The organism is Coralloluteibacterium stylophorae (assembly GCF_018122625.2).
GTDB lineage: Bacteria > Pseudomonadota > Gammaproteobacteria > Xanthomonadales > Xanthomonadaceae > Coralloluteibacterium > Coralloluteibacterium stylophorae.
Map to the genome: position 1 here is coordinate 452,743 of NZ_JAGQFT020000002.1, position 55,065 is coordinate 507,807.

Here is a 55,065-nt window from a genome sequence, read left to right on the forward strand (position 1 = left end):
TTGTACTTGTCCTGCATGTCGCGCCCGGTGTCGCGCATGGTCCTGATGACCTTGTCGAGCGACACCTTGTGCTTGCCGTCGCCGCGCATGGCCATGCGGCTGGCGTTGATGGCCTTGACCGCGCCCATGGCGTTGCGCTCGATGCAGGGGATCTGCACCAGGCCGCCGATAGGGTCGCAGGTCAGGCCGAGGTTGTGCTCCATGCCGATCTCGGCGGCGTTCTCGATCTGGTTGGGCGTGCCGCCGAGCGCGGCGGTGAGGCCGGCGGCGGCCATCGAGCAGGCGACGCCGACCTCGCCCTGGCAGCCGACCTCGGCGCCGGAGATCGAGGCGTTCTCCTTGTACAGGATGCCGATCGCGCCCGCGGTCAGCAGGAAGTCCATGACCCCGGCCTCGTCGGACTTCGGGCAGAAGCGGTCGTAGTAGTGCAGCACCGCGGGGATGATCCCGGCCGCGCCGTTGGTGGGCGCGGTCACCACGCGCCCGCCGGCGGCGTTCTCCTCGTTGACCGCGAGCGCGTAGAGGTTGACCCAGTCGAGGATGGTCAGCGGGTCGCGCATGCCCGCCTCGGGGCGCTCGGACAGCTCGCGGTGCAGCACCGGCGCGCGGCGGCCGACGTTGAGGCCGCCGGGCAGGGTGCCGGACTGGCGCAGGCCGCGCGCCACGCAGTCCTGCATCGCCTGCCACAGCGCGAGCAGGCCGCCGCGGATCTCCTCCTCGCTGCGCCAGGAGCGCTCGTTGGCCAGCATCATCCGGGCGATGCTCAGGCCGGTCTCGTTGGCGCGGCCGATCAGCTCGTCGCCGCTGGAGAACGGGTAGGGCACCGGGGTGTCGTCGGCGACGATGCGGTCCTCGGCCGCCTCGTCGTTGTTGACCACGAAGCCGCCGCCGACCGAATAGTAGTCGCGCGTCGCCAGCACCTGGTCGGCGTCGTCGTAGGCGGTGAAGCGCATGCCGTTGGTATGGAAGGGCAGCTTCTGGCGCTTGTTGAAGACCAGGTCGCGCTTCTCGTCGAAGCGGATCCCGTGGCTGCCGCCCAGGTTCAGCCGCTTCTGGTCGCGGATGCGCTCGAGGATGCCGGGAATGGCATCGGGGTCGACCCGGTCGGGCCAGTGCCCCTCCAGCCCCAGCAGCACCGCCTTGTCGGTGCCGTGGCCGCGGCCGGTGAGCGCGAGCGAGCCGTAGAGTTCGCCGCGGATCCGCGCGCAGCGCGCGAGCTGGCCGGCCTCGGCCAGCCAGCGCTCGACGAAGCGTGCGCCCGCGCGCATCGGCCCCACGGTGTGCGAGGACGACGGCCCGATGCCGATCTTGAAGAGGTCGAAGATGCTGACTGCCATGGCGGAAGCGGCTGCGTGCGGCGGCGCCCGCGGCTGCGGGCGAGCCGGCTATTCTAGGCGGCTGCGCGTCCCATTCCGACCTTGCACCGCGACATGGCCCTGATCCTCTACCAGCGCGACGACTGCCCCCTGTGCGACCGCGCGCTGGACGTCCTCGCCGCCGCGCGCGCGCCAGAGTTCGAGACGGTGTGGATCGATGGCGAGGCGGAGCTCGAGGCGCGCTACGGCGCACGCGTGCCGGTGCTCCACGACGATGCGCGCGACCACGACCTCGGCTGGCCCTTCGACGCCGACGCCGTGCGCCGCTACCTCGCCGGCTGAGGCGCCAGCGCGACGGTTTGATGTGCGGCAGATGACACGGTGTCGCGTGCGGGTCATCCGGCTGTCATCCAGCCGTCAGACGCGATGCCTAGCGTGCGCGGCTTCGTCTCAGGTCCGAAGGATCCGCACGTGCATTCCAAGCGTCGTCTCTGCATGGCCGTCTCCATCGCGCTCGCCGCCGTCGGCAGCGGCGCGCTCCCGCTGCCATGGTCCGGCAACACCGGCGTCGCATTCGCGCAGGAAGCCGGCGCCGTCGCCGGTCGCGTCACCGACGGCGCAGGCCGCGGCGTCGGAGGCGTGCGGGTGGAGGTGCTCGGCGGACGCGCCAGCGCGCTGACCGGCGCCGACGGCGGCTATCGCCTGGACGGCGTCGGCCAGGACGCGCAGGTGCTGAGCTTCCAGGGGGCGGGCCAGGTGCCGGCAACGCGGCGGCTCGAGCCCGGCAGCGGGCTGCGCCGGCTCGACGTGGTGCTCGCCGTCGACGGCGAGGCGCAGCGCCTCGACCAGATCGTGGTGCGCGGCCAGTACGAATCGCGCCGCCGCGCGGTCAACGACAAGCGCGCCGCCGACGCGATCGCGGACGTGGTCTCGGCCGACTCGATGGGCCGCTACCCGGACCAGAACGTGGCCGAGTCGCTGCAGCGCGTGCCCGGCGTCAGCATCACCCGCGACCAGGGTGAGGGCCGCTTCGTCACCATCCGCGGCCTGGATTCGGCGCTCAACAGCGTCACCGTCAACGGCCAGGCCATCGGCACGCCCGAGGACGCGGTGCGCTCGGCGACGCTCGACGTGATCCCCTCGGACTCGACCGAGCGCATCACCGTGGTCAAGGCGCCGACGCCGGACATGCCCGGCGACTCGATCGGCGGCAGCATCAACATCGAGTCGGCGTCCGGCTTCGACCGCGAGGGCCGCAGCCTCCGTGGCCGCGTCGAGGCCGGCTACAACGAGCTCAGCGGCAACACCAATCCCAAGGCCTCGTTCAACTACTCCGACCAGTTCGACGGCACCCTCGGCATCGCCTTCGGCGCCTCGTTCCAGGACCGCGAGTACGAGAGCGACAACGTCGAGGCCGAGTACGACTACCCCTTCGGCGACGCCGACGAGGGCGGCCCTCTGATCGCGCAGCAGATCCAGCAGCGCAAGTACATGGTCGACCGCGAGCGCTTCGGCACCAACCTCAACATCGACCTGCGCCCGGACGCCGACAACGCCTACTACGTGCGCATGCTCTACAGCGACTTCACCGACGCCGAGACCCGGCAGAGCAGCGTCTACAACTTCGACGGCGGCGAGCTCCTCGGCAGCGACGGCGAGCGCTACACCATCGGCGGGATCGATGCCGACGAGTTCGGTCGCCGCATCCGCTGGCGGACCAAGGAGCAGGACACCTTCGCCGTCACCACCGGCGGCGAGAACCGCTTCGACGCCTCGGCCATCGACTACCGCATCGGCTACACGCAGACCCACGAGCGGGTGCTCGACGAGATCGAGGCCCGCTTCGAGTACGACGCCGATCCGCTGGCCGTGGAGCTCGACCAGAGCGCGGGCATCCCCACCTTCGAGCTGATCGACCCGGCCGGCGCGGACTACCTCGACAACGACGCCTACGTGCTCGACCGCTTCATTCCGAGCCCGACCGTGGTCGACGACCGCGAGCTCAGCGCCGCCTTCAACGTCGACTTCGACGCCGCCGGCATCACCTGGAAGACCGGCCTGCTCGGCCGCTGGCGCGACCGCAAGGCCGATTCCAGCGAGATGGAGCTGCGCGACGTGCCCGACCTCAGCCTCGGCGAATGGACGACCGGCGCCCGCGACTACCGCTTCGGCGACCTCGGCGACGGCATCGATTCGGCCGCCATGCTGGCCTGGCTGCGCGCCAACCGCGGCGAGGTGGGCGAGCGCGAGCAGGACGCGGTCGAGAACCTCCTGCTCTCGCGCGGCGAGGACTACACCGCCAGCGAGGACATCGCCGCCGGCTACTTCATGGGCACCTTCGAGTTCGACGCCCTGCGCGTGATCGCCGGCGTGCGCGCCGAGCGCACCGATTTCGACACCACCGGCGTGGCGATCGAGACCGAGGAGGTCGACGGCGATCCGGCGCTGGTGTCGATCGGCGCGCGCAGCGCCTCCAACAGCTACACCTCGGTCCTGCCCGGCCTGCACCTGCGCTACGACGGGGCCAACGACTGGGTGCTGCGCGGCGCCTACACCGAGACGATCTCGCGGCCCGGCTTCGGCGACGCCTCGCCGCGGCTGGCGGTGAACCGCGAGGACGAGGAGGTCGAGGCCGGCAATCCCGACCTCGATCCCTACGAGTCGCAGAACCTCGACGTCTCGGTCGAGCGCTACATCGGCAACTCCGGCATCGTCTCGCTGGGCCTGTTCCACAAGTCGATCGACGGCTACATCGTCGAGACCACGACCCGCGACGACCCGCAGTTCCCCGGCTTCGACGTGACCCGGGCGGTGAACGGGCGCGAGGCCACGGTCAAGGGCCTGGAGTTCAACGCGCAGCAGCAGCTCGACGTGCTGCCGGGCGCCTGGGCCGGCCTGCTCTACGGCGTCAGTGCGACCTTCCTGGACGCGACCTTCGACGCCGGCATCAACGGCCGCGACGAGGACTTCGACCTGCCGCGCGCCTCCGACCGCGTCTACAGCGCCTACCTCGGCTACGAGAACTTCGGCCTGAGCGCGCGCCTGGCCGCGCAGTACCGCAGCGAGTACCTGGAGGAGGTGGGCGACGCGCCGATCTTCGACGTCTACGTCGCGCCGCACACCCAGCTCGATTTCACCCTCAACTACGCGGTGGACCGGAACTGGGAGCTGTACTTCGAGGCCTCGAACCTGCTCGACGAGCCGCTGGAGCTCTACCAGGGCGAGCGCGCCAACACCCTGCAGTACGAAGTCTACGAGCGCACCTATACCGCCGGCGTGCGGATCAACCTGTGACCGGACGAGGAGACACCATGAAGGCCATCCCGCATCTCACCGCCGCCATCCTGCTGGCGCTGTCGCTCGGCGCCTGCACCGGCCCCGATCCCGCCGCCACGGCCGGAGCCGAGGCGCCTGCGGAGACCGCCGCGGCGGCGACGCCCACCGACGAGGCCGATGCCGACGAGGGCCGCGGCGGCGATGCGCCGGCCGCGCCGGACCAGCGCGACCTGCCGGTCGTGCAGGAAGCCTGGGTGAGCGCGTTGGATCCCGCCGACAACATCGATTCGCCTGCCAGCTGGACCGCGCCCGACGGCAGCGGCTGGGTGATCGCCACGGCCAAGGCCACCGACCGCCTGGTGATCTACGACGCCGCGACCGGCGCGACCCTGCGCACCGTCGGCAGCCACGGCACCGGCGAGGTCCAGTTCGACCGCCCCAACGGCGTGGCCGTGGTCGACGACCTGCTGTTCGTGGTCGAGCGCGACAACCACCGCGTGCAGGTGCTGAGGCTGCCCGACTTCGGCCACGTCGCGAGCTTCGGCGCCGACGACCTGCTCAAGCCCTACGGCCTGTGGGTGCGTCCGACCGACGCCGGCTACACGCTCTACGTCACCGACGCCTACATGGCCGGCGAGGACGCCGAGGGCGAGGACATCCTGCCGCCGCTGGGCGAACTCGACCGCCGCATCAAGCGCTACGAACTCGTGCGCCAGGGCGAGGGCCTCGAGGCGCGCCTGGCCGGCGCCTTCGGCGACACCGGCGAGGCGGGCGCGCTGCGCATCGTCGAGTCGATCTGGGGCGATGCGGCCAACGACCGCCTGCTCATCGCCGAGGAGGACGAGAGCTACGCCAACGAGATCAAGATCTACACGCTCGACGGCACGTTCTCCGGGCGCACCTTCGGCGGCGACATGATCGCGGCGCAGGCCGAGGGCATCGCGCTCAAGGCCTGCGCAGGCGATGGCGGCTGGTGGGTCACCACCGAGCAGGGCAAGGAGCGCACCGTGTTCCACCTGTTCGCGCGGGACAGCCTGGAGCACGTCGGCGCGGTCGCCGGCGCCCGGGTCGCGAACACCGACGGCATCTGGCTCGGCGGCTCATCCGAGCGGTTCCCGCAGGGTGCGCTGTTCGCCGTGCACGACGACCAGGGCGTCGTCGCGCTGGACTGGCGCGACATCGCCGGCACGCTGTCGCTGCCGTCCTGCACCACGGAGTGACCGCGATGCTCAAGCCGAACATCGGGCCCGGCGGGCGCGTGCTGGTGATGACGGTGCTGGCGCTGGCCGCGGCCTCCTGGGCCGTGGCCGAGGCGCGGGCGGAGCCGCAGGGCGTACCGGCGGCGGTCGCGACGGTCGCCGAAAGCGCGGCGGCGCGCTGAACCCGCTTCACCAGGGAGCCGGTACCGCCTGGCGGGTGAGGCTGTCGGCCAGCACCATGCCGATCAGCAGCGCGACCAGCACGCCGGCTGCCGCGACCAGGTAGCGCAGCAGCGGCCGGCTGCTGCGCAGGTGCATGGCGACCGCCATCACCAGTCCGGCCTGGGTGGCGGCGATCGCGAGGTTCACCGCCAGCCGCCAGCGCCCGAGCGGCAGCCAGGCGGACGCCACGTTCAGCCCCAGCAGGACGAGCAGGGCCGCGGTCAGCAGGTACTCGGTGCGCAGCGAGTTCGGCCGCGTGCGGTCCCCGTCCCGGTTCGGATGGTCGGGGTTCACGTGCTGCGGTCCACGAGGTAGAACAGCGGGAACAGGAACATCCACACCACGTCGACGAACTGCCAGTACAGGCAGACCATCTCGATCTGCGGATGGTGGCCGGCGTCGAAGTGCCCGCGTCGCGTGCGCAGCGCAAGCCAGCCCAGCAGCACCACGCCGACGGCGACGTGCAGCGCGTGGAACAGCGTCATCGCGTAGTAGAGGAAGAAGAACAGCTGCGCCTGCGCGTCGTGCACGCCGTCCCAGCGGAAGTGCAGGCCCGGGACCAGCCCCTCGTGGAACTCGGTCAGGTACTCCTTGCCGTGCAGGGCGAGGAACAGCAGGCCCAGCGCGGCGCCGCAGGCGAGCAGGCGCCAGGCCCCGCGCGGGCGGTCGAGGCGGATCGCGCGCAGGGCGAGGGCGACCAGCAGGCCGGAGACGATCAGCACCACGCTCTCGATCCCGGCCAGGACCACGTCGAGCCTGCGGCTGGCGAGCGTGAAGGCCTCCGGCGCGCCGTAGCGTCCCCAGGCGTAGGCGCAGAAGAAGCCGCCGAAGAACAGGATCTCGTTGAGCAGGAACAGCCACATGCCCAGCCGCGCGCTGGCGTGCTGCTGCGGCAGGTCGTCGAACTGCTCGGCCGGCAGGACCTCGCGCCGGAGCGTGTTCACCGGGTCGACTCCTGTTCGTAGTCGTAGGCCTCGAAGTCCACCACCGGCGTGCGCCGGAAATTGTGCTTGGGCGGCGGCGAGGTGGTGATCCATTCCAGGCCCGAGGCCTGCCACGGATTCGGCGGCGCACGGCGGCCGTTGAACACCGACCAGGTCAGGTAGCACAGCGGCAGCAGGTAGGCCACGGCCAGGATCGAGGCGCCGGCCGAGGACAGCACGTTGAGCAGCAGGTACTGCTCGGGGTAGTCGTGGTAGCGCCGCGGCATGCCGCCGATGCCGAGCAGGTACTGCGGGAAGAAGGTCAGGTTGAAGCCGAAGAACATCAGGATCGCGGCGAAGCGCGCCCAGGCCTCCGGGTACAGCCGCCCGGTGATCTTGGGCCACCAGAAGTGGATGCCGCCGAGGAAGGCCATCACCGAGCCGCCGACCATGATGTAGTGGAAGTGGGCGATGACGAAGTAGGTGTCGGTCAGGTGCACGTCCAGCGCGGTCGCCGCCAGGAACAGCCCGGTCAGCCCGCCCAGCATGAACAGCCCGACGAAGCCGATCGCGTAGAGCATCGGCGCCTCGAAGGAGATGTGGCCGTTGTGCAGGGTCGCGGTCCAGTTGAACACCTTGATCGCCGACGGCACCGCGACGAAGTAGGACAGGATCGAGAACACCATGCTGGCGTACATCGACTGCCCCGACACGAACATGTGGTGGCCCCAGACCAGGAAGCCGAGCCCGGCGATGCCCATGATCGACCAGGCCATGAAGCGATAGCCGAAGATGCGCTTGCGCGCGAAGCAGGTGATGAGCTCGCTGGTCACGCCCATCGCCGGCAGCACCATGATGTAGACCGCCGGGTGCGAGTAGAACCAGAACAGGTGCTGGAACAGCAGCGGATCGCCGCCGAGGGCGGGATCGAAGATGCCCACGCCGAACAGGCGCTCCAGCCCGATCAGTGCGAGCGTCGCGGTGAGCACCGGCGTGGCCAGCACCATCACCAGGCTGGTCGCGTACATCGCCCACACGAACAGCGGCATCCGGAACCAGTGCATGCCCGGCGCGCGCATGGTGTGCACGGTGACGATGAAGTTGATCGCGGTGAAGATCGACGAGAAGCCGACCACGAACACGCCCACCACCGCCAGCACCACGTGGGTGTTGGAGAAGATCGACGACAGCGGCGTGTAGAAGGTCCAGCCGGTGTCGACGCCGCCGGCCAGCAGCATCGCCACGGTGAACACGCCGCCGACGATGTAGACGTACCAGCTCCACAGGTTGAGCCGCGGGAAGGCGAGGTCGCGCGCGCCGATCATCAGCGGCAGCAGGAAGTTGCCGAGCGTGTTCGGGATCGAGGGGATCAGGAAGAACCAGACCATCACGATGCCGTGCAGCGAGAAGGTCTTGTTGTAGGCCTCGGCGCTGAGCACGTCGCCCTCGGGCGTGGCCAGCTCCGCGCGCATCAGCGCCGCGGCGATGCCGCCGACCAGGAAGAAGCCGGTGATCGCGATCGCGTAGAGGATCGCGATGCGCTTGTGGTCGCGGGTGGTGAACCAGGACCACAGGCCGGGTTCCGCGGTCAGGTAGCTGGGTTCTTCGCGGTGCAGGGTGGCGGTCAAGGCGGCATCTCCGCGGCGCCCGGACGCCGCTCGAGCGAGTTCAGGTAGGCGATCAGCGCCAGCAGGTCCTCCTCGTCGAGCTGGCCGGCGAACGAGGGCATGATCGGTTCGTAGCCGGCGACGACCTGCCGCGTCGGCAGCAGGATCGAATCGCGCAGGTAGGCGTCGTCGGCGACGGTGCGGCTGCCGTCGGCCAGCTGCACCGGGCGACCCGGCAGGCCGGCCAGGTCGGGCGCATGCACGCGGCTTTCCGGTGCGTGGCAGCCGCTGCAGCCGTGGCGCCGGAACAGCGCCGCGCCGCGCGTCGCCAGGTCGGCGACGTCGCCGCCGCCGGCCAGCCAGCGCGCGAAGGCTTCCGGTTGCAGGGCGACGACGGTGCCGCGCATGCCGGAGTGCTCGGTCCCGCAGTACTCGGCGCACAGCAGGTCGTACTCGCCCGGCTCCTCGACCTCGAACCACAGCTGCGTGTAGCGGCCCGGCAGCACGTCCTGCTTCACCCGGAACGCCGGCACGAAGAAGCTGTGGATCACGTCCTCGGAGATCATGTTGAGCTGCACCGGCCGGCCGACCGGCACGTGCAGGACGTTGATCTCGCGGCGGCCGCCGGCGTGCTGCGCCTTCCACATCCACTGCTTGGCGACGATGTAGACCGGCATCGCGCCGTCCGGAACGGTCTCGATGCGCGCGTACAGGCGGATGCTCCAGATGAACACGCCCAGGAACAGCAGCAGCGGGATGATCGTCCAGGTCAGCTCGACCGGCAGGTCGCCGCGCCTGGGTAGCGTGCGCGTGGTCTCGTGGCCGCGGCGGTAGCGGATGCAGAAGTACCAGATCGCCGCGAACACGCCGATGGCGACGATGCCCGAGAGCAGGGTCATGAACCCGAACAGCAGGTCGAGGTCGCCGGCGATGCTGGAGGCGCCGAACAGCCAGCGGTTCATGCGCGCCTCCCGTGGCGGCGCTGCATGCGCCACACCAGCGCCAGCAGGCCGAGCGCCGTGGCCACGCCCAGCACCTGCAGCGCGCGCACGATCCGCAGCGAGTAACGGCCGGTGGTCGGGTCGTAGTGGAAGCACAGCAGCAACAGCTGCTGCACCGGCGCGGCGACCTCCTCGCGCGCCGCGCCCTCGACCGCGGCGGCGAGCTCGTCGGGGTCGAAGCGCACGCCCAGCAGCACGCTGGAGACCATCCGGTCGGGCGAGACGACGTAGAGCCCGGCGGCGTGCGCGTACTGGTCGATCTCCCGGTCGTAGAGGTAGCGGAAGCCGGCGCGGCGGGCCAGCGCCCGCACCGCGTCCTCCTCGCCGGTGAGGAAATGCCAGCGCGCCACGTCGGCCTCGGGGAACGCCGCGGCGTACTCCCGCTGCACGGCGGCGGCGGTGTCGGGACCCTCGCGCGGGTCGATGCCGACGAAGGCGATCTCCACGTCCTCGCCGGGCTCGAGCCCGCTCTCCTGCACCGCGCGCGCGAGCCCGTCGAGGTCGGTGCGGCAGAGGTTGGGGCAGAGGTAGTAGCCGAACATCAGCAGCACCGGGCGTGCGCCGAACAGGGCGTCCAGGCGCAGGCGCGTCGCGTCGGACTCGCGCAGTTCCAGCGCCGCCGGCAGCCGCGTGCCGAGGTTCTGGTCGATGCCGACCTCGCGCGCGAGCACGGCCGCGTCCGGCGCCGCGCGCGCGCCCGCGGCGAGAACCAGCAGGGCCACGAGCAGGCAGGCCCTCATTCGGCCTCTCCCGCATCCCGCAGGCGCTGCTCCAGCGCACGTTCGACCGGCACCCGTGCGATGCCGCGTTCGCGGTCGACCCAGCCCCAGGCCTTGAGCCGCGCCCGGTCCTGGCCCCTCTCGGCGCGGTACTGCGCGGCCGGATCCGGCTGCAGGCGCGGCGGTGGCGGGACCGGCTGCTCCTGGGTCGCGCCATGGCGGTGGCCGGGGAACAGGAAGCGCCAGCCCACGAAGGTGCTGCCGGCCACCGTCAGCAGGATCACGATCATCAGCGCGCCGAGCCGGCGCAGCGTCCTGGCCGCGATGGCGTCGGGCTCGTGGTGGCGCGGGTCGCTCATCGCTTCGCCTCCCGCTCCGGGACGCGTTCGCCGGGTCGCGGCGCCGCCGCGGCCAGCGCCGCGGCGGCGGCCAGCAGCGCCGGCAGCGCCCAGGCCAGTGCCTCGGCGGCCGGCGCCGCCACCACCGGCAGGACCTGCCACACGGCGAACACGAGCAGTCCGGCGAGGATGCAGCCGGCGACGGCGCGCAGGCCGGCACCGTCGCGGACGCGCGCGGACAGCAGGGCGAGGAAGGGCAGCCCGGCGATGGCGACCACGGCGAGGAGGCCGACGCTGCCCCAGCCGCCGCGCTGGCGCGGGAGCAGCCAGGCGATCTCCGGCGGCAGGTCGGCGGCGTAGATGGTCACGTAGCCCATCATCGCGAGATAGGCCCAGGCCAGCACCAGCATCAGCAGGAGCTTGGCGGCGCTGCGGCGGACGCGTTCCAGCGGATGCGCCGGGGCCAGCAGCAGCGCCAGCGCGCAGGCGCCGAGCGCCTGCGTCGCCAGCGCGCGCAGGCCGAAGCTGGTGGAACGGAACTCCGGCACCAGCGACATGATCCAGTCGATCGACCACGCCGTCACCGCCAGCAGATGCAGGAGCGCGAAGGCGACCGCGGCACCGGTGCGCAGCGGCCTGGCGCGCGCGATGCGCAGCGCCATCCACGTCCACAGCGCCGCCGCCACCAGGTAGCGCAGGGCCAGCGGCCCCGGCGCCAGGTACCAGTCCTGCGCGGCGAGCGTGGCATCCACGGCGAGCGCCTCGCTGCGCGCCCACGGATAGAGCCGGCCGAGCCCGGCCAGCAGCGGGAGCCCGGCCAGTACGAGCGCGGGCAGCACCGAGGCGATCCACACGAGCGGTGGGCCGAGCTGCTCGCGCCAGGCGCCGCCGGCGAGGCGTCCGACCAGGACCAGCGTCAGCGCGCCGAGTCCCAGCTGCAGGCAGAACGCCCACGCCAGCAGCCAGCCGGCGAAGGCGGCCTGCGGCCGCAGCAGGAGCCCGGCGCCGGCCAGCAGCAGGAGCACGATCGCGCAGGCGATCCAGGTCCGCCGGCTCACGGCGACGCCTCGTCGAGCCGGTGGCGTTCGCCGGGAGCCAGCGCCGCGGCGGGGAAGTGCTGGCTGAGCTGCAGGGTGCGGATCCACTGCACGATCGCGGTGCGGTCCGCCGGCACCACGCGGTCGCCGTAGGGATACATGACTCCGTAGCCGTGGGTGATCACCGCGTACAGGTGCGCGTCGGGCGCCGCGCGCAGGCGTGCCTCGTGGAAGCTCGGTGGCGGCGGAAAGCCGCGCCGCGGCAGGGTGCCGTCGCCGTCGCCGAGCGCACCGTGGCAGGGCTCGCAGTTGATGCGGTAGCGGTCGCGGCCGCGTTCGAGGACGGCGCGGGTGAGAGGCAGGCCGGGCATCGCCGGCAGCGGCTGCTCCGGTTCGCCATGCCCCCACGGCGGCGCGCGTCCGGAGCGGCCTGGCGGACCGGCGTCGGCACCGGCGTCGGCGACACCGAGGCGGCCGCCGGAGCTGTCCGCGCGCACGCCGGCGGCCCGCGCCACCGCGCCCGGCGGCGGCGCCTGCAGCACCCGGCCGTCGGGGAACAGGGTGGTCGCCTCGCCCTCCTCGAGATGCGGCTGGTCGTACATGTCCTGCATGGCGTTCTCGCAGCCGGCGAGGACGAGGAGGCATGCGAGCAGCGGCAGCGCGTCCCGGCGCATCAGGACTCGACCCGGACGACGGCGGTGGCGCCGGCGGCGCGCAGGATCTCCGCGACCGCATGCAGGTCCTCGTCGCGGTCGTCGGGCCCGCGATGCACCAGCAGCAGGAAGCGGTCGTGACTGGCTTCGGCGAAGCCCGGGAGGTCGAAGGCGCGCTCGTTCAGGCGCGGCAGCCGCGCCGACAGCAGGAAGGCGAGCAGGCCGGCCAGGGCCGCGCCGAGGAAGGTCATCTCCAGCGCGCCGGGCAGGAACAGCGGCCAGGCGATCGGCGGCCGCCCGCCGATGTCCAGCGGATACAGCACCCCAGCGCTCAGCGCCTGCAGCAGGAGGGTGCCGCCGCCGCCGAGCACGCCGCCGGCGAGCACCGCCGGGCCGATGGCGTCGCGCGGGCGCCCGAGCACCGCGTCGAGCCCGTCGATGGCGACCGGCGACCATGCGTCCATCCGCGCCCCGCCGCGCCCGGCGATCACCGCGGCCGCGGCACGCAGCTCCGCGCCGGAGGCGAACCGCGCCAGGGTCCCGGCGATCGCCTCGGTCATCGCGATGCCCCCGTGCGCGCATCCGGCCGCCGCGCGACCAGGCCGCGCAGCTCGCTCACCGACAGCACCGGCAGCCAGCGCACGAACAGCAGGAACATGACCCCGAACACGCCGACGCTGCCGGCGAACAGCGCCCAGTCCCAGAAGCTCGGCAGGTAGTGGCCCCAGCTCGAGGGCAGGTAGTCCTCGGACAGGCTGGTCACCACCAGCATGTAGCGCTCCAGCCACATGCCCGTCACCACCGCCAGACCAATGCCGAACAGGACCTTCGGCTGCGTGCGCAGGCGCGCCGACCACAGCAGCTGGACGGGCAGCAGGTTGAGCGCGAGCATCGACCAGTACACCGGCGCGTAGGGGCCGCCCATCCGCGTCAGCACGGTGTGGATCTCGTACTCGTCCCGGGAATAGAAGGGCACGAAGATCTCCATCAGGTAGGCGTAGTTCACGAACAGGCCCACCGCGAGCAGGATCCTCGCCAGCCGGTCCAGGTGCAGCGGCGTGATGAAGTCGCCGAGCGCCAGCTGCGCGCGCAGCGGGATGCCCAGCACCAGGGCCATGGCGAAGCCCGAATACAGCGCGCCGGCGACGAAGAACGGCGGGAAGATCGCCGAGTGCCAGCCCGGCAGCGTGGCCTGCGAGAAGTCCAGCGCCACCATCGAGTGCACCGAGAACACCAGCGGCACCGCCAGTGCGGCGAGCAGGCCGCTGAAGCGCGCGTGCGCCGTCCACTGCCGGCGGCTGCCCTGCCAGCCCAGCGCGAGCAGCCCGTAGAAGCGGCGCGCGCCTTGCGTCGGTGCGCGGTCGCGCAGCACCGCGACATCCGGCACCAGGCTCACGTACCAGTAGATGATCGAGACGATCAGGTAGGCCAGGATCGCGAGGAAGTCCCAGACCAGCGCGCTCTTCCACTGCGGCCACACGCCCAGCGAGTCGGGGTAGGGGAACAGCCAGTAGAAGAACCACGGCCGGCCGAGGTGCAGGATCGGGAAGAAGCCCGACACCGCGACCGCGAACACCGTCATCGACTCCGCGTAGCGGGCGAGCGCCGCGCGCCAGGGCTGGTCGGTCAGGTGCAGGGCCGCGGAGATGAAGGTGCCGGCCATGCCGATGCCGATCCACCACACGTAGTTGGAGATCGCCAGGCCCCAGGCGACCGGCACGCCCAGTCCCCACACGCCCGGCCCGCTCCACAGCAGGCGCCCGACCGCCACCGCGAACAGCAGCGCGAGCGCGCTGGCGATCCCGAACAGCAGCCACCAGCCGCGGCCGCGCTGCGCGAAGGTGCGCAGGGCGACGGCGTCGCCGATGCTCGCCAGGCCATGGCCGGGCGCGATCGCCGGCATCTCCGGCGGCCCGCTCATGCGCCGTCCTCCGCGTCGCCGCGCTCCAGCCGCGGATTGGGATTGCGCAGCCGTCCGAGGTAGCCGGTGCGCGGCCGCGTGTTGAGCTCGGCCAGCAGGTCGTAATGGCGCGGGTCGCGCTTGCTGCGCGCGACCTCGCTGTCGGCGTCGGCGAGGTTGCCGAACACGATCGCCCGCGTCGGGCACACCGCCTCGCAGGCGGTGCGCACCTCGCCGTCGGCGATCGCGCGGCCGGCGTTGTGGGCGTCGATCTCGGCCACGCGGATGCGCTGGATGCAGAAGGTGCACTTCTCCATGACCCCGCGCCCGCGCACCGTCACCGACGGGTTGCGCTGCCCGGCCAGGCTCTCGGCGTCGTCGGTGTACTGCAGGAAATTGAAGCGCCGCACCTTGTAGGGACAGTTGTTGGAGCAGAACCGGGTGCCGACGCAGCGGTTGTAGACCTGCACGTTGAGCCCGTCGGCGTCGTGCATGGCCGCGCCGACCGGGCACACCAGCTCGCAGGGCGCGTGCTCGCAGTGCATGCACGGCACCGGCTGGTGCAGCGCCGCGGCGCCGTCGAGGGCGGCGGCGTGGTGGGCCTCCGGCAGGTAGCGGTCGACCCGGATCCAGTGCATCTCGCGCCCCTTGCGCACCTCGTCGGCGCCGACCACCGGGATGTTGTTCTCGGCCTGGCAGGCGAGGGTGCAGGCGCCGCAGCCGATGCAGGCATTGAGGTCGATGCTCATGCCCCAGGCGATCCCGCCGCGCGGACGTTGCGGATACAGGCTCGGAAACGGCCCGTCGCGATGGCGGCCGCGGTCGAAGGCCTTCGCGTCCGCCACCAGCGCCGCCAGCGTCTCGGTCCGCACCGGCTCGCGGCCGTGCATGTCCTGCTCGAGCTGCGTCGGCGCCAGGGCTCGGTGCCGGCCGGTCGGCCGCAGCCGCGCGCCGCGGGCGACGAAGGCGCCGGCGCGCGTCCGGATCGCATAGGCGTCGGTGCCGACGCCGTCGCCGATCCGCCCGGCATGGCGGCGCCCGCCGCCGAGGAAGGCGGTGACGGTGGCCGGCGCCTGTCCCGGCACGATCCACGCCGCGCCGAGCGCGGTGCGGCCGTCGACCTCGATCGCGACCTCGTCGCCGTTGCGCAGGCCGTGGACGGCCGCGAGCTCCGGCGGCAGCCAGAACGCGTTCTCCCAGGTCAGGGTGGTCTGCGGCCGCGGCAGCTCCTGCAGCCAGCCGTTGTTGGCGTGGCGGCCGTCCCAGAGCGTGGGATCGGGACGGAACACGAGGTCGACGCCGTCCCTGCCGGCGGCGGGCGAGGGCGTCGGGTTCCGCGTCGCCGTCGCGCGCCAGGCCGATTCGTCCAGCGCCGGCGGCGGCAGCGGTGCCGGCGCGGCACGCACCACCCCGCGCTGCAGCGCGGCGTGCCAGGCGGCATCGTCGAGCGGCCAGCGCGCACGCACGCGGGCGTGATCGGCGGCGTCGGGCTCGCCCTGCAGCGCAGCCAGCAGCGCGGCGGCGGTGCGGCCGTCGTAGAGCGGTGCCATCAGCGGCTGCACGATGCTGGCGGTGCCGTCGGCGGCGAGCGCGTCGCCCCAGCTCTCCAGCGCATGCGCCTGCGGCACGTGCCAGCGCGCGAGGCGTGCGGTCTCGTCGACGTGCAGGCCGAGGTGCAGGCTGAAGGCAACGCTGGCGAACAGGCGCGCGAAGTCGCCATCGGCGGGCGCGTCGTAGACGGGGTTGGCGCCGAGCACGAGCAGGCCGTCGACCTCGTTGCCGGCCATCGCCGCCAGCAGCGCATCCAGGGAGTCGGCGGCCGGCTCGCCGCCGCGCACCGGTTCGATCCAGTCCAGGGTGCGGCCGAAGGCCTGCAGGCGTTCGTTGACGAGTGCCGCGAGCGCATGCACCCACGGCGGCTGCGTCTCGCCGACCAGGACCAGCGCCTCGCCCGGCGCGGCGGCGAGATCCTCGGCCGCCGCGCCGGCCCAGGCGTCCCGCGCTGGCTCGGGCGCGCTGCCGCCGGCATCGATGCCCAGCCGCGCCGCGACCGCGCGCAGCAGCGGACCGATCGCGTCGTGGGCGAGCGCGAGGCGGTGGTCGGCGTTGGCGCCGGTGAGGCTGGGAGTCGGTTCGGCGACGTAGAGGCGGCTCATCCGTGGCGCCTCCGAGTCCACGCGGCGGCCGTCGGCGAAGCCGCGCGCCAGCCGCACGTGGCCGGGCGCGCGCGCGAGCGGATCGGCGTCCAGCGCCAGGACCACGCGCGCGCGCTCGAGATGCGGGCGCGCCTCGAGCGGCCGGCCGAAGGCGAGGGCGGCGCCGGCCAGCGCCTGGTCGCGGTGCCACGGCTCCCACGCGTGGTGCCGCGCCTGCGGCCAGCGCGTGCGCAGGCGCTCGAGCTCGGCGGCGAGCGTGGGCGAGCCCACCGGTGGGGTCAGCACGTGCAGGCCGCGGCCGCCGACGCGGTCCCACCCGGCCGCGCGCTGCGCGAACTCGGCCAGCAGCACGTTCCAGTCGGCGACATTGCCGTCCCTGAGCAGGGCGCGCGAGCGGTCCGGATCCCAGACCTCGAGCACGGCGGCCTGGGCGAAGGTGTCGGTCGCGCCCAGGCTGGCGGGATGGTCGGGGTTGCCCTCGACCTTGGTCGGACGGCCCTGGTGGGATTCCACCAGCACGCCGAGCGCATCGCCCTCCATGCCCAGCGCGGTGGCGTAGAAGCGCGGGTCGTCGTCGCGCCGCGCCTCGGGCGCGCGCTGCCAGGGCACGATCTCCTCCGCCGGCGGGCCGCCGCAGCCGGCGACGCCGGCCAGCGCCAGCGAGGCGCCGGCCAGGCGCAGGAAGTCGCGGCGGTGCAGCGCCGCGGCCGCGGCCAGGCGCGGATGTTCGCGCCGCAGCCAGTCCTCGAAGCCGGGCGCGGCCACGAGCTGGTCCAGCGCCGCCCAGCGTTCGGCGCCGCGGGTGCCGGCGAGCGCCGCGCGCAGGCGCTCGAAGCGCGCGTCGGGGAGGCTGGCGTCGGCGGGCTTCAGCGGTGGCATGTCGAGCACTCGATGAGGCGGTCGCGGTCGATGCGGTAGTGCGCGGCGAGCTCGCGGCCGCGCCGGAGCTGGTCGGGCGGCGGCGTCCAGGCCATGTCGAAGACCGCGTCGGCCGGGCGCAGGTGGCGCTCGGGCCGGCGATGGCAGTCCAGGCACCACTCCATGGTCAGCGGCGCCGCGCGCCAGGTCAGCGGCATGCGGTCGACGCGGCCGTGGCAGCTCGAGCAGCCGACGCCGTGGGTGACGTGCGCGCTGTGGTCGAAGTACACGAAGTCCGGCAGGTCGTGCACCCGGCGCCAGGGCAGGGGCGTGTCCTCGGTCCAGGCCGCGATCAGCGGGGCCAGCACGGGCTCGTCGGTATAGAGCTGGGAATGGCAGGTCATGCAGGTCGACAGCGGCGGCATGCCGGCGAAGGCGTCGGTCTCGACGCCGGTATGGCAGTAGCGGCAGTCGATGCCGTCGTCGGCGACGTGGTGCTTGTGCGAGAACGGCACCGGCTGCACCACCGGTTCGCCCTGCGCGTACGGTCGCGCGGTCGTCGCCTTCCACGCCAGCGCGGCGACGACCACGCCGCCCACGCCGCCCAGCAGCACGAGCTTGATGAACAACTGGGCCTGGCGCGAGAACGTCTGGGTCATTCCAGCGGGATCCGTCGCGACCGTGGCCGCCTCGGCGTGGCCATGGGGCGCCGGGCTGCCGTCGTCACGGCCGCCAGGCGGCGCCTGCGGGTGCGCGGCATGTCCCCTGATGGTTCGCCGTGGCGGCGGCGGAGCGGCATCGGCTGGCGGCGCATCTGCCGCAGGCTGCATGAACGGTCGTCAACAGCGGGTGCAGCATCCATCCGCCGGACCGGGGGGCAGGCTCCGGCCCGCCTCTGGCGCCGCGCCGCCGTGGTGCCGCTAGCGCCTGCGCCCGCCGTCCGCGTCCCGTCCGCGCAGGCGGCCGAGGATCTCGGCACGGGCCTCGCGCAGGATCGAGTCGCGGTCGAGCGACTCCACGATCTCGCGCACGACCTGCTTCGGCCCCTGCGGCCCCCAGCTGCGGCCCTGCGCGTACCAGCGCTCGGCGACGCGGCCGACGACGTAGGTCGCGTACCAGGCCAGCGCCCCCTGCGCGCCGGCGGTGGCGACGGTCGACAGGCCGCCGGTACCGAGCTTGAGCGCGGAGGCGACCAGGTGCACGCCCCACACCGCGCCCATCAGCGCCGCGAGCTGGCCGAGGATCACCGCGAGCAGGCGGCCGGCCTCGGCGCGGGAGGGCGGCATCCCGTAGACCCGGCCGAGGTGGGCGACCAGGGCCACGTCCAGCGCTGCGGCGGCGAGCAGGTCGGCCACCGGCACCGGGTTCAGCGCCACCGCCACGCCCTTGGCCAGGCAGTAGGCGTGCACGATGCGGTCGGCGGCGGCGCGGCGCAGCGCGATCAGGCGGGCGCCGACCGCATCGCTCAGGCGTCCCGCCGCCAGCGCCGCGTTGAGCGCGGCGAAGCTGCGGCCCTCGCGCTCCATCAGCGTCAGGATCGCGCGGCGCAGCGCTTCGACGTCGGCGCCGCGCTCGCGCTCGACCACCTGCTCGCCCTGCGGGGTCTCGCGCAGCACGCGTTCGGGCGCGGGCGCGGCCATCGCCGGGACGATGTGCTCGCGGCGCACGCGCCCGGCCGCATGCTCGCCGAGCCGGGCGAGCAGCGCGGCGCGCTCGGCGTCGGTGTAGCGGTCGGCCTTGTTGAGGACCAGCAGCAGTGGCCGGCCGCCGACCGCCACCTCGCCGAGCGCGCGGTGCTCGACCGCGGTCATGTCGGCATCGACCACGAACAGCACCAGGTCGGCGCGTTCGGCGATCTCGTGCGCGAGCGCCTCGCGCTGCTCGCCGTCGAGCTCGTCGATCCCCGGCGTGTCGATCAGCACCAGGGCGCCGAGCTGGGGCGCGTCGGCCGCGGCGCTGTCCCAGTGCACGCGCTGCTGGCGCACGGTTGTGCCGTGGAGCACGCCGGAGGCGAAGGCATCGCGGCCGGCCAGTGCGTTGAGCAGGGCAGACTTGCCGACGCTGACCCGGCCGAACACGGCCACGTGCAGCTGGTCCTGCTCGAGCTTGTCGAGCAGGGCCTGGATCTCGGCGTAGTCGTCGGCCAGCGCCTCGCGCACCGACTTCGGGATGGAGCGGTCCTCGATCAGCGCGCGCAGGCTGTCGGCGGCGCGGTCCAGGTGCGTCTCGCCGCCGCGGCGTGGCGCGGCGCCCGCCCCGGCGGCGCCCGGGCCGAACCAGCCGCGCATGCGCGACAGCCAGTTCAAGGTGCGCGCTCCGGCGCAGCGCGCGTCTCGCCGAGCGCCTCGCGCGCCAGCGCGACGATCCCGGCCAGGCGCTCGCGGCTGGGCCGCTCGAGCTCCTCGGCGAAGGCGCGCAGGGTCGCCTCGCGGTCCAGCGCGGCAGTGTTGGCGAGCGTGCGCGCGACGGCACGGCCGAGGCTGTCGAAGATCAGCCCGTAGGCCACCGCATGCACCAGGCCGCCGCCGAGCGTGCCGAGGCCGGGAAAGGCCTTGAGCGCATTGCCGGCGATCGCCAGCGTCACCGAGGTGGTGGTGCGGACCATGCCGCTGGCCTCGCCGATCAGCGCGTCGAGGTCGAGGTCGCGCACGCGCAGCCCGTGCAGTTCCGCCAGCGCGCGCAGCATGGCGGTGGCGAGCGCGCCCTGGATCAGGAGATCGGTGCCGGGGGCGATCGCGGCGAGCGCGCCGATCACCGCGCGGCGGGTGTAGCCGCGCACGATCTCCAGCGCCCGCGTCGCCCGCAGTTCGTCCTCCAGCTCGCCGAGACGGCTGTCGACCGAGGCCAGCACCGCGGTCTCGCGCGCGGCCTCCAGCCCCTCCGGCCCGCGCCGCGCGATCGCGCGCAGGGTGCGCAGCAGCGGCTCGATCCGCGGCGCGCGCGGGCGCTCGACGACGCCACCGTCGGACTCGCGGCGCAGGCGGTCGACGCCGCCGGCCTGCACCGCGACCACCGCCCCGATCTCGTCGCGGTAGCGCCGCTGCAGCGCCTCGGCCAGCGCCTCGATCTCGCTGTCGCGGTAGCGGTCGGACTTGTTCAGCGCCAGCACCACCGGCTTGCCGAAGGCGCCGATGCGGCGCAGGTCGGCGGCCTGGCTGCGGGTGAGGTCGCCGTCGGCGACATAGACCAGCGCGTGCGCGCGTGCGGCCTCGACGTGGGCCAGGCGCGCCCAGGCGTCGCCGTCGACCTCGTTGCTGCCCGGTACGTCGGCCAGCGCCAGCGCGAGCCCGTCGGCGAGCACCACCTCGACCTCGTGCACCGCATGGGTGGTGCCGCCGACCACGTCGACCGGCTGCGCCGCACCGGGTGCCAGCGCCGAGACCAGGGCGCTCTTGCCGGTGCTGATGTCGCCGAACACCGCCACGTGCAGGCGGCCGCCGGCGCGGCGGGCGTCGCTGGCGGCGAGCTCGCGGGCGAGCTCGGCGGTGTGGTCGCCGGGCAGGGCGTCGAGTCGGCGCTCGACCCTGTCGCGATCGATCGGAGCCGCCTTCGGCGCGCGCGGCGCGCCCGGGTGCAGCACGCGCCAGATGGCGACGCCGGCACCGAGGCCGAAGACGCCCAGGGCCGCGAGGAAGGCCATCCTGGTCCAGCCGGGCAGGGTGTCGAGCCGGCCCCACACTGCGAGCGCCGACTCGGTCGCCGCGATCAGCAGCCAGGCCAGCGCGGCGGCGACCAGCGCGATCAGCGCGGCGATCAGCCAGCGCAGCGGTTGGGAGGGACGTCGGTGCACGCCGGGATTCTAGGACAGCCCGGCGCGCCGGCCGGATGAAGGGCCAGCGCCGCCTGCGCCGCCCGCGTCATTGCACCGGCTGCAGCACCAGGTGCGTGCGCACCGCGACCTCGTCCGGGATCAGCCCGGTATCGGCCCAGTCGCCGCCGCCGACGTCGAAGGCCAGGCGCGGCACGCTGGCGGTGCCGTCGAGTTCGGGCCGGGCGCCCGGCGTCCATGCGAATTCGAGCGTCACCGGGCGGCTGGTGCCGCGCAGCGTCAGGGTGCCGTCGGTGGCGAAGCGCCCGCCGCCGAGAACGCGCGCGCCGGACGACACGAACGTGGCCGTCGGGTTGCTGTCGCTGGCGAAGAAGTCCGCGCCGACCAGGGTCTCGTCGCGCTCGGCCACGCCGGTGTCGGCCTTGCCGACGGGGATGGCGACGTCGAAGCGGGCCGCGGCGGGCGCGGCCGGATCGAACGCGATCTCGGCGCTGAAGCCGGGAAAGCGGCCCTCGAAGGCCTCGCCCTCGTAGCTGGAGGCGAAGCCGAGGGTCGAGCGGTCGGCGACCGCGGTGTAGTCCGCGGCGGCGGCGGTGCCGCTGGCGAACAGGGTGGCGACGAGGAGCGGACGCAGGATCATCGATGGCTGTCCTTCGGGGTGGGGGGATCGAGCAGCACGCGCGGCACCATGCGCGAGAGGGTGACGTCGCGCTGGACGAAGTGGTGCCACAGCGCCGCGCCGGCGTGCACGACGACGAGCACCGCAAGGACCCAGAAGCCGTACTCGTGCACCGCCAGGCTGGCTGCCTTGAGCGTGGGATCGGGCGCCGCGAGCTTGGGCACCTCGGCGAGGCCGAACCAGCGCAGCGGGCGCAGTCCGCTGGCCGAGTCGTAGAGCCAGCCCGACAGCGGCATCGCGAAGGCGAGGATGTAGAGCAGCCAGTGCGACAGGCCGGCGACGCGGTGCTGCCAGGTCGGCATCGGCACGTCGGGCGGCGCGCCCGCGTACAGCCGCCAGCCCAGGCGTACCGCCATCAGCGCCAGCACGGTGAGGCCGAGCGACTTGTGCAGGTCGTAGACCCAGAAGTAGCGCGGCGTGCGCGGCAGCTCGCCCATGACCAGCCCGACCACGGCCAGGACCAGGATGGCGAGGGCGACGAACCAGTGCAGCGCCTGGCTGACGCCGCCCCAGCGGGTGCGGTTGATCCTGCTCACGGAGCCTCCTGCGTGGATGGCGGGGAGGAAGCCGGCGCCCGTGCCCGGCGCGTGGCCTCCAGTTCGATGATCACCTCGACCTCGTGGCCCACGCTGCGCGGGAAGGCATCGATGCCGAACTCGCGGCGGTCGATCATGGTGCGTGCGGAGACGCCGAGCGTGCGCCGGAACGGCGGCAGCGGATGCCGGCGCAGCGCGTTGATGGTGGCGTCGAGCACCGCCGGGGCCTACGCGCCGGCGATGGTGAGCGTGCCATGCACGCGCAGGTGCGTGGCGTCGACCAGCTCGACGCGCGTGGAGGCGAACCGCGCCTGGGCCGTGGCGTCCACGTCGAGCACATCGCTGAGCACCACCTCGTTCCAGGCCGGGTCGCCGAAATCGAGCCGCGCGAGCGGCAGCGCCACCTGCACCGATGCCGAGGCGGGATCGTCCTCGTCGAACAGCACCTCGCCCTGCGCGCCGGAGACGGTGCCGACCGCGCGCGAGAACTGCGCGTGGCGGACGAACACGACCACCCGCGTGTGCACAGGGTCGATCACGAAGCGCGCGGGCTCCGCCTGCGCCGCGGCGGTCGCGATTACCGCGAGCAGCGTCGCGAGGCAGCGCAGTCGCAGGGATGCGGTGCGGGGCGGCGGCAGGAGACGGGCGTGGGCGGTGTGCATCGCGGCCGGATTCTAGGCGCCGTGGCGCCGCCGGCGCGCGCTTGCGGCCGGGACGCGCCGTTGCGACGATGCCCGGCGGCGCGGCATGGGGATGCCCGCCTTCGACTCGCAGGGAGGGGAGCCGTGCCGATCCGCATCGTCGCCGCCGTGCTGGCGCTGGCCGCCGCGCGCGCGGTCTGCGCCGTCGACCTCCCGCCCACGCCGCAGCCGCGCCTGTTCGGGATCGAGCAGGGTCTTCCCTCCGAATCCGCGACCGTGCTCGCGCAGGATCGGGACGGCTACATCTGGATCGGCACCAGCGACGGCCTCGCGCGCTACGACGGCAGTGCCTTCCGGGTCTGGCGCCACGTCCCCGACGATCCGGGCTCGCTGCCGGCCAATACGGTGCAGGCGCTGCACGTGGATGCGGCGAATCGGCTCTGGATCGGCATCGAGGGCGGCGGCCTGCAGCGGCTCGATCCCGCCCGCACGCGGTTCGCCGCGATCGGCGCAGGCGACGAAGGGGCCGCGTCGGCATCGGCGCTCGGCGGCGACGTCTTCGACATCACCTCCGGCGCCGACGGCGCAGTCTGGGTCGCGCTGTTCGGCGGCGGCCTGCTGCGCATCGACGGCGCCGACCGCATCCGCCGCTTCGGCACCGCCGAGGGTCTTCCGGACGCGCGCGTGCTGGCGGTGGAGGTGGATGCGGAGGGAACCCTCTGGGCGGGCACCATGAGCGGCCTGGCGCGCTTCGCGGGCGGGCGCTTCGCCGCGGTGGAGGACGTGGACGGGGTGGTGCTGAACCTCGATGCCCAGGCGGACGGCACCCTGTGGATCACCGGCACCGACACGGTCCGCTGGTCCGCCGCGGACGGGTTCGAGCCGCGGCGCTTCGTGCGGGGCGGCCGCGCCATCCGGGCTGCGGCAGTGCGCCATCACGGCGACGGCGCATGGGTCGCGACCAGCGCCGGGCTCCTGCACTACGCCGGCGCCGACGCCACCGAGCAGCCCGACGCCGTCCTGCTGGACGCGAACGGCGTGCAGGCGATCCTGCAGGACCACGAAGGCGGATGGTGGTTCGGCACCAGCAACCACGGCGTCGCCTACCTCGGACCGGAATGGCGACGCTTCGCAGCGCTGTCGTTCGGCGATGGCGGACTCCGCCCGGCCACCGCGGGCTCCCGCTCGGACCTGCGGACCTTCGCTCTGGATGCGGCACGCGCGGGTCTGGTGCTCGCGTCCGGCAGCGGCCCGGTGGCCGACCGGCTGCATCGCTTCGATGCGCGCGACGGACGCCTGGAGGCATGGCCGGTACCTCCGCTCGACAGCGTCGGAGGCGGCTTCCAGCGCGTGCGCGTGGATTCCGGGGCAGGACGCTGGTTCTTCGGCAGCCGCCTGGTCCTGCAGCGGGACGACGGCACGCGGCGCCGCGTGGACGAGGTGCGTCCGGAGACCGCCATGCATGCCGAAGCGGTGGGCGGGCTGTTCTGGGTGCACGATGCGCGGAGCGGCCTCGCCGCATTCGACGCGCAGGGCGAGGAGGTGATCCGCGCGCCGGGCCTCGCCGAGCTCGACGTGCAGCAGCTCGGCGCGGGGCCGGACGGGACGCTCTGGGTCGCGCACGCCGGCGGCCTGCTGCGCTGGGATGCGGCCGGGCACGACTTGGTCGGCGTCCCCGGTGCCCCGCGCGGGCCGGTGTACGCCTTCCAGTCTCTGCCGGACCGCAGCCTCTGGCTGCACGCGCGCAGCGGCCTGCAGCGCCTGCGCTGGGACGGGGCAGGGCTCGTCCGCATCGACGCGGTGACGGTCGCGCAGGGCCTCCCCGCGGTCGAGGCCAGCGGCCTCGTCGCCACCGTCGACAACGTCTGGCTGATGACGCCGCGCGGCCTGCTGCGCTGGCACGTGCCCGCACGTTCCCTGCAGCACTACACCCGCAACGACGGCATCCCCGGCTACGGCTCCGGTCCCGAGCGGCGGATGCTGCTCACCGCCGACGGCATCGGCGCGGCGCTGACCGCGCGCGACCATCTGCTCCTGTTCGATGCCGACGCGCCGCCGACCGCGGCGGCCCCGCCGCGCCTGGCGCTGGAGCCGCCCAGCCTGCAGCGCGACGGCCGCTCCGTGCTGCTGGATGCCGGTGGCGACTTCGAGCTGGGCCCCGAGGACCGGGAGCTGCGCATCGCCGCGCACCTGCTGTCGTTCCGCGATTCCGCCGTGATCGAATACCGCTCGCGCCTGGTCGGCTACGACGCCGACTGGATGCGCTCGGCGTCCGGCGCACGCGTGTTCTCGCGCCTGGAGCCGGGCGGGTACCGTTTCGTCGTGCAGGGCCGCGACGGCCGCATGCAGTGGTCGGAGCCGCGCGAGCTGCGCTTCGTGGTGGCGGCGCCGTGGTGGCGCACACCGTGGGCGTTCGCGGCCGCGCTGGCGCTCATGCTGCTGGGCTTCGTGCTGGTCTTCGCGGGCTACCGGCGGCGCCTGGAGCGCCGCCAGGCCTATGCGCTGCAGCGCCAGGAGCACCGCCTGGCGTTGGCGGCCTCCGCCGCCAAGAGCCGCTTCCTGGCGACGATGGGCCACGAGATCCGCACGCCGCTGACCGGCGTGCTGGGCATGGCCGAACTGCTGCTCGGCACCCGCCTGGGCGCCGAGCAGCGCAGCTACGCCGAGGCGCTCCGCGGCGCCGGCGAACATCTCCTGCACCTGGTCAACGACGCGCTCGACCTCGAACGCATCGAGGCCGGGCGCCTGCCGCTCGCCGACGAGGCGTTCGACCTGCGTGCGGTGATCGAGGACGTCTGCCGGCTGCTGGCGACGCAGGCGCGCGCGAAGGGCATCGCCTTCGCCTGCGACGTCGTCGCGTCCTCGCTGGCGCCGGGCTACCGCGGCGACCCGCACCGGCTGCGCCAGGTCCTGCTCAACCTCGCCCACAACGCGGTCAAGTTCACCGAGGCCGGTCGGGTGGACATCGAGGCCGCGCAGGAGGGCGAGGTCGTGCTGTTCACCGTGTCCGACACCGGGCCGGGGCTCGACGAGGGGCAGCGCGCGCGGCTGTTCCAGCGCTTCGTGCAGGCGGAGGACGCGCGCACCGCCGCCCGCTACGGCGGCAGCGGGCTGGGCCTCTCGATCGCCAACGAGCTGGTCACGCTCATGGGCGGCCGCATCGAGATCGACAGCACGCCCGGCGTGGGCACCCGGTTCCAGGTACGGCTGCCGCTGGTGCCGTGCGCGCTGCCCGCCGCGGCGGAGCCGGTGCGGCGCAGCGCCGCCGATGCGGGCGCCTGCCGGATCCTGCTGGTGGAGGACGATGCCACGGTGGCGCGGGTGGTGAGCGGGCTGCTGCGCTCTGCGGGGCACGAGGTGGTGCATGCGGTGCACGCGATGGCGGCCCTGGCCGAGACCGGCGGCGAGCCTTTCGACCTCGCCTTCCTCGACCTCGACCTGCCCGGCCTCGACGGCCTCGAGCTCGCGCGGCTGCTGCGGGCGCAGTGCCCCGGCATGCCGCTGGTGGCGCTGACCGCCCGCGCCGACGCGGCCGCCGAGAGCGAGGCGCTGGAGGCCGGCATGCTGCGCTTCCTGCGCAAGCCGGTGACCCTCGCGGCGCTGGCCGCGGCCATCGCCGCGGTGCGGTCGGCCGGTCCGGTCGATCCGGCCTGAGCGCCGGGCCGGCGCGGGCGCGCGGACTCAGCCGGCGCGGCCGCGTCCGAACTCGTGCACGGCGTCGACCAGCACGGCGACGTGCTCGGGGTTCATGTCCGGCGCCATGCCGTGGCCGAGGTTGAACACGTGCCCGGGACCGTCACCGTAGGCGTCGATCGCGCGCCGCACCTCGCTCCGGATCACCTCCGGCGTGGCGTACAGCGTGGCCGGGTCGAGGTTGCCCTGCAGGGCAACGCGGCCTGCGGTGCGGCGCCGCGCCTCGTCGAGCGAGACCAGCCAGTCCACGCCGACGCCCTCGGCGCCGCTCGCCGCCAGGTTCTCGAGATACGGTGCGTTGCCCTTGCCGAACAGGATCAGCGGCGCGCGGTCGGCGCCGTCGCCGCGCGGCAGCTCGCGCGCGATGCGCTCGAGGTAGCGCAGCGAGAATTCGCGGTAGACGTGGGGCGCGAGCACGCCGCCCCAGGTGTCGAACACCTGCAGCGCCTGCGCACCCGCCTGGCGCTGCGCGTCGAGATACGCGATGACCGCGTCGGTCACCACCTCCAGCAGCCGGTGCAGGAGAGCGGGCTGGTCGTAGGCCAGCGCCTTGATCCGGGCGAAGTCCTTGCTGCCGCCGCCCTCGACCATGTAGCAGGCCAGCGTCCACGGGCTGCCGGAGAAACCGATCAGCGGCACGCGGCCGTCGAGTTCGCGGCGGATCAGGGACACCGCATCGGTGACGTAGCCGAGCGTGGCGCCGATGTCGGGCACGGCGAGCTTCGCGATGTCGGCTTCGCTGCGCACCGGGCGCTCGAACTTGGGGCCCTCGCCCTCGGCGAAATAGAGGCCCAGGCCCATCGCGTCGGGCACGGTGAGGATGTCGGAGAACAGGATGGCCGCGTCGAGGTCGAAGCGGTCCAGCGGCTGCAGGGTGACCTCGCAGGCCGCCTCCGGATTCTTGGCCAGGCCGAGGAAGCTGCCGGCGCGGGCGCGGGTCGCGCGGTACTCGGGCAGGTAGCGTCCGGCCTGGCGCATCAGCCACACCGGCGTGGTGTCGACGGGTTCGCGACGCAGCGCGCGCAGGAAACGGTCGTTCTTGAGAGGAGCGGGCACGGTGGTCCTTCCGGAGCGGGCCGTCGGCGACGGCCGGGTGGGGCGGCGTCAGTCGCCGGCGGCGGCCACAAAGCCGCGCTTGAGCTGCTGGTCGCGAAGCCGGGCGAAGGCCGCATCGGCCTCCGCGCGGTCGAGGAACTGGTCGCGCCTGAGCGTGCTGCGCCCGCCGAGCTGGCCGCTCTCGCGGGTCAGGGTCCAGCCGCCGAGCAGGTCCTGGTCGAGGCTGAGCCGCACGAAGCGCACGGGCTCGTCGGCGACGGGAGGATGCTGGAGCAGAAGACGCATCCGCCGGATTGTAGCGGCCGCCCGGGTGCGCGACGAGGCCGTCGCGGGCCTGCGGCTCAGCCCTCGGCCAGCAGTGCGCGCACCGCGGCCTCGTCCACCCCGTCGACGAGGTCGGCGCGGCCCAGCGCGCGCCACAGCACGAGCCGCAGCCGGCCGGAGAGGTTCTTCTTGTCCAGGCGCATGCGCGCCAGCAGCGCATCGGGATCGAGGCCCGGCGGGATCCGCGTCGGCAGGCCGAAGGCCTCGACCAGCTCCGCCAGGCGCTGCGCATCGTCCGCGGATGCGCGGCCGAGCCGGTGCGACAGGTCCGCGGCCAGGCGCATGCCCACCGCCACCGCCTCGCCGTGCAGCAGGCCGCCGTAGCCCTGCACGGTCTCGATGGCGTGGCCGAAGGTGTGCCCGAAGTTGAGCAGGGCGCGTTCGCCGCGCTCGGTCTCGTCGCGCGCGACGACGTCGGCCTTGTGCGCGCAGCTGCGCGCGATCGCCTCGCCCAGTACCGCCGGATCGCGCGCCAGCAGCGCCGGGGCCTGCGTCTCCAGCCAGGCGAAGAACGCGGGATCGCCGATCGCGCCGTACTTCAGCACCTCGGCCAGGCCCGCCCGCAGCTCGCGGTCGGGCAGGGTGGCGAGGACGTCGGTGTCGGCCACCACCGCCGCCGGCTGGTGGAAGGCGCCGACCAGGTTCTTGCCCTCCGGAAGGTCGACCGCGGTCTTGCCGCCGACGGAGGAGTCGACCATGGCCAGCAGCGTGGTCGGCAGCTGCACGAAACGGACGCCGCGCATCCAGCACGCGGCGGCGAAGCCGGCGAGGTCGCCGACCACGCCGCCGCCGAGCGCGACGACGGTGGCGTCGCGGCTGGCGCCGAGGCGGGCCAGGGCCGCCATCAGGTCGCCGAAGCGGGCGAGGGTCTTTTCCTGCTCGCCGGGCGGCAGCACCACGAGCTCCACGGCATGCCCGGCGAACGCCGCCCGCACCGGCGCGAGGTGGTGGGTGGCGACGTTGGCGTCGGTGACCAGCAGCACGTGCCGGCCGGGCGCGCAGGCGCGCAGGCCCTCGGCGTCGCGGAGCAGAGCGGAGCCGATGCGGATGGAATAGCTGCGATCGCCCAGGGCGACGTCGAGGATGCGTGGGTTCATCGTGGCTCGTGTTCGGCCGACCGCAGCCGGAAGGCATCGGGGAGGATGGCGACGAGGCGCGCGCAGGCCTGCTCGACTCCGCAGTCGCCGACCTCGAAGCGCTGGTGCGCGGCCTCCGCGTACCACGGCGCGCGTTCGGCGGCGAGCCGTTCCAGCACGGCGCGGCGGTCGGGCCGGTGCAGCAGCGGCCGGCTGCGGTCGCGGGCCAGGCGCTCGAGCTGGCGCTCGACGTCGATGTGCAGATGGACCACGTGGCCGGCCGCGCGCATGCGGACACGGCTGCCGGGGTCGATCACCGCACCGCCGCCGGTGGCGACGACCTGGCCCGCGCGCGCGCAGATCTCGTCGATCAGCGCGGACTCGCGGCGCCGGAAGCCGGCCTCGCCCTCGTGCTCGAAGATGGTGGCGATGGACACGCCGGTGCGGGCCTCGACGAGCTGGTCGGCGTCGACGAAGTCGAGGTCGAGGCGCGTGGCGAGCGCGCGCCCGAGCGCGGTCTTGCCCGCCCCCATGGGGCCCACCAAGATGAGGTTCGGCGCGCGCTGCATCCGCGCAATGCTAACCCGCGGGCGCGCTCAGGCCGGGCGCCTGCACGCGTCCAGCCGCAGCGTGCGCTCGGCGATGCCGGGCAGGGTGCGCAGCGCCTGCCGGCTGACCCGCTCGTAGTGCTGCACGAAGCGCAGGATCTGCGCTTGGTCCATGCCGGCGCGCCCGGGTTGCGCCGCCTGCAGTGCGCGTTCCTGCTCCAGCCGCCAGCGCGGCACGTGCTCGAAGCCGGGCGCGGCCAGGAACAGGAGCCGGTCGATGCCGCGCCACAACGGTGCGTAGCCGGCGAGGCGCGCGTTGCACCAGCCACGCCAGCTGCCGTCGGGATCCTCGTCGCGTTCAAGCGCATTCACCGGTGCGGCCAGCGCCCGTGGCGACTCCGGCGGAGTCTTCAGGAACCAGCCCTCGAAGACCACGAGGTCCGGCCGTTCGCGGATCTCGGGCCACTCCGCCAGCGGACGACGGCGGTCGCCGAGCTTGTCGAAGCTCGGCAGGCGCACGCTCCGGCCCGGGCTCCACTCCCGCAGCCGCGCCAGCGTCTCCAGGGCCAGTTCCAGGTCGTGGGTGCCGGGCGGGCCGCGCGTGGCGAGCAGGGGGTGGACCGTGCGCGCCAGCGCCAGGCGCCGGGGCCGGTCGAGGTAGACGTCGTCGATCGAGAACGTCGCCACCCGCAGTCCGCGCGCCTGCGCGAGCGCCACGAGCTGGCGCGCGAGCGTGGTCTTGCCGCTGCCCTGCAGGCCGGTGATGCCGAACACCGGCGTCGTGGCCGGCACCGCCAGCGCCTCGTCGAGCACGCCGGCGACGAGGTCGGCGGGCCATCCTGCGGACGGGGGCGACGGCGAGGGGCGCATGCGTCGACAATACGCGCCGAACCGCCTGCGAGTCCGCCATGTCCACCGTGCCGCGCGATGTCCTCGACACCTTCGAAGCCCTCCTCGAATCCGCCCGCGGCGGCGGGGAACCGGAGCCCACCGCGATGACCGTGGCGACCTCCACGCCCGAGGGGCGGCCCTCCGCGCGGACGGTGCTGCTCAAGGCGTGGGACGAGCGCGGCTTCGTGTTCTACACCCATCTCGACAGCCACAAGGGCAGCGAACTGCAGGCCAATGCGCAGGCGGCGCTGCTGTTCCTGTGGAAGTCGCTGCCGCAGCAGATCCAGGTGCGGATCGAGGGGGACGTGGAGGTCGTGGACGACGCCGAGGCCGACGCCTACTTCGCCTCGCGGCCGCGCGGCAGCCAGATCGGCGCCTGGGCCTCGCGGCAGTCGCGGACGCTGCCCGACCGCGGGACCTTCGAACGCGCGCTCGCCGAGAGCGAGGCGCGCTTCGCCGACGCCGAGGTGCCGCGCCCGCCGCGCTGGAGCGGCTTCCGCGTGGTGCCGCGGCGGATCGAGTTCTGGTACGGGATGGAGTTCCGCCTGCACGAGCGCCACGTGCACGAGCGCGACGCCGAGGGGCACTGGTCGCAGCGGATGCTCTATCCCTGAGCCGCGATCCGCGTCAGCGGAAGAACGCCTGCCTGTAGGTCGCGCGCAGCGGCGCCGGCGGCTGGCCGGCGTCGGGGTCGCCGTCGCGCGGGCGCGCCTGGATGCCGAAGGTGAGGGTTTCGCCATCGCCGTCGCCGATGCGCGCCTGGCCGAGGTAGGACACGTCGTTGCCGGCGACGACCTCGCGCATCCGCAGCGGCTGCGTCCGCCCCTGGGCATCGGTGGCGGTCACCTCCACGTCCGCGGCGACCGGCTGCGGCGCGCCCGGCTGGCCGCGCTTCTGCACCGACACCGTGAGCACCACGGTCTGCGGCGAACGGATGAGCCCGTAGCGCTGCGCGATCTCCTCGGGCAGCTGGCTGCTCGGCAGCGCGTTGTAGTGCAGCAGATAGTCGCCGGTGGCCGTCATCTGCTGCGCCGTCGCGGCGACGGGCAGGAGCAGGCCCAGGGCGAGGAGGAGGGCGGTGGTGCGCATGCGGGCTCCGCAGGTTGGCGTCCGGCGCCTAGTGTGCACCCGCGTCCGCGTGCCGGTGCGCGTCCTGCGGCGGGCGCAGCCGGCGCGCGGCATCGACCAGGCCGTGCGCCTCCAGCCAGGCGAAGGCCTCGTCGGCGTCGCGCTCGAAATAGGCCCGCGCGGAGCCGAGGCGGAAGCTGTAGCCCCAGGCGTCGAGGTCGGCGAAGGCGCGCTCGCGGCCCACGCCGAGCGCGTCGGCGACCAGCACCTGGAGCACGCACACCGCATCCTCCTCGGCGATCGAATCGGTGGCGTCGGTGTGCACCGCGGCGCGCCGCTCCGGCGGCAGCACGATCAGGTGGCAGGCCTCGTGCAGCAGCGAATGCACCGGCGTGTCGGCGCGCGCGTAGACGCGGTCGCCGATGATGCCGGCCTCCGGCTCGCCCCAGTAGCTGCCGGGGATGGCGGCGCCGTCGGCCACGCGTTCCAGCGCCAGCCCGTAGCCCGCGAGCAGGCGCGCGGGGCCGTCGAAGCCGAGGTCGGCCACGGTCATGACGCCGCCGGCGCCCGCCGGCAGGGGCTGGTCCGCGCCGCGCGGCGCGTGCTGGGGAGCGCTCATGGCCTGCACTGCCGACGCACCGGCCGGCTTCCAGCGTCAGCGCGCGCCGGAGGCCGCGGTCGCCGGGCCGTCGTTGCGGTCGGGCAGGGACACCGAGATGTCGAGCACGTCGTGGTCGCCTTCCTTGGCCAGGTCCACCTTGACCGCGTCGACGTCCACCGAGACGTACTTCTGGATCACCTCGAGCAGCTCGCGGCGCAGCAGCGGGAGATAGTCCGGGCCGCCGCGCGAGGAGCGCTCCTGCGCCACGATGATGCGCAGGCGCTCCTTGGCGACATTGGCGGTGTTCTTCGGGCGCGCCTTCAGGAAGTCGAACAATGCCATGCGTCAGCTCCCGAACAGCTTCGAGAAGAAGCCCTTCTTGTCGGCGTGGGTGTAGCGCATCGGGCGGTCCTCGCCCATCAGCCGCGCGACCGCGTCGTCGTAGGCCTGCCCGGCGCGGGTGTCCTCGGCCAGGATCACCGGCACGCCGGAATTGGATGCGGTCAGCACGTCGTTGGATTCGGGGATCACGCCGATCGCCTTCAGTCCCAGCACCTCCTCGACGTCGGCGATGCTCATCATCTCGCCGGTCTCGACCCGGGCCGGGTTGTAGCGGGTCAGCAGCAGGTGCTCGCTGACGCGGCCGCCGGACTCGGCCTTCTTCGTCTTCGACGACAGCAGGCCGAGGATGCGGTCGGAGTCGCGCACCGACGACACCTCCGGATTGACCACGACCACCGCGCGGTCGGCGAAGTACATCGCCAGGAACGCGCCCTTCTCGATGCCCGCCGGCGAGTCGCAGAGGATGTAGTCGAAACCGTCGGCCTTGAGGTCGTTGAGCACCTTCTCCACGCCCTCCAGGGTCAGCGCGTCCTTGTCGCGCGTCTGCGAGGCGGCGAGCACGTACAGGTTCTCGAAGCGCTTGTCCTTGATCAGCGCCTGGCGCAGCGTCGCCTCGCCCTGGATCACGTTGACGAAGTCGTACACGACGCGGCGCTCGCAGCCCATGATCAGGTCGAGGTTGCGCAGGCCGACGTCGAAGTCGATGACCACGACCTTCTTGCCGCGGCGGGCCAGGCCGTTGGCGATGCTGGCGCTCGAGGTGGTCTTGCCCACGCCGCCCTTGCCGGACGTCACCACGATGATTTCTGTCACTGATCAGCTCTCCAGATGCGTGTCTTGCCGGCGCCAGGGGGAGGGCCGGAGGGTCAGGTCAATTCTTCGATACGCAGGGTGTCGTTTTCCAGCCAGACCTGCACGGCCTTGCCGTGCAGGGCGGCGGGAATCTCCTCGAGCACCCTGTAGTGGCCGGCGACGGCGACGAGTTCGGCGTGGAACTCGCGGCAGAAGATGCGTGCGCGCGGGTCGTTGGACGCGCCGGCCAGCGCGCGCCCGCGCAGCGCGCCGTAGACGTGCACCGAGCCGTCGGCGATGACCTCGGCGCCGGCGCCGACCGTGGCGCAGACGGTGAGGTCGCCGCCGCGCGCGTAGATCTGCTGTCCGGAGCGGATCGGCGCGCTGAGCAGCATCGGCGCGCCGGCCGGTTCGGCCGCCGGTGCCGGCGCGGGGGGCGGCGGAGGCGGCGCGGGTTCGGGCGCGACCGGCGCCGCGCTCTCGTACTGGGCGCGGAACTTGGCCAGCACCGGCAGGCCCAGGGCCTCGGCCAGGGCCTCGCTCTCGCTGCTGCCGTAGGCCAGGGCGACGGGCAGCACCCCGGCCTCGCCGAGGCCGTCGATCAGCGCCCGCGCCTCGGCCACGCCGGGCAGCGTCGGCAGGCCGCCGAAGTCGACGATCACCGCCGCCCGCGCGAACAGCTTGGGCGCGCGCTGCACGCGCTCGCGCATCTCGCGGGTCAGGCGCGGCACGTCGAGGGTGCGCACGCGCAGGTTGGCGATGCCAACCTGGCCGATCTTGAGTTCGCCGGCCTGTTCGTAGTCGGGGATCGCAGCTGCCATCGGTCTCGTCAGGCTTCCAGGGTCTGCAGGGGGCGGCGGTGAGCCGCGGAGGGCGCCAGCCAGGGCACGTCGGGCAGGGTCTCGCCGTAGGTCTCGCGCACCCATTCGTAGCTGCACAGCGGCTTGGCCAGCAGGCTCACGCGGCGGCCGGGGCCCTCCATCACCTGCTGGCCGACCTCGCCGTAGCCGAAGGTGCCGTGGAACAGCATCGCGCCGCCGCTGGTCTCCTCGAGGAACACCTCGGAAGTCAGCATCGGCACGCGCACCTCCGCGAAGCTCTGCACGTCGGCGTAGAACACCCGGCCGACGCCGGCGCCGCGACGGGTCGTGGCGACCACGATGCGGTCGACGTAGAGGAAGGCGGGGTAGTGTTCGCGGAACCAGCGGAAGTTGGGGCTGGTGTAGTCGGAGGTGTGCAGCATCGCGACGAGGAAGCCGGCGATGCGGCCCTCCACCTCGGCGACGCGGAAGTAGTCGGCCTGCTCCCACAGCCGGCGGAGGCCGGCCTGGTCCAGCGCGAGGATCGACGGCCCGGCGGAGTTGTTCAGCGCGAGGACGGTGTCCAGTTCGTCGGCGTGAACGTCGCGCACGGTGATCGTCATCGGGGGCTCCAGGTACGGCTGCGGGCGGGCGTCGCCTCCGGCGGGCGCCGCGCGGCCGGCAGTATCGCACGCCCGCGCCGGCGCTTGGGCGCAGGGGCATGACTTGCGTCCGATGTCCGCGGGCCCGTCCGGCCCCGTAGGATCTGGCGGATGCACCTGCGCCTGACCATCCCCCTGCTGCGCTACGTCGGGTTCCTGACCTGGGCGATCGTCGGCATGCCGCTGCTCTACAGCTGGTACTACCCGGAGCTGTCCGGGCTGGCCGGCTCCGCGATGCGGGTGGGCTGGTGGCTGACCGCCTACCTCGCGTTCGGCGCGATCTACTGGTTCGTGACCCGATCCCTGGGCGTGCGCCGCACCGGCTGGGTCGACATCCTGATGCTGCTGGCGCTCACCGTGGCGGCGATCGCGGTGAGCTTCTTCAACGCCTCGGGCCTGGGCAGCATCCTGCTGATGGTGGTGGCCGGCGTGCTGCCGTGGTTCCTGCCGCTGCCCCTGGGCGCGAGCTGGCTGCTGGTCGCCAATCTCGCGGTGATCCCGGTGTTCCACTTCGGGCTCGGCTTCTCGCCGTTCGAGGCGGTGATGCAGGCGCTGCTCTACGCGCTGTTCTGCGCGTTCGTGTTCGCGACCGGCAACGTCGCCATGCAGCAGGCCGAGGACCGCGAGGAACAGCGCCGCCTCAACGCCGAACTGCACGCCACGCGGACCCTGCTGGCGGAGAGCGCCCGGCTCAACGAGCGCACCCGCATCTCGCGCGAGCTGCACGACCTGCTCGGCCACCACCTCACCGCGCTGAGCCTCAACCTGGAGGTGGCGGGCCACCTGTCCACCGGCAAGGCGCAGGAGCACGTGCGCCAGGCGCACACCCTGGCCAAGCTGCTGCTGACCGACGTGCGCGAGGCGGTCAGCCAGATCCGCGACAGCGGCGCCATCGAGATCTCCGCCGCGCTGCGCGCACTCGCCGAGGGCGTGCCGCGGCTCGACGTGCGCCTGCAGCTTCCGGAGCATTTCGCCCTCGACGATCCCGAGCGCGCGCATGCCCTGCTGCGCTGCACGCAGGAGATCATCACCAACGCCGTCCGTCACGCCGACGCCCGCACCCTGTGGCTGACCTTCGAACGCCACGACGACGCGCTGCACGTGCACGCGCGCGACGACGGCCGCGGCGCGCCGGGCTTCGTCGCCGGCAACGGCCTGCGCGGCATGCGCGAGCGGCTGCGCGCCCACGGCGGCAGCGTCGAGATCCGGACCGTGCCCGGCCAGGGCTTCGCCCTCGAGATCCGCATGCCGCTGGCGGGATTCGACGCGGTGGCGCAGCATGCCGCCGCCGAGACGGACGCCGCCGGCGACTCCTTCACTTCCCAAACGAGGTCCGCATGATCCGCGTGTGTCTGGTCGACGATCAGACCCTGGTGCGCCAGGGCATCCGTTCGCTGCTCGAGCTGGCCGAGGACATCGAGGTGGTCGCCGAGGCCGGGGACGGGCGCCAGGCGGTGGAGCTGGTCCCGACGGTGAAGCCGGACGTGGTGCTGATGGACATGCGCATGCCGGTGATGTCCGGGCTCGAGGCGCTGCAGGCGCTGAGCGCGGCCGCCGCGTTGCCGCCGACCATCATCCTCACCACCTTCGACGACGACCAGCTCGTGCTCGCCGGGATCAAGGCCGGCGCCAAGGGCTACCTGCTCAAGGATGTCTCGCTCGAGCAGCTGGTCGACGCCATCCAGACCGTGGCCGGCGGCGGTTCGCTGGTGCAGCCGGCGGTGACCCAGCGCCTGCTGTCCGGGCTCGAACACATGCAGAACGAGTTCGTGAGCCTGGAGCGCCCGGATCCGCTGACCGACCGCGAGACCGAGATCCTGCGCCTGATGGCGGGCGGCTTCAGCAACAAGGAGATCGCCAACTCGCTCGGGGTGGCCGAGGGCACGGTGAAGAACCACGTCTCCAACATCCTCTCCAAGCTCGGCGTGCGCGACCGCACCCGGGCGGTGCTCAAGGCCTTCGAGCTCAAGCTGGTCTGAGCGGAGGATGCCCGGCCCGTCGCAGCGCTCCGGGCGTTCGCCGGCGCGCGAGGCGGTGCCTCGCAGGCGGCGCCGGCTTACCCTCTCCAAGCTCGGCGTGCGCGATCGCACCCGGGCGGTGCTCAAGGCCTTCGAGCTCAAGCTGGTCTGAGGGGAGGATGCCCGGCCCGTCGCAGCGCTCCGGGCGTTCGCCGGCGCGCGAGGCGGTGCCTCGCAGGCGGCGCCGGCTCACCCTCTCCAGGCTCGGCGTGCGCGACCGCACCCGGGCCGTGCCCAAGGCCTGCGAGCTCGGGCCGGTCCGCGGGGAGGGGCTTCCGGGGCCCGGCCTCGGCGGGCTGGAGCGCGCCCGCATCGGGCCCTTCTCGGGGTCGGGCGCGCGAGTCGGCCCGGGCCGGATTCCAGGGCCGTCGCGGGCCGGCCGGCCGCCGCGCAAATCTTCCGTACGCGCATGCGGCAGTCGCTTCTTCCCTGCTAGCATAGCGGTTCCTGCCCGTTCCCTTCGGCCGTTCCGGCGCGGCAGGCCGTCTTTGGAGACCGCGAATGACCCGTGTCCTTGAGTTCATCGTTGCAGCCGTCCTGGTTGCAGTGCTGTTTGTGATCGTCGGCCTGGTGCTGCCCTCCGAGCGCACCGTGAGCCACACCGTCGAGACCAACCGTCCGATCACGGTCGTCTACGACGTGGTCAACAGTTTCAAGCGCTTCAAGGACTGGAGTCCGCTGACCCAGAAGGATCCGCGGATCACGTACACGGCCTCCGGCGCCGAGGTCGGCGAGGGCGCGTCGCTTGCCTACAACTCGCGCAACCGCGACGTCAACCAGGGCTCCTGGAAGATCGTCTCGTCGACGCCGCAGGAGCAGGTCGTGTACGACGTCGAGAACGACGCCCGCGGCCAGGACAAGACGATGACCTTCGACCTGCGCAAGACCGGTCGCAATGGCCGCAACGTCGAGATCAAGCAGACCTACCACGTCGACTACGGCTTCGACCTGTTCGGCCGCTACGCCGGCATGTACGTCGACCGCACCGTCGGCGGCGACCTCAAGCGCGGTCTCGAGAACCTGAGCACCATGCTCACCACCATCCCGCGCTTCGACTACAGCGTGCTGCCGCGCCCGGTGCAGGTCGTCGACGTGGCGCAGCGCAACGCGCTGGTCGTGCCGACCAACGCGCCGCGCAACAACGACGGCATGATCCTCGCGGTCGAGAACAACCTCGGCTGGATCGAGCGGGTCATGGAGAGCAACGACCTGGTCGCCGACGGTCCGCTGCGCCTGGTCACCACCGAGTACGGCGCCGAGAACTACGCGTTCGACCTGGTCCAGCCGGTCCGCCGTCTCGCCGACGGCGAGGAGGCGCCGGAGCAGGCGACCGCCTCGCGCGACGAGGACGAGGGCGAGGACGGCGAGGAGAACGGCGACGGGCAGGCCACGGCCATGACCGGCGACGAGGAGCAGCCGCTGGTGACCCTGCCGGCGAACTACGCCGCCGCCGAGCGCCGCGAACCGCTGCCCGAGCTGGAGAGCCTGGACATCGAACTCGCCGGTCCGGTGCTGCTGCGCCGCACCTACGAGGGCCGCGCCGCGATGACGGTGTACGTCGGCCATCCCGCCGGCCTGCCGGCGATCCGCGACCAGATCCGTGCCTGGCTGCTGGTGCACGGCGAGGAGACCCAGGGCCGTCCGTTCGACGAGTACCTGCTCGGCGCCGCCAAGAGCTTCGCTCCGGATTCCGAGTTCGCCGTGTACTGGCCGATCAAGACGCCGGGCCAGCCGGACTGGGTCGAGCCGGAGCCGATCGGTGGCGAGCAGGCCGCCGACGCGGACGGCGAGGACGCCGAAGAGGAGTGAGGGATCGCGCCGCCCAGCGGCGCTCCCGCCATCCAGCAGCCAGCAAGGGCCTCCGCGTGCGGAGGCCCTTTTCGTTCCGGCCCTCATCGCCGCTCGCCCCGGAGTCGCCCCATGCACGACGCGCCGTCCGCGCACGATCCCGTGTCCCTGCCGATGCGCCTGGCCGCCGCTGCCGGCGCCCTGCTGTGCGGCCTCGCCGTCGCGCTCGGCGCCTATGCCTCGCACGGCGCGGAGGGCGCCGCCGCGGTGCGGCTGGGGCTGGCCGCGCTGTTCGCCTTCGGCCACGGACTGGCGCTGGTGCTGCTCGCGCCGCGTGTGCGCGGCTGGGGCGCGCTGGTGCCCCTGGTCCTGCTGGCCGGCGTCCTGCTGTTCTCCGGAAGCCTGGTCGCCGCGGTGCTGACCGGCGCCTCGACGCGGCTCGCGCCGGCCGGCGGCGGCCTGCTCATGCTGGGCTGGCTGGTGCAGGCGGTGGCGTCGCTGCGGCGACGCTGAAGGCTCGGCGCGGCGCCGCGGTGTCGCGATGCCGCCAGTGCCAGGGCTCGTAGACGATGCCGTGCGGGTTGTCGCGCGGGTAGCTCATCGTGAAGCCGAACTCGCCCGCCCGCCGCGCCAGCCAGGCGAAGGCCGCCGTGCGTTCGAAGCTCTCCTCGGCCGGCGGCTCGCCGCGGGTGCCGATGTCGAGCGCGTCGCCGCCGTGGTGCTCGCTGTAGCCGGGCGCGGCGTTGACGGCGAGGATCTCGGCCACGGTCTGCCCGCGCGCCAGCTTCCGGCGGAAGATCCCGAGCTGGTAGGCGTGGCTGCGGTAGCCGGAGATCGCGTCCAGGTGCACGCCGTCGGCCCGCGCCGCGGCCTGCAGTCGGCGCCAGCCGCGGGCGGCGCCGGGCGTCAGCCACAGTGGTCGACGGTAGCGGTCGACGCCGGCGAAGGCGAGCCCCCGCGGCTCGGCGACGAGGGCGAGGCCACGTTGCGTCCCGTAGTCGGGCGGCACCGCAAGTTCGGCGAGCGCAGCGTGCATCGACACCAGCGGGAGCGTATCCGCAGGCCTGCGGCCGCGCAGCGCCGGCAGCAGCTGTCGCAGCGTGCGCAGGAGACGGCGCCCGGCCGGATCGAGCGGAACCAGCGCCCGCGCGGGTCCGACGGCGGCGAGGAAGCGGCCATCCGACTTGCGTCGCAGCAGCCATTCCGAGCGCGCGAGGATGCGTGCCGTGGCGCTGCCGCGCGGTCGCGCGAGCGCCGCCGGAATGGCCTCGAACCGCTCGAAGTTGATCAGCTGCCAGGCGTCGCGCCGCATCGCGCAAGTGTAGTCGCCCGCCGGGCATGGCCGACAGCGGAAGCGGCCGGCGGTGCAGTGCGGCCGCGGTCGTTCCGCGTGGGGCGCCAGCATGCTCGCGCTGCGGCCGTGGCGGTGCGGGCTCGCATACACTGCGCGTTTCCACCCGCACTGGATGCATCGTGAGCTCGAGCCCCGCCGCCGTTCCCTCCGTCACCCTCGGTACCCCGCTCACGCCGGACGCGACGCGCGTGCTGCTGCTGGGCGCGGGCGAGCTGGGCAAGGAAGTGGCGATCGAGCTGCAGCGCTTCGGCGTCGAGGTGATCGCGGCCGATCGCTACGCCGATGCGCCGGCGATGCAGGTCGCGCACCGCAGCCATGTGCTGGACATGCTCGATCCCGAGGCGCTGCGCGCGCTCGTCGCCGAGGAGATGCCCGACCTCGTCGTGCCCGAGATCGAGGCGCTGCACACCCAGACCCTGGTCGAGCTGGAGCGCGACGAGGGCCTGCGCGTGATCCCCACCGCGCGCGCGGCGCGCCTGACCATGGACCGCGAAGGCATCCGCCGCCTCGCCGCCGAGACGCTCGGCCTGCCGACCTCGCCCTACCGCTTCGTCGATACCCCCGACGACTTCCGCGCCGCCGTCGCCGCGGTCGGCCTGCCGTGCGTGGTCAAGCCGGTGATGAGTTCCTCGGGCAAGGGCCAGAGCGTGGTCCGCGGCGAGGGCGACATCGAAGGCGCCTGGGACTACGCGCAGACCGGCGGCCGCGCCGGGAAGGGGCGGGTGATCGTCGAGGGCTTCGTCGACTTCGACTACGAGATCACCCTGCTGACGGTGCGTCATCGCGACGGCACCGCGTTCTGCGCGCCGATCGGCCACACCCAGGTCGATGGCGACTACCGCGAGAGCTGGCAGCCGCAGCCGATGTCCGATCTCGCGCTGGAACGCGCGCAGGCGATCGCCGCGGCGGTGACCGCCGAGCTCGGCGGCTTCGGCCTGTTCGGCGTGGAGCTGTTCGTGAAGGGCGACCAGGTGTGGTTCTCCGAGGTGTCGCCGCGGCCGCACGACACCGGCCTGGTGACCCTGGTCTCGCAGGACCTGTCGGAGTTCGCGCTGCACGCGCGCGCCATCCTTGGGCTGCCGGTCCCCGCGATCCGCCAGCTCGGCGCCTCCGCGTCCTGCGCGCTGCTGGCCGAGGGGAACGGCGTGCCGGTGTTCCGCGGCCTGGAGCAGGCGCTCGCCGCCCCCGACACCGCGCTGCGCCTGTTCGGCAAGCCGCGGGTCGAGGGCCGGCGCCGCGTCGGCGTGACCCTGGCCCGCGGCGCCGACCTCGAATCCGCACGCGCCGCCGCGCGCGATGCCGCCGCGGCGATCGCGATCGACTGGAACTGAGCGCGAGCCACCGCCTCAGCCGCCCATCCGCCGCCAGTGCCCGCCCTCGAGCATCTCCAGGGGGCGGTAGCGGGTCTTGTAGTCCATCTTCGGGTGCGCGCGGATCCAGAAGCCGAGATAGACGAAGGTGCGGCCGGTGGCGCGGGCGTGCTCGACCTGGCGCAGGATCGCCAGCGTGCCGAGGCTGCGCGCGGCGAGGTCGGGATCGAAGAAGGTGTAGACCGCCGACAGCGCGTCCGGGGTGGCGTCGGTGACGGCCACCGCGACCAGCCGCCCGGCCTCGCGCAGTTCCAGGAAGCGCGTGGTCTGCCAGCCGCTGGCGAGGAAGGCGTCGAAGTCGCCGGGCGCGGGATCGTCCATGCCGCCGCCGGCGTGGCGCGCGGCGAGGTACCGGGTGTAGAGCGCGAAGCGTTCGGCGGTATGGCCCGGCGCGGTCTCGACCAGGGTCACGTCCGCATTGCGCGCCAGGCAGCGGCGCTGGTTGCGGTTGGGGACGAAGTCGGCGACCCGGATGCGCACCGGCACGCAGGCGCTGCAGCCGGCGCAGTGCGGGCGGTAGACGTGCCCGCCGGAGCGGCGGAAGCCCTGCGCCAGCGCCGACGGGTAGGCCAGCGGCAGGCGCGGGTCGTGCGGATCGAGCACCAGGTCGCGCGCCTGGCGGTCGTCGTAGTAGCCGCAGGCGTGGGCGTGGGTCAGGTACAGCCGCAGCGGTTCGGAACGGGACATGGCGGAAGCGTGGCGCCGCGTCGCGGGCGGTGTCAGCCGCCGAAGATCTGGTACAGGGCCGCGACCACCACCGCGGCGACGATCGCCAGCATCAGGATCCGCACCCGCATCACGACGGCCTTGCGGCGCGACTGCGGCGAGCCGGCGGCGGCGCGCGGCGCGCCGCCCGGCAGGTAGCTGTCGAAGCCGGTGTCGCCGCGGGTACTGTCGATCAGGCCGGCGCCGCGCAGCAGCTCGCGGGCGCGGACCTGGTCGCGCGTGTGCACGATCCACAGCGCCGGCTGCGGCTGCGATCCGGGGATGTCGCGATAGCTGAACTGGCGCCGCCGCGCGCCACCGTAGGAGCGGCCGTTGGTGATGTGGGTGGCGATGCCCTCGTCGTTGAGCATCTGCGCGACGCGCTCGACGTTCTCCAGGCGTGGCGAGGTGAAGACCTGGCGCATGGCGTCAGGCCTTGCCGCCGTTGCGGTCGACCACGCGGATCAGGCCTTCCTGCGCGGTCGATGCGATCAGGCGACCGTCGCGGCTGAAGATCTGCCCCCGCGCCAGCCCGCGGCCGCCCGACGCGCTCGGGCTCTCGCAGGCGTAGAGCAGCCATTCGTCCGCGCGGAACGGGCGGTGGAACCACAGCGCGTGGTCGAGCGAGGCCATCTGCACGCCCGGCTGGTAGTAGCTGATCCGGTGCGGGAAGGTCGCAGTGCCGAGCAGGTGGAAGTCGGACGAGTACGCCAGCAGCGCCTGGTGCAGGTGGATGTCGTCGCCGACCGGCCCGATCAGGCGGAACCACACGTACTGCAGCGGCGGCATCGTCGCCGGGTCGAGTTCGTTGCGCGGGTCGACGTGGCGGAACTCGAACGGCCCCTCGCGCGTGACCCAGCGCTGGATCTTGGGCGGCAGCTTCGCGATCACCTCCGGCGGGATGTTGGTGCCCGGGCGCAGGGTTTCCGGTGCCGGCACCTCGGGCATCGCGGCCTGGTGCTCGGCGCCGGACTCGCGGTGCTGGAACGAGCAGGTCGCCACGAAGATCGGCTGGCCGTGCTGGATGGCGGTGATGCGACGGGTCGAGAAGCTGCCGCCGTCGCGGGTGCGCTCGACGGTGTAGACGATGGGGTGCTCGATGTCGCCGGCGCGCAGGAAGTAGGCATGCAGCGAGTGCACGTCGCGCGCGGGGTCGGTCATCGTGCGCTGCGCCGCCGACAGCGCCTGGCCCAGCACCTGGCCGCCGAACACGTACTTGGTGCCGATGTCGCGGCTCTGCCCGCGGAACAGGTTGTCCTCGAGGCGTTCGAGGGCGAGCAGATCGGTGAGTTCGGCGACGACGGAATCGGACATGTCGGCAACGGGCACGGACGGGGCGGCAGTATAGCGGGCGCCCCGCGCGGCCTCAGGGCTCGGCGCGGATGCGCTCCAGGCCGCTGCCGGCCAGCACCTCCGGCCAGGGGAACAGCGGCCCCGGATCGCGCTTGCGGAACACGCGCCGCGCCGGGTCGTCGCTGGCCGGCTCGGTGGCGGTGTCGAGATCCTCGTGGCCGGCGATGTAGACGAGGTTCGGCAGCGCCTCGCGCAGGCTGGCGAGCAGGGCCTTCAGCGTCTGGATCTGCGCCGGCGTGTAGGGCTCGTCCATCGCCTGGTGGCGCGAGTCCAGCCAGTGCGGGTAGCGCCCGGTGTTGACCAGCTCGATGCCGACCGCGCGCTCGTTGTAGCCGCGGGTGTGGTGGGCGACGCGCTCGGGCGCGACGTAGACGTGCAGGCTGCCGTCGCGGTCGATGTAGTAGTGGCCGCTGTTGCCGGTGCCGCTGCCGTAGAGCACACGCTCGCCGAAGCGCCGCGCGCTGGCGAGGTCGGGGGTCTCGGTGCAGTGGATCACGACCAGGTCGATCGCCGTGCGCGGGCGCTCGGGGAGACGGATCTCGTAGGGCAGGGGAGCGTGGTGGCCCGTGGCGAGGACGTCGGCGGGCGGCAGGTCGGCGGGCATGCGCGGATGCTAGCAGGCGCGTGCGCGTCGCCTGCCGCGCGGGCTGCCTCTATCATCGCGCCCCCATGCGCCCGACCCGCCGTCCTCCCGCCGACTCGCCGCTCGGCCGCCTGCTCGCGACCCTGCCGCGGCCGGGGCGGATCGAGTGGATCGGGCTGCGTCCCGCGCGCGACGTGCCGATGCACGAGGTCGAGGCGGTGGCCGCCGTGGTCGGTGCCGGCCTCGACGGCGACCGCTACCGGGGCACGAGCGGCGCGCGCGACGTCAGCCTGGTCCAGGCCGAGCACCTGCCGGTGGTCGCGACGCTGGCCGGGCTGCCGCGGCTCGAACCGGCGCGCCTGCGCCGCAACCTCGTGGTCAGCGGCATCCCGCTGGCGGCGCTGCGCGGGCGCCGGTTCCGGATCGGCGACGACGTGGTGCTGGAAGGCACCGGGCCCTGCGACCCGTGCTCGCGCATGGAGCTCGCGCTCGGCCGCGGCGGCTACAACGCCATGCGCGGCCACGGCGGGCTGGTCGCGCGCATCGTCGCCACCGGCGTCATCCGCGTCGGCGACGCGGTGCGTCCTGTCGACGATGCGCCGGTGCCGTCGGACGTCGCCCAGCACGCCCTGTTCTGACATCTCCCCAAGCCAAGGACCGCCATGCACGGCCACGTCATCCTCTCCCACGGACTCGAAAGCAGCCCCGACGCGACCAAGGTCACCGCCCTGGCCGCGGTCGCCGGGCGCCTCGGCTGGACCCACGAACGGCCGGACTACTCCGACATCGACGCCGGGCGCCGGGTCGAGGACATCGAGCTGCGCATCGCGCGGCTGCGCGAACGTGCGGAGCGGGTCGAAGGGCCGCTGGTACTGGCGGGCTCGAGCATGGGCGCCTTCATCTCCGGCTTCGTCTCCGAGCAGGTCGCCTGCGAGGGCCTGTTCCTGATGGCGCCGCCGATCCGCATCGACGGGTTCGGCCGGCGCTTCGACGCCGCGCGGGTACCGACCCGCATCGTCCACGGCTGGGACGACGAACTGATCCCCGCGCAGGCGGTCATCGACTGGGCGCTGCCGCGTCGCGACGGCCTGGTCCTGGTCGACGACAGCCATCGGCTCGCCGGCCACGTCGACTTCTGTGCCGAGGAGTTCGGCCGCTTCCTCGCCGCGCTCTGACTCAGGGCGCGACGGCGTCGGCGAGGATGCGCGCCCCGTCCTCGGCGACCGGGTCGCCCGCGACGCGCGCCTGTGCGGCCTCGGCCGCGCGGACCACCGGGCAGCAGCGCAGCATCACGTCGAGGTCGAGCTGGACGTGCTCGAGCAGGAAATCGACGAAGGCGCGCACCTTCGGCGACTGCACATGCCCACGCGGGAACACCGCGTTGAGCGCGTACTCGCCGCCGGACCAGCCGGCCAGCACGCGGCGGACCAGGCCCTTCTCGACCGCCGTCTTCACCATCATGTCGGCGCCCATGATGATGCCCTCGCCGCACAGCAGCGCGCCCTTGAGCGCCGCCGGATCGTTGGCGACCAGTACCGGATTGACCGGGAAGTCCCTCGGCCCGTCGCCGTCGTCGAGGGTCCAGCAGTAGGCGTTGCCGCGGCGGTGCTTGGTCATCGCCAGCACGCGGTGGTGCTGCAGGTCGTCCGGATGCAGCGGCTCGCCGTGGCGCTCGATGTAGCTGGTGCCGGCGTAGGCCTCGATCCTCAGGCTGCCCAGCGGGCGGGCGATCAGGTTCGAGTCCGGCAGGTTGCCGATGCGCAGCGCGACGTCGATCTCGCCGGCGATGAGGTCCAGCGGCTCGTTGCTCAGCAGCATCTCGACCCGGACCTCGGGATGGCGCGCGTGGAACTCGCCCAGCAGCGGCGCGATCTTGTCGATGCCGATGGAGTAGGGCGCGGTGAAGCGCAGCCAGCCGCGCGGACCCGCCTGCAGCTGGGTGACGGCGCTCTCGGCCTCGGCCAGGTCGCGCGCGATGCGCTGGGAGTGTTCGTAGTAGACGTTGCCGGCCTCGGTGAGACCGAGCCGCCGCGTGGTGCGGTGCAGGAGCTGCGCGCCGAGGCGCTCCTCGAGTTCCTGCACCTTGCGGCTGACGGTGGTCTTGGGCAGGCGCAGCGCGCGCGCGGCGCTGATGAAGCTGCCCTGCTCGACCACCTTGACGAAGACGAGGGTGTCGTTGAGATCGCGGGACATCGGGGTTCCTTCTCGATTGGACCGGAAGCGGGATGATTATTCCCTTAAATCCCGACTAATCAACTCCTGTTTCGATGCCTAGTCTGCGCGGCATCGTCCGCACCGGAGTTGTCGTCGTGACCCAGCGTATCACCGCAGCCGTCCGCGCCTTCCTTTCCGAAGATGCCTTCGGGCGGGTGTTCTCGCCCGCGCCGGATCAGGAGCCGCGCAGGGCCGGAACGGCTGCAGCCGGCGTCGACGGCGCTGCCGCAAGGAGCGGAAGCGGACGCCGGGTTACCGAGGCAGTGCTCGGGACAATCCCTAATGCGGGAGAGAAAATCCCGGGGGCGGGACAGTGACCGGCGAAGTGCTGGTGCTCGGCGCGACCGGGACGGTCGGCGGCGGCATCGTCGCCTCGCTGCTGGAGGCGGGGCACCGCGTCATCGCGGTCGGTCGCCGCGGCGACCGGCTCGCGGCGCTGCGCGAGCATTGCGGCGCCCTGCGCGGCCTGGAACTGCTTCCGGGCTCCGTCGCCGAGGAGACCGACGGCCAGGCGCTGGCGGCGGCGCTGCGCCAGCGCCGGCGTCCGCTGGCGGCGGTGGTGGCCAGCCTGTCCGGCGGCCGCGAGGGCGGGCGCATGCTGGACCGCCCCGCCGAGTTCCTGCGCCGCCGCCTCGACGAGGACCTGATCCCGCACCTGGTCGCGGTGCGCCATCTGCTGCCCCTGCTGGCGCAGAACACCGACGGCGGCGACTACGTGCTCATCGGCGGCCCGGGCGCCGCCCACCCGTGGTCCGGCTACGGCCACGCCTCCATCGCCGCGTCGGCGATGCGCATGCTCGCCCGCGTGGTGCACGGCGAGGCCGCGCCGCTGGGCGTGCGCGTGCAACTGCTCTCGGTGAGCCAGCCGGTGCGCTCGGAGGCCAACGCCAGGCATGCCTGCGCCGACTGGCCGAGCGCGCGCGCGGTCGGCTACCGCGTCGCCGGCCTGCTTTCGGCGCAGGCGCCGGCGCGGCCGGTGATCGAGTTCGAGCCGCCGCCCCGCCGGTCGGCGCCGCATGTCGATACCAGACCGGCGGGCGCCGCCGGCTTCCCAATCGAGTTTCCCCGTTCCCGTTCCGACCAGGAGTCCCTCCGATGATGTCCATCCCTTCCCCACGCGGCCGCGATCGCCTGCGCACCGCCCTGCTGAGCGTCGCCGTCGCTGCGGTCTTCGCCGGGCTCGGCGGCCTGACCGGCTGCGGCAGCAGCGCCGCCGATGCCGCCGCACCGCCGCCGCCCGAAGTCGGCGTGGTCGCCGCCGAAGTCCGCGAGGTGCAGCAGTGGGACGAGGTCAACGGCCGGGTCGAGGCCGTGCAGCACGTCGAACTGCGTCCGCGCGTGTCCGGCTACATCGACAAGGTCAACTACCGCGAGGGCCAGCTCGTCGCGCAGGGCGACGTGCTGTTCCAGATCGACGACCGCAGCTACCGTGCGGCGCTGGCCGAGGCCGAGGCCGCGCTCGCCAACGCCCGCGCCCGCGCGGCGGTCGCGCGCAGCGAGGCGGCGCGTGCGCAGAAGCTGGTCGAGCTCAATGCGGTCTCCACCGAGCAGAACGAGCAGCGCCGTGCCGCCGCCGCGCAGGCGGACGCGGAGGTGCAGGCCGCGCAGGCTGCCGTGGACGCGGCGCGCCTGGACCTCGAATTCACGCGCGTGCGTGCGCCGATCGCCGGCCGCGCCGGCCGCGCCCTGGTCACCGCCGGCAACCTGGTGAGCGCCGAGAGCGGCGTGGTGCTGACCACGCTGGTGTCGGTGGATCCCATCCACGTGCACTTCGACACCGACGAGGCCACCTTCCTGCGCTATGCCGGCCTCGCCCGCGCCGGCGAACGTCCGAGCGAGCGCGACGCCGCCGTTCCGGTGCAGGTCGGGCTGGTGAACGAGGAGGGCTTCCCGCACGCGGGCGTGGTCGACTTCCTCGACAACCGCGTCGACCCCGCCACCGGCTCGATCCGCGCGCGCGCGGTGCTCGACAACAGCGACGGCAGCCTGACGCCGGGCCTGTTCGCGCGCGTGCGCGTGCTCGGCAGGGGCGCGTCCGAGGCGCTGCTGATCGACGACAAGGCGGTGCTGACCGACCAGGACCGCAAGTACGTCTACGTGGTCGACGCCGAAGGCCGCGCGCAGCGCCGCGACGTCCGGCTCGGCCGCGTGGTCGACGGCCGGCGCATCGTCGAGGACGGCCTCGCCGCCGGCGACCGGGTGATCGTCAGCGGCGTGCAGAAGGTGTTCTTCCCCGGCATGCCGGTGCAGGCGGTGGCGGCCGCGGACGCGGACGCGCCCGCCGTCGCCCGCGCCGACTGATCCCGCGCGGCGCGACCGCCGATCCATCCACGAGCCCGCCGCAGAGCGGGCGCGATGTCCCCCGTTCCTCCTCCAAGGCGCCACCCCATGGACTTCTCACGCTTCTTCATCGACCGGCCGATCTTCGCCGCGGTGCTGTCGATCGTCATCTTCCTGTGCGGCGCCATCGCCATCCCGATCCTGCCGGTGAGCGAATACCCGGACGTGGTCCCGCCCAGCGTGCTGGTGCGCACCGTGTATCCGGGCGCCAATCCGAAGGTGATCGCCGAAACCGTGGCGACGCCGCTGGAGGAGGCGGTCAACGGCGTCGAGGACATGATGTACGTCAAGTCGCTCGCCGGTTCCGACGGCGTGCTGCAGATGATCGTCACCTTCCGCCCCGGGACCGATCCCGACGACGCCACGGTCAAGGTGCAGAACCGCGTCGCCCAGGCGCAGGCGCGCCTGCCCGAGGACGTGCGCCGGCAGGGCATCACCGTGCAGAAGCAGTCGCCGGTGTTCCTGATGGTGGTGCACCTGACCTCCGAGGACGGCCGCTACGATTCGCTGTACCTGCGCAACTACATGCGCCTGCACGTGCGCGACCGCCTGGCGCGGATCGAGGGCGTCGGCGACGCGCAGCTGTTCGGCGGCGGCGACTACGCGATGCGGATCTGGCTCGATCCCGACCGCGTCGCCGCGCGCGACATGACCGCCAGCGACGTCCTGCGCGCGATCCGCGAGCAGAACGTGCAGGTGTCCGCCGGCCAGCTCGGCGCCGAGCCCATGCCCGGCGGCAGCGACTTCCTGCTGCCGATCAACGCCAAGGGCCGGCTCGAGAGCGTGGAGGAGTTCGAGAACATCGTGCTCAAGAGCGGCGCGGACGGCGAGATCGTGCGCCTGGCCGACGTCGCCCGCGTCGAGCTGGCCGCCGGCGACTACACCCTGCGCGCGCGCCTGGACGGCAAGAACGCCGCGGCCATCGGCATCTTCCAGGCGCCCGGCGCCAATGCGCTGGAGATCCGCGACGCGGTGGTCGCCACCATGGACGAGATCCGGCCGAGCCTGCCGCCGGGCGTGGAGATCCAGTCGGTCTACGACACCACGATCTTCGTGCGCGACTCGATCCAGTCGGTGGTCAGCACCCTGCTCGAGGCGGTGCTGCTGGTGGTGCTGGTGGTGATCCTGTTCCTGCAGACCTGGCGCGCCTCGATCATCCCGCTGCTGGCGGTGCCGGTCTCCATCGTCGGCGCCTTCGGGGTGCTCCATCTGCTCGGTTTCTCGATCAACACCCTGACCCTGTTCGGCCTGGTGCTGGCGATCGGCATCGTGGTCGACGATGCGATCGTGGTGGTCGAGAACGTCGAGCGCCACATCGAGAGCGGGGCGGCACCGCTGGAGGCCGCGCACGCGGCGATGCGCGAGGTGTCCGGGCCGATCATCGCGATCACCCTGGTGCTGTGCGCGGTGTTCGTGCCGATGGCGTTCCTGGACGGGGTGACCGGCGAGTTCTACAAGCAGTTCGCGGTGGCCATCGCGATCTCGGTGGCCATCTCCGGCATCAACTCGCTGACCCTGTCGCCGGCCCTGGCCGCGCGCCTGCTGCGTCCGCACGATGCACCCAAGGACCGCCTGACCCGCGGCATCGACCGCGCCTTCGGCTGGCTGTTCCGCCCGTTCAACCGCCTGTTCAACCGCAGCTCGGACCGCTACCAGCACACCATCGGCCGCGTGCTCGGCCGCCGTGGCGCGGTGTTCCTGGTGTATGCCGGCCTGCTGCTGGCCACCGGCACCATGTTCGGCACGGTGCCGGCGGGCTTCATCCCGGTGCAGGACAAGCAGTATCTGCTGGCCGGGGTGAAGATGCCCGAGGGCGCGTCCATCGCCCGCACCGACGCGACGCTGAAGAAGATGGCCGCGCTCGCCCTGGAGGTCGACGGCGTCGCCAGCGAGATCGCCTTCCCGGGCCTCAACCCGCTGCAGTTCACCAATACGCCCAACAACGGCGTGGTGTTCTTCACCCTGGATCCCTTCTCCGAGCGCAGTCGCAGCGCGGAGGAGATCGTCGCCGAGGTCAACCAGAAGTTCGCCGGCATCCAGGAGGGCTTCACCTTCGCCTTCATGCCGCCGCCGATCCAGGGCCTGGGCAACGGTTCGGGCTGGTCGCTGTTCGTCGAGGACCGCACCCGGCTGGGCTACGGCGAGCTGCAGAACGCGGTGCAGGCCTTCCAGGGCGCGGCCTCGCAGACGCCGGGCCTGGGCTTCCCGATCAGCAGCTACCAGGCCAACGTGCCCCAGCTCGAGGCCGCGGTCGACCGGGTCAAGGCCAAGGCGCAGGGCGTGCCGCTGACCGAACTGTTCGACACCCTGCAGACCTACCTGGGCTCGGCCTACGTCAACGACTTCAACATGTTCGGCCGCACCTGGCAGGTGATCGCCCAGGCCGACGCCCGCTTCCGCGCCGACGTGCAGGACATCGGCCGCCTGCGCACCCGCAACGACCAGGGCGAGATGGTGCCGATCGGCTCGGTCGTCGACATCCGCCAGACCTACGGGCCGGACCCGGTGATCCGCTTCAACGGCTATCCCGCCGCCGACCTGCTGGGCGAGGCCGACCCGCGGGTGCTGTCCTCGGGCGAGGCCATGGCCAAGGTCGAGGAGCTCGCCGCGCAGGTCCTGCCGCCCGGCATGGGCATCGACTGGAGCGACCTCAGCTACCAGCAGGCCAACCAGAGCGGCGCGGCCTTCATCGTGTTCCCGCTGGCGGTGCTGCTCGCCTTCCTGGTGCTGGCGGCGCTGTACGAGAGCTGGACCCTGCCGCTGGCGGTGATCCTGATCGTGCCGATGTGCCTGCTGGCGGCGCTGCTGGGCGTGTGGATGACCGGCGGCGACAACAACGTGTTCGTGCAGGTCGGCCTGGTGGTGCTGATGGGCCTGGCGTGCAAGAACGCGATCCTGATCGTCGAGTTCGCCCGCGAGCTGGAGCACCAGGGGCGCAGCATCGTCGAGGCGGCGCTGGAGGCCTGCCGCCTGCGCCTGCGCCCGATCGTGATGACCTCCATCGCGTTCTGCGCCGGCGTGGTGCCGCTGATGCTCTCCCATGGCGCCGGCAGCGAAGTCCGCGCGGCGACCGGCGTCACCGTCTTCGCCGGCATGGTCGGCGTGACCCTGTTCGGCCTGTTCCTCACCCCCGTGTTCTACGTCGCCCTGCGCACGCTGGCCGAGCGCGGCGCCCGGCGCCGGGGACCGGAATCCGCCGCGGCCGCTCCGGCCCATTCCTGACCCACATCCCAGAACGACAAGGACAACACCATGAACGGCAACAGCAACACGGGGAAGATCGCGCTGGTCACCGGCGCCACCCGCGGCATCGGACTGCACACGGTGCGCCAGCTCGCGGAGCAGGGCGTGCACGTGCTCCTCGCCGGCCGCGACCGCGACCGCGCGGATGCCGCCGCCCGCGAGCTGCGCGGCGAGGGCCTGTCGGTGGAGCCGATCGCGCTCGACGTCACCGACGGCGCCAGCATCGAGGCCGCCGCGCGCGAGGTCGATGCCCGCCACGGCCGGCTCGACATCCTCGTCAACAACGCCGGGATCATCCTCGACGACGGCAGCCTGCCGCCCTCGCAGCAGAGCCTGGACACCTGGCGGCGCACCTTCGACACCAACCTGTTCGGCCTGGTGGCGGTGACGCAGGCCTTCCTGCCGCTGCTGCGCGAGGCGGCGAGCGGGCGCATCGTCAACGTCTCCAGCATCCTCGGTTCGCTGACCCTGCACGGCCAGCCCGGCTCGCCGGTCTACGACTTCAAGGTGCCGGCCTACAACGTCTCCAAGAGCGCGGTGAACGCGTGGACCGTGCAGCTGGCCTGGGAGCTGCGCGATACGCCGATCAAGGTCAACACCGTCCACCCCGGTTACGTCAGGACCGACATGAACAACAGCGGCGGCGAGCAGCGCGGCGAGATCGAAGCGGACGAAGGCGCCAGGACCAGTGTGCAGATGGCGCTGATCGACGCCGACGGCCCCACCGGCAGCTTCACCTACCTTGGAGAGACGCTGCCATGGTGATGCGCATGCGCCCCCTGGTGCCGGCGGCGCTGGTGCTGGCGCTGGCCGGCTGCATCAGCGTCGGCCCCGACTACCAGGCGCCCGAGCCGGCGCCGGTCGCGCTGCCGAGCGCCGACGCCGCCGCCTTCAGCGGCACGGTGCCGGTCGCGGCGTGGTGGCGGCAGTTCGACGATCCCGTGCTGGACGCGCTGATGGACCGCGCGATGCTCGCCAACCTCGACGTGCGCGTGGCCGTCGCGCGGGTGGACGCGGCACGGGCCGTGTTCTCCGAGCAGCGGCTCGACCTCGCGCCGCACGTGCCCGCCGTCGCCGCCGCCAGCCGCTCCAATGCGCCGGTGTTCCCCGGCCAGCCGCGCGTGATCCAGGAGCAGGTGAGCTTCGGCTTCGACGCGCGCTGGGAGATCGACCTGTTCGGGCGCATCCGCCGCTCGATCGAGGCGGCCGACGCCGACCTCGGCGCCGAGCGGGCGGGGCTGGAGGACGTGCGGGTGAGCATCGCCGCCGAGGTCGCGGGCAACTACTTCGCGCTGCGCGGCCTGCAGCGGCGGATCGAGGTCGCCGAGGACACCCTCGACACCCTCCGCGACACCCAGCGCCTGACCGAGGTGCGCGCCGAGTACGGCGCCGAGAGCGAGCAGGCGGTGCAGAGCAGCCTCGCCCGGCTGCGCGAGATCGAGGCCAGCGTGCCGGCGCTGCAGTCGCAGGCCGCGGTCGCGCGCAACCGGCTCGCGGTGCTGCTCGGGCAGGCGCCGGGAAGCCTCGACGACCTGCTCGCGCCGCGCCCGCTCGCGCCCTTCGTGCGGCCGCTGCCGATCGGCGACACCCGCGACCTGCTGCGCCAGCGCCCGGACGTGCGCGCGGCCGAGCGCCGGCTGGCGGCGGCCACCGCGCGTGTCGGCGTGGCCACCGCCGACCTGTTCCCGAGGGTCAGCCTGACCGGCTTCCTCGGGTTCCTGTCCGGCAGCGCCGGCGACCTGTTCGAGAGCGACTCGGAGACCTGGTCGATCGAGCCCTCGGTGAGCTGGGCCGCCTTCGACCTCGGCAGCGTGCGTGCGCGGCTGCGCGCGACCGAAGCCGATGCAGACGCCGCGCTCGCCCGCTACGAGCAGGCGGTGCTGGTCGCACTCGAGGACACCGAGGACGCACTGCAGGCCCAGGCCCGACGCCAGGAGCAGCTCGAGAGCGTGGTCGGCCAGGCCGAGGCGGCGCGTCGCGCGGCCGAGGTGGCGGAGCTGCTGTACCGCGAGGGTGCGGCCGATTTCCTGGTCCTGCTCGACGCCCAGCGCCAGCAGCTCGCCGCCGCCGATGCCCTTGCGCGGGTCGAGAGCGATGTCAATGTCGGCGCGGTGGAGGTGTACCGGGCCCTGGGTGGGATCGGTCGCGAGCCCGCCTTCCCCTGACGCATCGTCCGGTCCGGGGGCCGTGCCCGCGCAGGGCGGCGGGGAAGGCGGGTCCGCCACCGCCGCGGCGATGCGGCGGAATCCGCGAACGTCGTCCCGCGCCGGCGGGCCGTGCGGTTCCGCAGCATCGGTGCGGAAGGCCCCCGGCGGCGCCGGCCCCGTCCGGCGCGCCGCGCAGGTGCGCGCAGGCGCTTCAGGCCTGCGTCGGCCGCACCAGCCTGAACATGCTGTCCGGTCCGATCTCGGCGTAGTCGGCGCGGCCGCCGGCGCGCAGGATCGGGCGCGCCGCGGCGGTCTGGTAGATGCCGTCGACCAGGTGGCGGCGGTCGATGTGCACCGCCACGACCTCGCCCAGCACCAGCCAGCTGTCGGTCTCGCGGCCGTCGGCGGCGGCCATGCGCACGATCTGCGTCAGGCGGCATTCCAGCGACGCCGGGCTGTCGGCCACGCGTGGCGCGCGTACCAGGCGCGAAGGCGCGGCGGCGAGGCCGGCCTCGACGAATTCGTCGACGTCCGGCGGCAGCGGCGCCGCGGTGGCGTTCATCCGCGCGGCGAGCTCGGCGGTGGCGACGTTGTAGACGAACTCGCCGGTCGCCTCGGCATTGCGCACGCTGTCCTTCCAGCCGGAGCTGGAGAAGCCGACGATCGGCGGCGTGTCGCTCAGCGCGTTGAAGAAGCTGTAGGGCGCGAGGTTGGGCACCCCGTCGGCGGAGACGGTCGAGATCCAGCCGATCGGCCGCGGCGCGACGATCGCCTTGAACGGGTTGTGCGGCAGGCCGTGGCCGTCGGCCACGCGGTAGAAGTGGGTGTCGCTCACGACGCAGTCCCGGTTGGCAGCCGCCGAGTCTCGCACGCCGCTCCCGCTCGAGCGCGTGATCGGTCTCGACGTGGGGCGATGGTGGTGATGCGGGGGGTGAACGTCGGGAATCGGGAATCGGGACCAGGGGGGCGCCGCGGTTCCGGCATCGGCCCCCGTAGGAGCGGCTTCAGCCGCGACCCATGGTGCGATGGCCTGTGTGTCTGTGGGAGGCGTTTCCCGCGGGAGGGGCTTGCTGTGGGAGGGGCTTCAGCCCCGACGCGCTCACTGATGGAAGCACCGCTCGTCGCGGCTCAAGCCGCCCGGTAGATACCGTCTTGCCTCCTACCTGGCAACGGCTCTTGCAGGATCGAATGGCTGACCTGACTTGAGCACGCCGTAGACGATGCGCAGCAGCCTGCGCATGGCGGCGCAGATGATCTGCTTGGCGCA

The 55,065-nt window shown here is 73.2% G+C and carries 52 protein-coding genes and 3 pseudogenes (1 of these 55 only partly in view); 19 read left to right on the forward strand and 36 right to left on the reverse strand.

What is annotated here, in order from left to right:
* Nucleotides 1–1,337: the 5' portion of an L-serine ammonia-lyase gene (locus tag KB893_RS04435; protein WP_211926390.1), read on the reverse strand. It extends 46 nt beyond the left edge of the window; the window shows 1,337 of its 1,383 coding nt (coding positions 1–1,337); it begins with the start codon at nt 1,335–1,337; its stop codon lies off the left edge, out of view.
* A gap of 93 nt (nt 1,338–1,430) precedes the next feature.
* Between KB893_RS04435 and KB893_RS04440 the strand changes: the two genes are divergently transcribed.
* The 4 genes from KB893_RS04440 to KB893_RS04455 all read left to right on the forward strand — a co-directional run bounded on the left by KB893_RS04440 (nt 1,431) and on the right by KB893_RS04455 (nt 5,973).
* Entirely contained in the window at nt 1,431–1,658 is a 228-nt protein-coding gene (locus tag KB893_RS04440) for a glutaredoxin family protein (RefSeq protein ID WP_211926389.1), read from the forward strand.
* A gap of 129 nt (nt 1,659–1,787) precedes the next feature.
* Complete coding sequence (locus KB893_RS04445; protein WP_213173471.1) at nt 1,788–4,610, forward strand: TonB-dependent receptor; 2,823 nt, start codon at nt 1,788–1,790, stop codon at nt 4,608–4,610.
* Nucleotides 4,611–4,627: 17 nt separating this feature from the next.
* The gene (locus KB893_RS04450) at nt 4,628–5,812 is read left to right on the forward strand and encodes an NHL repeat-containing protein (RefSeq protein WP_213173472.1); all 1,185 of its coding nucleotides are present in this window, start codon (nt 4,628–4,630) and stop codon (nt 5,810–5,812) included.
* A 5-nt stretch (nt 5,813–5,817) separates the two neighbouring features.
* Nucleotides 5,818–5,973, forward strand: coding sequence for a hypothetical protein (locus tag KB893_RS04455; RefSeq protein ID WP_213173473.1), 156 nt, complete (start codon nt 5,818–5,820; stop codon nt 5,971–5,973).
* Between the two features lie 7 nt (nt 5,974–5,980).
* Here the strand turns inward: KB893_RS04455 and KB893_RS04460 are convergent, their stop codons facing one another.
* The 17 genes and pseudogenes from KB893_RS04460 to KB893_RS18790 form a co-directional block, all read right to left on the reverse strand.
* On the reverse strand, nt 5,981–6,307 hold the full coding sequence (locus tag KB893_RS04460) for a cytochrome C oxidase subunit IV family protein (protein ID WP_211925212.1): 327 nt from the start codon (nt 6,305–6,307) through the stop codon (nt 5,981–5,983).
* A complete protein-coding gene (locus KB893_RS04465) occupies nt 6,304–6,957 on the reverse strand; it encodes a cytochrome c oxidase subunit 3 (protein ID WP_211925213.1) in 654 nt (217 codons plus the stop codon). Before KB893_RS04465 ends, KB893_RS04460 begins: the two co-directional genes overlap by 4 nt.
* Nucleotides 6,954–8,564 (reverse strand): cytochrome c oxidase subunit I, encoded by a 1,611-nt coding sequence (gene ctaD / locus KB893_RS04470; protein WP_211925214.1) that lies wholly within the window; start codon nt 8,562–8,564, stop codon nt 6,954–6,956. The genes KB893_RS04465 and ctaD overlap by 4 nt, the downstream gene beginning before the upstream one ends.
* On the reverse strand, nt 8,561–9,505 hold the full coding sequence (gene coxB / locus KB893_RS04475; protein WP_211925215.1) for a cytochrome c oxidase subunit II: 945 nt from the start codon (nt 9,503–9,505) through the stop codon (nt 8,561–8,563). Before coxB ends, ctaD begins: the two co-directional genes overlap by 4 nt.
* Nucleotides 9,502–10,284 carry an SCO family protein gene (locus KB893_RS04480; protein ID WP_213173474.1) on the reverse strand — a complete coding sequence of 261 codons (783 nt, stop codon included), beginning with the start codon at nt 10,282–10,284 and terminating at the stop codon, nt 9,502–9,504. Before KB893_RS04480 ends, coxB begins: the two co-directional genes overlap by 4 nt.
* Entirely contained in the window at nt 10,281–10,622 is a 342-nt protein-coding gene (locus KB893_RS04485) for a hypothetical protein (protein ID WP_211925217.1), read from the reverse strand. The genes KB893_RS04480 and KB893_RS04485 overlap by 4 nt, the downstream gene beginning before the upstream one ends.
* The gene (locus KB893_RS04490; protein ID WP_213173475.1) at nt 10,619–11,659 is read right to left on the reverse strand and encodes a hypothetical protein; all 1,041 of its coding nucleotides are present in this window, start codon (nt 11,657–11,659) and stop codon (nt 10,619–10,621) included. Before KB893_RS04490 ends, KB893_RS04485 begins: the two co-directional genes overlap by 4 nt.
* Entirely contained in the window at nt 11,656–12,312 is a 657-nt protein-coding gene (locus KB893_RS04495) for a c-type cytochrome (RefSeq protein WP_211925219.1), read from the reverse strand. Before KB893_RS04495 ends, KB893_RS04490 begins: the two co-directional genes overlap by 4 nt.
* Nucleotides 12,312–12,851, reverse strand: coding sequence for a quinol:electron acceptor oxidoreductase subunit ActD (locus tag KB893_RS04500; RefSeq protein ID WP_211925220.1), 540 nt, complete (start codon nt 12,849–12,851; stop codon nt 12,312–12,314). The genes KB893_RS04495 and KB893_RS04500 overlap by 1 nt, the downstream gene beginning before the upstream one ends.
* Nucleotides 12,848–14,212, reverse strand: a complete 1,365-nt coding sequence (nrfD, locus tag KB893_RS04505; RefSeq protein WP_211925221.1) for an NrfD/PsrC family molybdoenzyme membrane anchor subunit — start codon at nt 14,210–14,212, stop codon at nt 12,848–12,850. The genes KB893_RS04500 and nrfD overlap by 4 nt, the downstream gene beginning before the upstream one ends.
* The gene (locus KB893_RS04510) at nt 14,209–17,226 is read right to left on the reverse strand and encodes a 4Fe-4S dicluster domain-containing protein (protein WP_211925222.1); all 3,018 of its coding nucleotides are present in this window, start codon (nt 17,224–17,226) and stop codon (nt 14,209–14,211) included. The genes nrfD and KB893_RS04510 overlap by 4 nt, the downstream gene beginning before the upstream one ends.
* Complete coding sequence (locus KB893_RS04515; protein WP_211925223.1) at nt 17,214–17,864, reverse strand: cytochrome c3 family protein; 651 nt, start codon at nt 17,862–17,864, stop codon at nt 17,214–17,216. The genes KB893_RS04510 and KB893_RS04515 overlap by 13 nt, the downstream gene beginning before the upstream one ends.
* A 261-nt stretch (nt 17,865–18,125) precedes the next feature.
* Nucleotides 18,126–19,511 (reverse strand): GTP-binding protein, encoded by a 1,386-nt coding sequence (locus KB893_RS04520; RefSeq protein ID WP_213173476.1) that lies wholly within the window; start codon nt 19,509–19,511, stop codon nt 18,126–18,128.
* Nucleotides 19,508–20,995, reverse strand: coding sequence for a GTPase (locus KB893_RS04525; RefSeq protein ID WP_338026849.1), 1,488 nt, complete (start codon nt 20,993–20,995; stop codon nt 19,508–19,510). Before KB893_RS04525 ends, KB893_RS04520 begins: the two co-directional genes overlap by 4 nt.
* Before the next feature lie 67 nt (nt 20,996–21,062).
* Nucleotides 21,063–21,614, reverse strand: coding sequence for a YceI family protein (locus tag KB893_RS04530; protein ID WP_211925225.1), 552 nt, complete (start codon nt 21,612–21,614; stop codon nt 21,063–21,065).
* The gene (locus KB893_RS04535; protein WP_211925226.1) at nt 21,611–22,189 is read right to left on the reverse strand and encodes a cytochrome b; all 579 of its coding nucleotides are present in this window, start codon (nt 22,187–22,189) and stop codon (nt 21,611–21,613) included. Before KB893_RS04535 ends, KB893_RS04530 begins: the two co-directional genes overlap by 4 nt.
* Nucleotides 22,186–22,797 (reverse strand): annotated as a pseudogene (locus tag KB893_RS18790) (YceI family protein). The gene KB893_RS04535 and the pseudogene KB893_RS18790 overlap by 4 nt, the downstream one beginning before the upstream one ends.
* Nucleotides 22,798–22,974: 177 nt before the next feature.
* On the opposite strand from KB893_RS18790, the gene KB893_RS04545 reads away from it, so the two are divergent.
* The gene (locus KB893_RS04545; RefSeq protein ID WP_211925227.1) at nt 22,975–26,484 is read left to right on the forward strand and encodes a hybrid sensor histidine kinase/response regulator; all 3,510 of its coding nucleotides are present in this window, start codon (nt 22,975–22,977) and stop codon (nt 26,482–26,484) included.
* Nucleotides 26,485–26,511: 27 nt separating this feature from the next.
* On the opposite strand, the gene hemE is transcribed toward KB893_RS04545, so the two are convergent.
* The 5 genes from hemE to KB893_RS04570 are packed head-to-tail and all read right to left on the reverse strand — an operon-like array spanning nt 26,512 to nt 30,397.
* Complete coding sequence (hemE, locus tag KB893_RS04550; RefSeq protein ID WP_211925228.1) at nt 26,512–27,579, reverse strand: uroporphyrinogen decarboxylase; 1,068 nt, start codon at nt 27,577–27,579, stop codon at nt 26,512–26,514.
* 48 nt (nt 27,580–27,627) lie between these two features.
* Entirely contained in the window at nt 27,628–27,864 is a 237-nt protein-coding gene (locus KB893_RS04555) for a WGR domain-containing protein (protein WP_211925229.1), read from the reverse strand.
* A 56-nt stretch (nt 27,865–27,920) separates the two neighbouring features.
* On the reverse strand, nt 27,921–29,000 hold the full coding sequence (gene aroB / locus KB893_RS04560; RefSeq protein ID WP_211925230.1) for a 3-dehydroquinate synthase: 1,080 nt from the start codon (nt 28,998–29,000) through the stop codon (nt 27,921–27,923).
* On the reverse strand, nt 28,997–29,548 hold the full coding sequence (locus tag KB893_RS04565) for a shikimate kinase (protein WP_211925231.1): 552 nt from the start codon (nt 29,546–29,548) through the stop codon (nt 28,997–28,999). Before KB893_RS04565 ends, aroB begins: the two co-directional genes overlap by 4 nt.
* Nucleotides 29,549–29,575: 27 nt before the next feature.
* Complete coding sequence (locus KB893_RS04570; protein WP_211925232.1) at nt 29,576–30,397, reverse strand: kinase; 822 nt, start codon at nt 30,395–30,397, stop codon at nt 29,576–29,578.
* A 38-nt stretch (nt 30,398–30,435) separates the two neighbouring features.
* On the opposite strand from KB893_RS04570, the gene pdxH reads away from it, so the two are divergent.
* Nucleotides 30,436–31,032 carry a pyridoxamine 5'-phosphate oxidase gene (gene pdxH, locus KB893_RS04575; RefSeq protein WP_211925233.1) on the forward strand — a complete coding sequence of 199 codons (597 nt, stop codon included), beginning with the start codon at nt 30,436–30,438 and terminating at the stop codon, nt 31,030–31,032.
* A gap of 13 nt (nt 31,033–31,045) precedes the next feature.
* Here pdxH and KB893_RS04580 read toward each other — a convergent pair whose 3' ends face one another.
* Genes KB893_RS04580 through KB893_RS04605 form a run of 6 tightly spaced genes read right to left on the reverse strand, consistent with a single transcriptional unit; the run spans nt 31,046 to nt 34,644 of the window.
* Nucleotides 31,046–31,507 (reverse strand): DUF4426 domain-containing protein, encoded by a 462-nt coding sequence (locus KB893_RS04580; protein ID WP_211925234.1) that lies wholly within the window; start codon nt 31,505–31,507, stop codon nt 31,046–31,048.
* A gap of 28 nt (nt 31,508–31,535) precedes the next feature.
* A complete protein-coding gene (locus KB893_RS04585) occupies nt 31,536–32,105 on the reverse strand; it encodes a hypothetical protein (RefSeq protein ID WP_377730742.1) in 570 nt (189 codons plus the stop codon).
* 36 nt (nt 32,106–32,141) lie between these two features.
* Nucleotides 32,142–32,429 carry a cell division topological specificity factor MinE gene (gene minE / locus KB893_RS04590; protein WP_211925235.1) on the reverse strand — a complete coding sequence of 96 codons (288 nt, stop codon included), beginning with the start codon at nt 32,427–32,429 and terminating at the stop codon, nt 32,142–32,144.
* Nucleotides 32,430–32,432: 3 nt separating this feature from the next.
* Complete coding sequence (gene minD, locus KB893_RS04595; RefSeq protein ID WP_211925236.1) at nt 32,433–33,242, reverse strand: septum site-determining protein MinD; 810 nt, start codon at nt 33,240–33,242, stop codon at nt 32,433–32,435.
* Between the two features lie 53 nt (nt 33,243–33,295).
* Nucleotides 33,296–34,042, reverse strand: coding sequence for a septum site-determining protein MinC (minC, locus tag KB893_RS04600; protein WP_211925237.1), 747 nt, complete (start codon nt 34,040–34,042; stop codon nt 33,296–33,298).
* A gap of 8 nt (nt 34,043–34,050) precedes the next feature.
* Nucleotides 34,051–34,644: a GNAT family N-acetyltransferase gene (locus tag KB893_RS04605; RefSeq protein WP_211925238.1), complete on the reverse strand. Its 594-nt coding sequence runs from the start codon at nt 34,642–34,644 to the stop codon at nt 34,051–34,053.
* 150 nt (nt 34,645–34,794) lie between these two features.
* On the opposite strand from KB893_RS04605, the gene KB893_RS04610 reads away from it, so the two are divergent.
* The 5 genes and pseudogenes from KB893_RS04610 (at nt 34,795) to KB893_RS04630 (ending at nt 39,002) form a co-directional block, all read left to right on the forward strand.
* Nucleotides 34,795–36,024: a sensor histidine kinase gene (locus tag KB893_RS04610; RefSeq protein WP_211925239.1), complete on the forward strand. Its 1,230-nt coding sequence runs from the start codon at nt 34,795–34,797 to the stop codon at nt 36,022–36,024.
* A complete protein-coding gene (locus KB893_RS04615) occupies nt 36,021–36,662 on the forward strand; it encodes a response regulator (protein ID WP_211925240.1) in 642 nt (213 codons plus the stop codon). Before KB893_RS04610 ends, KB893_RS04615 begins: the two co-directional genes overlap by 4 nt.
* 82 nt (nt 36,663–36,744) lie before the next feature.
* Nucleotides 36,745–36,813: pseudogene (locus tag KB893_RS18250) on the forward strand (DNA-binding response regulator); the annotation flags it as partial.
* 389 nt (nt 36,814–37,202) lie between these two features.
* Nucleotides 37,203–38,510, forward strand: coding sequence for an SRPBCC family protein (locus KB893_RS04625; RefSeq protein ID WP_211925242.1), 1,308 nt, complete (start codon nt 37,203–37,205; stop codon nt 38,508–38,510).
* A 111-nt stretch (nt 38,511–38,621) separates the two neighbouring features.
* Complete coding sequence (locus tag KB893_RS04630; RefSeq protein WP_246505306.1) at nt 38,622–39,002, forward strand: DUF423 domain-containing protein; 381 nt, start codon at nt 38,622–38,624, stop codon at nt 39,000–39,002.
* Between the two features lie 31 nt (nt 39,003–39,033).
* Here the strand turns inward: KB893_RS04630 and KB893_RS04635 are convergent.
* Nucleotides 39,034–39,801, reverse strand: a pseudogene (locus KB893_RS04635) (M15 family metallopeptidase); the annotation flags it as partial.
* Between the two features lie 161 nt (nt 39,802–39,962).
* Here KB893_RS04635 and purT point away from each other — a divergent pair.
* Nucleotides 39,963–41,174, forward strand: a complete 1,212-nt coding sequence (purT, locus tag KB893_RS04640; RefSeq protein WP_338026850.1) for a formate-dependent phosphoribosylglycinamide formyltransferase — start codon at nt 39,963–39,965, stop codon at nt 41,172–41,174.
* 15 nt (nt 41,175–41,189) lie between these two features.
* Here purT and KB893_RS04645 read toward each other — a convergent pair whose 3' ends face one another.
* From KB893_RS04645 to KB893_RS04660, 4 genes are read right to left on the reverse strand one after another with little or no spacing between them, the layout of a single operon-like run.
* Nucleotides 41,190–41,900: an arginyltransferase gene (locus KB893_RS04645; protein WP_211925245.1), complete on the reverse strand. Its 711-nt coding sequence runs from the start codon at nt 41,898–41,900 to the stop codon at nt 41,190–41,192.
* 32 nt (nt 41,901–41,932) lie between these two features.
* On the reverse strand, nt 41,933–42,343 hold the full coding sequence (locus tag KB893_RS04650; RefSeq protein ID WP_211925246.1) for a pathogenicity-like protein: 411 nt from the start codon (nt 42,341–42,343) through the stop codon (nt 41,933–41,935).
* A gap of 4 nt (nt 42,344–42,347) precedes the next feature.
* Entirely contained in the window at nt 42,348–43,232 is an 885-nt protein-coding gene (tesB, locus tag KB893_RS04655) for an acyl-CoA thioesterase II (protein WP_211925247.1), read from the reverse strand.
* Between the two features lie 52 nt (nt 43,233–43,284).
* A complete protein-coding gene (locus tag KB893_RS04660; protein ID WP_211925248.1) occupies nt 43,285–43,875 on the reverse strand; it encodes an N-acetylmuramoyl-L-alanine amidase in 591 nt (196 codons plus the stop codon).
* Nucleotides 43,876–43,940: 65 nt separating this feature from the next.
* Between KB893_RS04660 and KB893_RS04665 the strand changes: the two genes are divergently transcribed.
* A complete protein-coding gene (locus KB893_RS04665; RefSeq protein ID WP_211925249.1) occupies nt 43,941–44,492 on the forward strand; it encodes an MOSC domain-containing protein in 552 nt (183 codons plus the stop codon).
* Nucleotides 44,493–44,516: 24 nt separating this feature from the next.
* Entirely contained in the window at nt 44,517–45,029 is a 513-nt protein-coding gene (locus KB893_RS04670; RefSeq protein WP_211925250.1) for an alpha/beta hydrolase, read from the forward strand.
* Between the two features lies 1 nt (nt 45,030).
* Here the strand turns inward: KB893_RS04670 and KB893_RS04675 are convergent, their stop codons facing one another.
* Nucleotides 45,031–46,047, reverse strand: a complete 1,017-nt coding sequence (locus KB893_RS04675) for a LysR family transcriptional regulator (protein ID WP_211925251.1) — start codon at nt 46,045–46,047, stop codon at nt 45,031–45,033.
* A gap of 334 nt (nt 46,048–46,381) precedes the next feature.
* On the opposite strand from KB893_RS04675, the gene KB893_RS04680 reads away from it, so the two are divergent.
* The 5 genes from KB893_RS04680 to KB893_RS04700 all read left to right on the forward strand — a co-directional run bounded on the left by KB893_RS04680 (nt 46,382) and on the right by KB893_RS04700 (nt 53,816).
* A complete protein-coding gene (locus KB893_RS04680; protein WP_213173477.1) occupies nt 46,382–47,167 on the forward strand; it encodes an SDR family NAD(P)-dependent oxidoreductase in 786 nt (261 codons plus the stop codon).
* The gene (locus KB893_RS04685; protein WP_211925259.1) at nt 47,167–48,369 is read left to right on the forward strand and encodes an efflux RND transporter periplasmic adaptor subunit; all 1,203 of its coding nucleotides are present in this window, start codon (nt 47,167–47,169) and stop codon (nt 48,367–48,369) included. The genes KB893_RS04680 and KB893_RS04685 overlap by 1 nt, the downstream gene beginning before the upstream one ends.
* An 87-nt stretch (nt 48,370–48,456) precedes the next feature.
* The gene (locus KB893_RS04690; protein ID WP_211925253.1) at nt 48,457–51,630 is read left to right on the forward strand and encodes an efflux RND transporter permease subunit; all 3,174 of its coding nucleotides are present in this window, start codon (nt 48,457–48,459) and stop codon (nt 51,628–51,630) included.
* Between the two features lie 30 nt (nt 51,631–51,660).
* Nucleotides 51,661–52,416, forward strand: a complete 756-nt coding sequence (locus KB893_RS04695) for an SDR family oxidoreductase (RefSeq protein WP_211925254.1) — start codon at nt 51,661–51,663, stop codon at nt 52,414–52,416.
* Nucleotides 52,416–53,816, forward strand: a complete 1,401-nt coding sequence (locus KB893_RS04700) for an efflux transporter outer membrane subunit (RefSeq protein WP_213173490.1) — start codon at nt 52,416–52,418, stop codon at nt 53,814–53,816. The genes KB893_RS04695 and KB893_RS04700 overlap by 1 nt, the downstream gene beginning before the upstream one ends.
* 193 nt (nt 53,817–54,009) lie before the next feature.
* On the opposite strand, the gene KB893_RS04705 is transcribed toward KB893_RS04700, so the two are convergent.
* Nucleotides 54,010–54,633, reverse strand: a complete 624-nt coding sequence (locus KB893_RS04705; protein WP_211925255.1) for a flavin reductase family protein — start codon at nt 54,631–54,633, stop codon at nt 54,010–54,012.
* Nucleotides 54,634–55,065: the final 432 nt, after the last annotated feature.

Bases quoted from the DNA above. Each gene is read 5' to 3' on its own strand.
- minC (WP_211925237.1), bottom strand. From the start codon at position 34,042: ATGGCAGCTGCGATCCCCGACTACGAACAGGCCGGCGAACTCAAGATC.
- KB893_RS04615 (WP_211925240.1), top strand. From the start codon at position 36,021: ATGATCCGCGTGTGTCTGGTCGACGATCAGACCCTGGTGCGCCAGGGC.
- KB893_RS04700 (WP_213173490.1), top strand. From the start codon at position 52,416: ATGCGCATGCGCCCCCTGGTGCCGGCGGCGCTGGTGCTGGCGCTGGCC.
- KB893_RS04485 (WP_211925217.1), bottom strand. From the start codon at position 10,622: ATGAGCGACCCGCGCCACCACGAGCCCGACGCCATCGCGGCCAGGACG.
- pdxH (WP_211925233.1), top strand. From the start codon at position 30,436: ATGTCCACCGTGCCGCGCGATGTCCTCGACACCTTCGAAGCCCTCCTC.
- KB893_RS04565 (WP_211925231.1), bottom strand. From the start codon at position 29,548: ATGCAGCGCGCGCCGAACCTCATCTTGGTGGGCCCCATGGGGGCGGGC.
- KB893_RS04570 (WP_211925232.1), bottom strand. From the start codon at position 30,397: ATGCGCCCCTCGCCGTCGCCCCCGTCCGCAGGATGGCCCGCCGACCTC.
- KB893_RS04585 (WP_377730742.1), bottom strand. From the start codon at position 32,105: ATGAGCGCTCCCCAGCACGCGCCGCGCGGCGCGGACCAGCCCCTGCCG.
- KB893_RS04695 (WP_211925254.1), top strand. From the start codon at position 51,661: ATGAACGGCAACAGCAACACGGGGAAGATCGCGCTGGTCACCGGCGCC.
- KB893_RS04450 (WP_213173472.1), top strand. From the start codon at position 4,628: ATGAAGGCCATCCCGCATCTCACCGCCGCCATCCTGCTGGCGCTGTCG.
- KB893_RS04455 (WP_213173473.1), top strand. From the start codon at position 5,818: ATGCTCAAGCCGAACATCGGGCCCGGCGGGCGCGTGCTGGTGATGACG.
- KB893_RS04670 (WP_211925250.1), top strand. From the start codon at position 44,517: ATGCACGGCCACGTCATCCTCTCCCACGGACTCGAAAGCAGCCCCGAC.
- KB893_RS04625 (WP_211925242.1), top strand. From the start codon at position 37,203: ATGACCCGTGTCCTTGAGTTCATCGTTGCAGCCGTCCTGGTTGCAGTG.
- KB893_RS04440 (WP_211926389.1), top strand. From the start codon at position 1,431: ATGGCCCTGATCCTCTACCAGCGCGACGACTGCCCCCTGTGCGACCGC.
- KB893_RS04690 (WP_211925253.1), top strand. From the start codon at position 48,457: ATGGACTTCTCACGCTTCTTCATCGACCGGCCGATCTTCGCCGCGGTG.
- minE (WP_211925235.1), bottom strand. From the start codon at position 32,429: ATGGCATTGTTCGACTTCCTGAAGGCGCGCCCGAAGAACACCGCCAAT.
- coxB (WP_211925215.1), bottom strand. From the start codon at position 9,505: ATGAACCGCTGGCTGTTCGGCGCCTCCAGCATCGCCGGCGACCTCGAC.
- tesB (WP_211925247.1), bottom strand. From the start codon at position 43,232: ATGTCCGATTCCGTCGTCGCCGAACTCACCGATCTGCTCGCCCTCGAA.
- KB893_RS04610 (WP_211925239.1), top strand. From the start codon at position 34,795: ATGCACCTGCGCCTGACCATCCCCCTGCTGCGCTACGTCGGGTTCCTG.
- KB893_RS04580 (WP_211925234.1), bottom strand. From the start codon at position 31,507: ATGCGCACCACCGCCCTCCTCCTCGCCCTGGGCCTGCTCCTGCCCGTC.
- KB893_RS04675 (WP_211925251.1), bottom strand. From the start codon at position 46,047: ATGTCCCGCGATCTCAACGACACCCTCGTCTTCGTCAAGGTGGTCGAG.
- KB893_RS04660 (WP_211925248.1), bottom strand. From the start codon at position 43,875: ATGCCCGCCGACCTGCCGCCCGCCGACGTCCTCGCCACGGGCCACCAC.
- KB893_RS04605 (WP_211925238.1), bottom strand. From the start codon at position 34,644: ATGACGATCACCGTGCGCGACGTTCACGCCGACGAACTGGACACCGTC.
- KB893_RS04515 (WP_211925223.1), bottom strand. From the start codon at position 17,864: ATGACCCAGACGTTCTCGCGCCAGGCCCAGTTGTTCATCAAGCTCGTG.
- KB893_RS04495 (WP_211925219.1), bottom strand. From the start codon at position 12,312: ATGCGCCGGGACGCGCTGCCGCTGCTCGCATGCCTCCTCGTCCTCGCC.
- aroB (WP_211925230.1), bottom strand. From the start codon at position 29,000: ATGAACCCACGCATCCTCGACGTCGCCCTGGGCGATCGCAGCTATTCC.
- KB893_RS04665 (WP_211925249.1), top strand. From the start codon at position 43,941: ATGCGCCCGACCCGCCGTCCTCCCGCCGACTCGCCGCTCGGCCGCCTG.
- KB893_RS04530 (WP_211925225.1), bottom strand. From the start codon at position 21,614: ATGATCCTGCGTCCGCTCCTCGTCGCCACCCTGTTCGCCAGCGGCACC.
- KB893_RS04650 (WP_211925246.1), bottom strand. From the start codon at position 42,343: ATGCGCCAGGTCTTCACCTCGCCACGCCTGGAGAACGTCGAGCGCGTC.
- KB893_RS04630 (WP_246505306.1), top strand. From the start codon at position 38,622: ATGCACGACGCGCCGTCCGCGCACGATCCCGTGTCCCTGCCGATGCGC.
- KB893_RS04500 (WP_211925220.1), bottom strand. From the start codon at position 12,851: ATGACCGAGGCGATCGCCGGGACCCTGGCGCGGTTCGCCTCCGGCGCG.
- nrfD (WP_211925221.1), bottom strand. From the start codon at position 14,212: ATGAGCGGGCCGCCGGAGATGCCGGCGATCGCGCCCGGCCATGGCCTG.
- KB893_RS04685 (WP_211925259.1), top strand. From the start codon at position 47,167: ATGTCCATCCCTTCCCCACGCGGCCGCGATCGCCTGCGCACCGCCCTG.
- KB893_RS04645 (WP_211925245.1), bottom strand. From the start codon at position 41,900: ATGTCCCGTTCCGAACCGCTGCGGCTGTACCTGACCCACGCCCACGCC.
- KB893_RS04480 (WP_213173474.1), bottom strand. From the start codon at position 10,284: ATGAGGGCCTGCCTGCTCGTGGCCCTGCTGGTTCTCGCCGCGGGCGCG.
- KB893_RS04555 (WP_211925229.1), bottom strand. From the start codon at position 27,864: ATGCGTCTTCTGCTCCAGCATCCTCCCGTCGCCGACGAGCCCGTGCGC.
- KB893_RS04510 (WP_211925222.1), bottom strand. From the start codon at position 17,226: ATGCCACCGCTGAAGCCCGCCGACGCCAGCCTCCCCGACGCGCGCTTC.